Source organism: Planktothrix pseudagardhii (assembly GCF_904830925.1).
Classification (GTDB): Bacteria; Cyanobacteriota; Cyanobacteriia; order Cyanobacteriales; family Microcoleaceae; genus Planktothrix; species Planktothrix tepida.
This window is the reverse complement of record NZ_LR882967.1, coordinates 5419687-5477357: the sequence shown is the minus strand read 5'-3', so window position 1 is coordinate 5477357 and position 57671 is coordinate 5419687. Positions and strand designations below refer to the sequence as shown.

52 protein-coding genes and 1 pseudogene (2 of these 53 only partly in view) are annotated in these 57671 nt (G+C 40.5%); 39 read left to right on the top strand and 14 right to left on the bottom strand.

Translation table 11 applies throughout. The features are described from left to right. From NMK36_RS23720 to NMK36_RS23690, 7 genes are all read left to right on the top strand, one after another. A protein-coding gene (locus NMK36_RS23720) for a hypothetical protein (RefSeq protein WP_254174770.1) crosses the window boundary here: on the top strand, positions 1–130 show its 3' portion. Its footprint begins 134 nt before the window's first position; only the last 130 of its 264 coding nucleotides appear in the window; the start codon falls outside the window, past its left edge; the stop codon is at positions 128–130. 28 nt (positions 131–158) lie between these two features. Further along, positions 159–968: a prepilin peptidase gene (locus NMK36_RS23715; RefSeq protein ID WP_254174769.1), complete on the top strand. Its 810-nt coding sequence runs from the start codon at positions 159–161 to the stop codon at positions 966–968. A gap of 70 nt (positions 969–1038) precedes the next feature. Then, positions 1039–1260, top strand: a complete 222-nt coding sequence (locus NMK36_RS23710) for a hypothetical protein (protein ID WP_186440306.1) — start codon at positions 1039–1041, stop codon at positions 1258–1260. Between the two features lie 132 nt (positions 1261–1392). Beyond that, complete coding sequence (gene accD, locus NMK36_RS23705; protein ID WP_072718193.1) at positions 1393–2355, top strand: acetyl-CoA carboxylase, carboxyltransferase subunit beta; 963 nt, start codon at positions 1393–1395, stop codon at positions 2353–2355. 161 nt (positions 2356–2516) lie between these two features. Next, positions 2517–2720, top strand: a complete 204-nt coding sequence (locus NMK36_RS23700; protein ID WP_072718194.1) for a translation initiation factor IF-2 — start codon at positions 2517–2519, stop codon at positions 2718–2720. Between the two features lie 209 nt (positions 2721–2929). Further along, positions 2930–3421 (top strand): photosystem II cytochrome c-550, encoded by a 492-nt coding sequence (psbV, locus tag NMK36_RS23695; protein WP_072718195.1) that lies wholly within the window; start codon positions 2930–2932, stop codon positions 3419–3421. Between the two features lie 227 nt (positions 3422–3648). Next, positions 3649–3852 carry a hypothetical protein gene (locus NMK36_RS23690; RefSeq protein ID WP_254174768.1) on the top strand — a complete coding sequence of 68 codons (204 nt, stop codon included), beginning with the start codon at positions 3649–3651 and terminating at the stop codon, positions 3850–3852. Between the two features lie 140 nt (positions 3853–3992). On the opposite strand, the gene petE is transcribed toward NMK36_RS23690, so the two are convergent. Then, complete coding sequence (petE, locus tag NMK36_RS23685) at positions 3993–4406, bottom strand: plastocyanin (RefSeq protein ID WP_072718197.1); 414 nt, start codon at positions 4404–4406, stop codon at positions 3993–3995. Between the two features lie 156 nt (positions 4407–4562). Here petE and NMK36_RS23680 point away from each other — a divergent pair, with 156 nt between their 5' ends. From NMK36_RS23680 to NMK36_RS23670, 3 genes are all read left to right on the top strand, one after another. Continuing rightward, positions 4563–4805, top strand: a complete 243-nt coding sequence (locus NMK36_RS23680) for a TIGR02450 family Trp-rich protein (protein WP_072718198.1) — start codon at positions 4563–4565, stop codon at positions 4803–4805. 54 nt (positions 4806–4859) lie between these two features. Further along, complete coding sequence (locus NMK36_RS23675; RefSeq protein ID WP_072718199.1) at positions 4860–5477, top strand: hypothetical protein; 618 nt, start codon at positions 4860–4862, stop codon at positions 5475–5477. A 172-nt stretch (positions 5478–5649) separates the two neighbouring features. Continuing rightward, entirely contained in the window at positions 5650–5898 is a 249-nt protein-coding gene (locus NMK36_RS23670; RefSeq protein ID WP_072718200.1) for a hypothetical protein, read from the top strand. Positions 5899–6059: 161 nt separating this feature from the next. Here the strand turns inward: NMK36_RS23670 and NMK36_RS23665 are convergent, their stop codons facing one another. From NMK36_RS23665 to iscB, 3 genes are all read right to left on the bottom strand, one after another. Continuing rightward, the gene (locus tag NMK36_RS23665; RefSeq protein WP_254174767.1) at positions 6060–6944 is read right to left on the bottom strand and encodes a PhzF family phenazine biosynthesis protein; all 885 of its coding nucleotides are present in this window, start codon (positions 6942–6944) and stop codon (positions 6060–6062) included. A 148-nt stretch (positions 6945–7092) separates the two neighbouring features. Beyond that, positions 7093–8400 (bottom strand): ABC transporter substrate-binding protein, encoded by a 1308-nt coding sequence (locus NMK36_RS23660; protein WP_072718201.1) that lies wholly within the window; start codon positions 8398–8400, stop codon positions 7093–7095. Positions 8401–8472: 72 nt separating this feature from the next. Continuing rightward, positions 8473–9750 (bottom strand): RNA-guided endonuclease IscB, encoded by a 1278-nt coding sequence (iscB, locus tag NMK36_RS23655; protein ID WP_254174766.1) that lies wholly within the window; start codon positions 9748–9750, stop codon positions 8473–8475. A 505-nt stretch (positions 9751–10255) separates the two neighbouring features. On the opposite strand from iscB, the gene NMK36_RS23650 reads away from it, so the two are divergent. The 10 genes from NMK36_RS23650 (at position 10256) to cobD (ending at position 23035) form a co-directional block, all read left to right on the top strand. Then, on the top strand, positions 10256–10927 hold the full coding sequence (locus tag NMK36_RS23650) for a hypothetical protein (RefSeq protein ID WP_254174765.1): 672 nt from the start codon (positions 10256–10258) through the stop codon (positions 10925–10927). 755 nt (positions 10928–11682) lie between these two features. Further along, the gene (locus NMK36_RS23645) at positions 11683–12207 is read left to right on the top strand and encodes a spore coat protein U domain-containing protein (protein WP_254174764.1); all 525 of its coding nucleotides are present in this window, start codon (positions 11683–11685) and stop codon (positions 12205–12207) included. Between the two features lie 96 nt (positions 12208–12303). After that, positions 12304–13005, top strand: a complete 702-nt coding sequence (locus NMK36_RS23640) for a fimbrial biogenesis chaperone (protein WP_254174763.1) — start codon at positions 12304–12306, stop codon at positions 13003–13005. A 150-nt stretch (positions 13006–13155) separates the two neighbouring features. After that, a complete protein-coding gene (locus NMK36_RS23635) occupies positions 13156–15690 on the top strand; it encodes a fimbria/pilus outer membrane usher protein (protein WP_254174762.1) in 2535 nt (844 codons plus the stop codon). Positions 15691–16007: 317 nt separating this feature from the next. Next, positions 16008–17099, top strand: coding sequence for a type IV pilus biogenesis protein PilM (pilM, locus tag NMK36_RS23630; protein ID WP_072718203.1), 1092 nt, complete (start codon positions 16008–16010; stop codon positions 17097–17099). Between the two features lie 49 nt (positions 17100–17148). After that, the gene (locus NMK36_RS23625; protein ID WP_072718204.1) at positions 17149–17979 is read left to right on the top strand and encodes a PilN domain-containing protein; all 831 of its coding nucleotides are present in this window, start codon (positions 17149–17151) and stop codon (positions 17977–17979) included. Then, positions 17976–18773: a pilus assembly protein PilO gene (locus tag NMK36_RS23620; protein ID WP_072718205.1), complete on the top strand. Its 798-nt coding sequence runs from the start codon at positions 17976–17978 to the stop codon at positions 18771–18773. The genes NMK36_RS23625 and NMK36_RS23620 overlap by 4 nt, the downstream gene beginning before the upstream one ends. 305 nt (positions 18774–19078) lie before the next feature. Then, positions 19079–21418 carry a type IV pilus secretin family protein gene (locus NMK36_RS23615; RefSeq protein ID WP_254174761.1) on the top strand — a complete coding sequence of 780 codons (2340 nt, stop codon included), beginning with the start codon at positions 19079–19081 and terminating at the stop codon, positions 21416–21418. Between the two features lie 222 nt (positions 21419–21640). Then, entirely contained in the window at positions 21641–21925 is a 285-nt protein-coding gene (locus tag NMK36_RS23610) for an HU family DNA-binding protein (RefSeq protein WP_072718207.1), read from the top strand. A gap of 9 nt (positions 21926–21934) precedes the next feature. Beyond that, the gene (gene cobD / locus NMK36_RS23605) at positions 21935–23035 is read left to right on the top strand and encodes a threonine-phosphate decarboxylase CobD (RefSeq protein ID WP_254174760.1); all 1101 of its coding nucleotides are present in this window, start codon (positions 21935–21937) and stop codon (positions 23033–23035) included. Here the strand turns inward: cobD and NMK36_RS23600 are convergent. After that, positions 23032–24159 carry a type I restriction enzyme subunit R domain-containing protein gene (locus NMK36_RS23600; RefSeq protein ID WP_254174759.1) on the bottom strand — a complete coding sequence of 376 codons (1128 nt, stop codon included), beginning with the start codon at positions 24157–24159 and terminating at the stop codon, positions 23032–23034. The genes cobD and NMK36_RS23600 overlap by 4 nt on opposite strands. A gap of 101 nt (positions 24160–24260) precedes the next feature. On the opposite strand from NMK36_RS23600, the gene NMK36_RS23595 reads away from it, so the two are divergent. Next, a complete protein-coding gene (locus NMK36_RS23595; RefSeq protein WP_254174758.1) occupies positions 24261–27203 on the top strand; it encodes a HEAT repeat domain-containing protein in 2943 nt (980 codons plus the stop codon). A 58-nt stretch (positions 27204–27261) separates the two neighbouring features. Here the strand turns inward: NMK36_RS23595 and NMK36_RS23590 are convergent, their stop codons facing one another. Continuing rightward, positions 27262–28506, bottom strand: coding sequence for an anaerobic sulfatase maturase (locus tag NMK36_RS23590; RefSeq protein ID WP_254174757.1), 1245 nt, complete (start codon positions 28504–28506; stop codon positions 27262–27264). Between the two features lie 96 nt (positions 28507–28602). Next, positions 28603–30972: an arylsulfatase gene (locus NMK36_RS23585; protein ID WP_254174756.1), complete on the bottom strand. Its 2370-nt coding sequence runs from the start codon at positions 30970–30972 to the stop codon at positions 28603–28605. Between the two features lie 229 nt (positions 30973–31201). Between NMK36_RS23585 and NMK36_RS23580 the strand changes: the two genes are divergently transcribed. The 6 genes from NMK36_RS23580 to NMK36_RS23555 all read left to right on the top strand — a co-directional run bounded on the left by NMK36_RS23580 (position 31202) and on the right by NMK36_RS23555 (position 37413). Next, entirely contained in the window at positions 31202–31639 is a 438-nt protein-coding gene (locus NMK36_RS23580; RefSeq protein WP_072718211.1) for a YidH family protein, read from the top strand. A 39-nt stretch (positions 31640–31678) separates the two neighbouring features. Further along, positions 31679–33166 (top strand): outer membrane protein, encoded by a 1488-nt coding sequence (locus NMK36_RS23575; RefSeq protein ID WP_254174755.1) that lies wholly within the window; start codon positions 31679–31681, stop codon positions 33164–33166. 92 nt (positions 33167–33258) lie between these two features. After that, positions 33259–33765 carry a cupin domain-containing protein gene (locus NMK36_RS23570; protein ID WP_254174754.1) on the top strand — a complete coding sequence of 169 codons (507 nt, stop codon included), beginning with the start codon at positions 33259–33261 and terminating at the stop codon, positions 33763–33765. Between the two features lie 42 nt (positions 33766–33807). Continuing rightward, entirely contained in the window at positions 33808–34503 is a 696-nt protein-coding gene (locus tag NMK36_RS23565) for a MarC family protein (RefSeq protein ID WP_254174753.1), read from the top strand. A 280-nt stretch (positions 34504–34783) separates the two neighbouring features. Further along, positions 34784–35860, top strand: coding sequence for a DMT family transporter (locus NMK36_RS23560; RefSeq protein WP_254174752.1), 1077 nt, complete (start codon positions 34784–34786; stop codon positions 35858–35860). Between the two features lie 227 nt (positions 35861–36087). After that, positions 36088–37413, top strand: coding sequence for an IS4 family transposase (locus NMK36_RS23555; protein ID WP_254173354.1), 1326 nt, complete (start codon positions 36088–36090; stop codon positions 37411–37413). Positions 37414–37630: 217 nt separating this feature from the next. On the opposite strand, the gene argS is transcribed toward NMK36_RS23555, so the two are convergent. Further along, positions 37631–39388, bottom strand: coding sequence for an arginine--tRNA ligase (argS, locus tag NMK36_RS23550; protein WP_254174751.1), 1758 nt, complete (start codon positions 39386–39388; stop codon positions 37631–37633). Between the two features lie 243 nt (positions 39389–39631). On the opposite strand from argS, the gene NMK36_RS23545 reads away from it, so the two are divergent. The 5 genes and pseudogenes from NMK36_RS23545 (at position 39632) to ssuE (ending at position 44224) form a co-directional block, all read left to right on the top strand. Continuing rightward, positions 39632–40816 (top strand): sulfonate ABC transporter substrate-binding protein, encoded by a 1185-nt coding sequence (locus NMK36_RS23545; RefSeq protein ID WP_254174750.1) that lies wholly within the window; start codon positions 39632–39634, stop codon positions 40814–40816. A 39-nt stretch (positions 40817–40855) separates the two neighbouring features. Continuing rightward, positions 40856–42013: an FMNH2-dependent alkanesulfonate monooxygenase gene (gene ssuD, locus NMK36_RS23540; protein WP_072718218.1), complete on the top strand. Its 1158-nt coding sequence runs from the start codon at positions 40856–40858 to the stop codon at positions 42011–42013. 3 nt (positions 42014–42016) lie between these two features. Further along, on the top strand, positions 42017–42796 hold the full coding sequence (gene ssuC / locus NMK36_RS23535) for an aliphatic sulfonate ABC transporter permease SsuC (RefSeq protein ID WP_072718219.1): 780 nt from the start codon (positions 42017–42019) through the stop codon (positions 42794–42796). 124 nt (positions 42797–42920) lie between these two features. Next, positions 42921–43604 (top strand): annotated as a pseudogene (locus tag NMK36_RS23530) (ATP-binding cassette domain-containing protein); the annotation flags it as partial. 56 nt (positions 43605–43660) lie between these two features. Further along, positions 43661–44224, top strand: coding sequence for an NADPH-dependent FMN reductase (gene ssuE, locus NMK36_RS23525; RefSeq protein ID WP_254174748.1), 564 nt, complete (start codon positions 43661–43663; stop codon positions 44222–44224). 160 nt (positions 44225–44384) lie between these two features. On the opposite strand, the gene NMK36_RS23520 is transcribed toward ssuE, so the two are convergent. Continuing rightward, positions 44385–44753, bottom strand: a complete 369-nt coding sequence (locus NMK36_RS23520; RefSeq protein WP_254174747.1) for a phage holin family protein — start codon at positions 44751–44753, stop codon at positions 44385–44387. Positions 44754–44904: 151 nt separating this feature from the next. Beyond that, a complete protein-coding gene (gene ychF / locus NMK36_RS23515) occupies positions 44905–45996 on the bottom strand; it encodes a redox-regulated ATPase YchF (RefSeq protein ID WP_254174746.1) in 1092 nt (363 codons plus the stop codon). A gap of 225 nt (positions 45997–46221) precedes the next feature. Between ychF and NMK36_RS23510 the strand changes: the two genes are divergently transcribed. Next, entirely contained in the window at positions 46222–47247 is a 1026-nt protein-coding gene (locus NMK36_RS23510; RefSeq protein ID WP_254174745.1) for a DNA cytosine methyltransferase, read from the top strand. Between the two features lie 170 nt (positions 47248–47417). Here the strand turns inward: NMK36_RS23510 and NMK36_RS23505 are convergent, their stop codons facing one another. Genes NMK36_RS23505 through NMK36_RS23495 form a run of 3 tightly spaced genes read right to left on the bottom strand, consistent with a single transcriptional unit; the run spans position 47418 to position 49729 of the window. Then, entirely contained in the window at positions 47418–48155 is a 738-nt protein-coding gene (locus tag NMK36_RS23505) for an energy-coupling factor ABC transporter ATP-binding protein (protein ID WP_254174744.1), read from the bottom strand. Continuing rightward, the gene (locus NMK36_RS23500; RefSeq protein ID WP_254174743.1) at positions 48142–48798 is read right to left on the bottom strand and encodes an energy-coupling factor transporter transmembrane component T family protein; all 657 of its coding nucleotides are present in this window, start codon (positions 48796–48798) and stop codon (positions 48142–48144) included. The genes NMK36_RS23505 and NMK36_RS23500 overlap by 14 nt, the downstream gene beginning before the upstream one ends. Before the next feature lie 7 nt (positions 48799–48805). Next, the gene (locus NMK36_RS23495) at positions 48806–49729 is read right to left on the bottom strand and encodes an energy-coupling factor ABC transporter permease (RefSeq protein WP_254174742.1); all 924 of its coding nucleotides are present in this window, start codon (positions 49727–49729) and stop codon (positions 48806–48808) included. Between the two features lie 289 nt (positions 49730–50018). On the opposite strand from NMK36_RS23495, the gene NMK36_RS23490 reads away from it, so the two are divergent. The 6 genes from NMK36_RS23490 (at position 50019) to NMK36_RS23465 (ending at position 57302) form a co-directional block, all read left to right on the top strand. Then, positions 50019–51485 carry an aminotransferase class I/II-fold pyridoxal phosphate-dependent enzyme gene (locus tag NMK36_RS23490; protein ID WP_254174741.1) on the top strand — a complete coding sequence of 489 codons (1467 nt, stop codon included), beginning with the start codon at positions 50019–50021 and terminating at the stop codon, positions 51483–51485. A gap of 67 nt (positions 51486–51552) precedes the next feature. Beyond that, positions 51553–52152: a precorrin-6Y C5,15-methyltransferase subunit CbiT gene (gene cbiT / locus NMK36_RS23485; protein ID WP_072718226.1), complete on the top strand. Its 600-nt coding sequence runs from the start codon at positions 51553–51555 to the stop codon at positions 52150–52152. A gap of 139 nt (positions 52153–52291) precedes the next feature. Next, positions 52292–53182, top strand: coding sequence for a phosphatidate cytidylyltransferase (locus tag NMK36_RS23480; protein ID WP_072718227.1), 891 nt, complete (start codon positions 52292–52294; stop codon positions 53180–53182). 87 nt (positions 53183–53269) lie between these two features. Further along, positions 53270–54469, top strand: a complete 1200-nt coding sequence (locus tag NMK36_RS23475) for an FAD-dependent monooxygenase (RefSeq protein WP_254174740.1) — start codon at positions 53270–53272, stop codon at positions 54467–54469. After that, complete coding sequence (locus NMK36_RS23470; RefSeq protein WP_254174739.1) at positions 54466–55416, top strand: DNA cytosine methyltransferase; 951 nt, start codon at positions 54466–54468, stop codon at positions 55414–55416. The genes NMK36_RS23475 and NMK36_RS23470 overlap by 4 nt, the downstream gene beginning before the upstream one ends. Before the next feature lie 95 nt (positions 55417–55511). After that, entirely contained in the window at positions 55512–57302 is a 1791-nt protein-coding gene (locus tag NMK36_RS23465) for a mechanosensitive ion channel family protein (protein WP_072718230.1), read from the top strand. Between the two features lie 73 nt (positions 57303–57375). Here NMK36_RS23465 and alr read toward each other — a convergent pair whose 3' ends face one another. Beyond that, positions 57376–57671, bottom strand: the final stretch of a protein-coding gene (alr, locus tag NMK36_RS23460) for an alanine racemase (protein ID WP_072718231.1). It continues 925 nt past the right edge of the window; 296 of the gene's 1221 nt are visible here — the last part of the coding sequence; the start codon falls outside the window, past its right edge — the gene reads right to left on this strand; the stop codon is at positions 57376–57378.

Here is a 57671-nt window from a genome sequence, read left to right as displayed (position 1 = left end):
GCGACGACCCTTGGGAGTGGCAATCAACCCTAGCAATTATCGCAGTTGCTTATTATTTTCGGGTCAACCCATTTTACTACCAGGGGAATATTTTATTCCTTTTGAACGCATTGAAGCTGATTTGTTTTAACTCCAAAAGTTAGGAGTCAGGATTTAACATGGGTATTATACTGAGTTTACCTGCCTATTTAATTGTGTTTGCGTTTGGAGCATCCATCGGCAGTTTTCTCAACGTGGTCATCTATCGAATTCCCGCCGGGTTATCCATACTGCATCCTCCCTCTCGCTGTCCCCGATGTCTAACGCGGTTGAGTCCCTCAGAAAATATTCCCGTGTTTGGTTGGTTGTGGCTTCAGGGACGTTGTAAACATTGCCATACCCCCATTTCCATCCGCTATCCCCTCGTAGAAGCCACCACAGGACTCTTATTTTTATTAATATTTTTAATCTCCCCAAACTTCACCCAAACGGTGGGCTATTGGGTTTTATTTAGTTGGTTAATTGCTCTATCGTTGATTGATTTAGATACCTACACGCTGCCCAATGTGCTCACCCAGTCGGGGTTAATATTAGGGTTAGGATTTCAACTCACCCAAGCCTTAACAACACCCTCACCCCTGAGTAATGGCTTGATGGTGGGAATTTTAGGGGCTGTTCTAGGAATATGGCTCTTTGATATTATTTCCTTTGTCGGAACCCTCGTTATGGGACAAACCGCTATGGGGGCTGGAGATAGTAAACTCGCCGCCATGATGGGAGCTTGGTTAGGATGGAAATATTTACTCGTGGCTGGATTTATCGCCTGCGGTTTAGGCGCTTTTGTCGGCGGAGGAGCGATCGCCCTTAAATTAATCAATCGTCGTCAACCCATCCCCTTCGGTCCCTTCCTAGCCCTCGCTACGGCTATCACAGCCCTCTGGGGACAAACCCTGTTATCAGCCTACCTCAGTTTATTTTTTCCTCTATGAAGGGGAGCAGGGGGAGCGGGGGAGAAGGGATGACTGATGACTGATAACTGATAACTGATAACTGATTTCTATGCCTTGGATTACGATTAAAACAACAGCCCTGCGATGGGAAGCGGATCTCATGCAGCAAGTCTTAGAAGCTCAGGATATTCCCACGCGGATGATTGACTTGGGGGTGTGTTCTTCCCTGGGAATGGGTAGCCCCATAGGATTACAAGTTTTAGCAGAACATCAATGGGCAGCCTTGTTGTTATTAAGTCCTATTGAGGAAGAATTAGAATCTGTAGATTAACGTGATTGATTTGATGTAGATCGTTCTATTATAGTAAAGATTTAAAATTTAATCCTGGGGCCTACGGGAATCCCCCAATTTCCAAACGCCTCATTTTTTAAATTAGAAACTGAAAGGTCAAAACAATCTTTAATGTCTCTATTTGATTGGTTCGCAAATCGGCGCAAATCATTACCGAGCAGTCCTGAACCCCAGGAACGGGAAATTGCTGATGGGTTATGGGTTAAGTGCGAACAGTGCAATGCTTTAACGTATGCCAAAGACCTACAAGCCAATAATATGGTTTGTTTGGAATGTAGTCACCATTTCCAAGTGCATAGCGATGAACGCATTCAGCAACTGATTGATCCCAATACCTGGATGCCCCTAGATGCTGAAATGTGTGCCGTTGATCCCCTGAAATTCCGCGATCGCAAATCCTATAGTGATCGACTGCGGGAAACACGGGAAAAAACCGGGTTATCCGATGCGGTACAAACGGGGGTTGGGTTACTAGATGGAGAAACCGTTGCCCTCGGCGTTATGGATTTCCGGTTTATGGGTGGGAGTATGGGCTCTGTGGTAGGAGAAAAACTCACCCGCCTGATTGAACACGGTACCAGAGAACGCTATCCCGTGATTATTATCTGTGCATCGGGTGGGGCACGGATGCAGGAAGGAATGTTGAGCTTGATGCAAATGGCTAAAATCTCGGCTGCGTTGCATCGACATCAAGACTCCCGACTCCTGTATATTCCGGTTCTCACCCATCCGACCACCGGCGGGGTGACGGCGAGTTTTGCCATGTTAGGGGACATGATTTTAGCCGAACCTAAAGCCACCATTGGTTTTGCGGGAAGACGAGTCATCGAACAAACCCTGCGGGAAAAGTTACCCGATGACTTCCAAACCTCGGAATACTTATTGTCTTATGGGTTTGTCGATGCAATTGTTCCCCGGACTCAACTGAAGAAAACTCTGGCTCAACTGATTCGTCTGCATCGCCCTCCCCAAAATACTGGCTCTTTTTCCCACTGTCCAGAAGTTAAAACCTTCACCTCTGCCCATCCTGAAGTAGACCTATCCCATGAAATCTCACCGTCGAAGTCTGTATAAGATTTTGACGAGGTTTCATTCAGGCGAGGAAAAAGGGTGGGGGTTGTAGGATAGGCAGGAACAAATGCTCAACAGTCAAACCCAGGACAGAAAATTGGCTGTTTTCAGAGATACCAAAGGTTCCTATAATTTTTGATCAAGACCTGTCAGCAACTAGACTCATGGGTTTTGCAGACCTGTCAATTACAGAAATAGCAGAGGATTACAATCTCCCAGTTGAGGCTGTACTCAAGCTGTGCGATCAGTTGGGCATTTCATATCAACATCCTCAAACCCGCTTGGCGCTTGAGGATGCTAAAGCTTTGATGTCCTACATCAGAACTTTAAGCCAGTCGTCCGAGTTCACCGAGTTTGATCAACCTTAATCAGGTATGGAAACTAGCATCTGTGAAATTATATTTCGCAGACGCTCAAAAAAGGTAAATAACAATAGACGATTGACAAATAATGATCAGCCCATGACCGGGATCAGGTACATTGAACATCTGAACCGAAACTGAACTGACTTCTGAAGAGCGGATAAAGCCAAGACGGTATTAAGCCTTCAATAACTAACTTAGCTATAAGGAGAACCATGCTCAAAAGATACTTTTGGCTGGCAGTAGCCACTGTATTTTTCACCTTTCAACTGTTTGTCAACCAGGCGAATGCGGTAGAATTGACCAAAGAACTTCGGACTTTACCTCTGAATGACCAAGGCCAAACCGTTGTCCTCACTGAAAAGCAACTGAGCAAAGGTAAAAGCGTATTCAATAAGGCTTGTGCCTCATGTCATGCTTTGGGAATGACTAAGACAAATCCTGATATTAACCTCAGTCCTGCAACCTTAGCCGGTGCGTCTCCCTCCCGCGATAATATTGAGGCTCTGATCGCATTTATTAAAAATCCCAAAACCTATGATGGGTTGGAGGAAATTTCAGAAACACATCCCAGCACCAAGAGTTCAGATATTTTCGTTGTCATGCGAAATCTGGAAGATGAGGATTTATACAATCTAGCTGGATATCTGTTATTAGAACCCAAAGTTCGCCCTGAACAGTGGGGTGGAGGAAAATACCTCCGCTAATATCAGTTAAAACCTCATAATTTTAGACTTTAGGTTTTAGGTTTTGGATGGTACAGGTGTTTGGATTTTTCCTCCTCAGCGTTGAGAAACCCACACAGAATCATCTTCAATCTAAGATCTAAAGTCTAAAATTTTAGAAGGATGTTGAACTCAACAGAGGAAATACATTATTCATGGGATATTCTAAGCTTTTTGTGCATTTTTTATTGACTATTCTGATTTTAGGGATGAGCTTATTTAGCTGGAGTTTACCTACCCAAGCCACCTCAATTGATCCCTTTATTCGGCGTTATTTTGAAGTGCGTCAACCTGTTGAAATTCCGGTGGATGGAAAAGGTAATACTCGTCAATGCCGTGATAATCTTAATAATTTAGTTGCTTATTTTAGAAATCCTGTTAGTTATGATGGTACAGATTATAACTATTGTTGACACTCCTCGCGAAAAAATAAACAAACGCCTTCTTTTTGACCTTGAATAAACGGATGGGTAGTCTCTTGTTCGTTTTATACTCAACAAAAAACTACCCAGAATTAATTATAAATTCAGAAATTAGAGTAATAAAACTCTAATTATTTTGTTAACACAATTTGACCCGTCATTCCTGCGCCACGGTGGGGTTCACAGTAGTAGGAATAAACGCCAGCAGGCATATCATCGGTGAAAGAAATTTCAAAGGATTCACCCGGACTGAACAGGGATTTCTTATGAGAAAGCTTTTCAGCAACGGCAGCATCAGGAGATTTGGCTTTATCAAAAACCATGTTATGGGGAGGAAGTTTGTTATTGACAAACTTAATAGTGTCGCCCGGTTTTACGGTTAATTTGCTAGGAACAAATTGTAACATTCCGCTATCAGCACCCATTTTAACTGAATAGGTTTCTGCGGAGGCTGAAGAAGCACCGAAAACAAATGTGCTAATCATCAAAAAGGCCACAGATAAAACTAAAGCGACCCGCTTGGACACTGAAACAATCCGATTCATAACTTGCCTCTAGAAAATATAACTTTCTAAGCTCTCTGGAACATCTTACCACGAACTATGACAATCTGTCGTATTAATGGATGACCTTGGCAAATGGGTAACACATCTGTCACAATTTTCAACAATCACAGTTCGTTCAATGTCCTATTCTCAAACATGGCCAAAAAGCAAAAATTCCCTTACCTGTTAGGCTCGAAATGGACATCAAATCAACAAACTTGGGGTTGGCGACATTTTCAAGTTGTTAACCGGAAAAATCAAGGGAAATGGGTCTTTGCTGAATTGGTGGCCTCTTGTGATCCCACGGTCAGATTTTGGTTAAATGCTCAACAACTTAAAGATCGTTCTCTCTGGCAACCGGGATGGCAATCTACACAAGAACTTGAAGAGATTGAATGACTCTACAACATTAACAATCCTGAACTTTAGCTCTCCTCTTGTTAAGATTCTCTCATGAATGCTCCCCACCTTCAAGCGACCCTGGAACTGTTGCAACAAGCAACCCAACAGCTACAATATTTATTACAGAATCCGGTTTCACAAGATCAAAACCGAGACATGATCCAGGAAATTGAAACCCAATTAACTCAAGCTTTAATCACGTTAAAGACAACGGTTAATCCGCCTAATTTGGATCATATTCCTCCTCAGCTTTTACAACAAGTTCAAGCTTTGGGACTCCCTATAGAAAGCCTTGATATTCAGTTGGCTTTATCCAGCCATCATTTGAGTCAAATTATCGCAATTGTAACGGAAATTCAAAATAAATCTGAACAAATTAGAAACAGACGAGATTATTTTTTAGATCGTCTTCCTCAAATGCCCATTGAGAAATTAGGCCCTAGAGTTCCCCTGGTCACTGCCAAGGATTTTCTTCCTGATTATGAACCTTTACCGAAAGATCAGCGAGAACAATTAAGGGTGAAATATAATATTGATAAATTAATCCAAAAACGACAACAATCTCGATCTTCCTTGTTTGAAAAAATTAAACAAGCTGAATCGTTGATTGATTCCCAAGCTAAACCTTTAGAAAATTCGCCAGAATTTGAGGAAGATTTACCCTTTTAATTAGGAATTAAAGATGTTTTTTTATTATTAAGGTTTTGAATTAAATAAAAGTTTTCTAATATTATCTAATATTTTTGGGATTTTAGATAAAACTTAAGTTTCAGAATCACAAATTTTTCAATTCAAGGTTACAATGGAATTCTATACCCTATTTTTCTAAAGGAGTGATAAAATGTCTCAACCCGGTGCTAAACATCCCTCAACTCCCGATGAATCTTCTCAGTCGGGTGACGCTTTAGAAATTGTTAGTATTGGGATTAATGAATCTCAAGCTGAAACTTCAAATCAAGAAGGTTTATCTCAAGATAAACTCCATCAAGTTACTGATCAAATTAACGCGGATTTCCAAGAAAATAAAGATCCAAACTGGCGAGTTGAAACTAATTGGGATGAAACTAAGGTTAAAGTGAATTTAGATTAAAAAAACTTAGGAAATGCGATCGCCATCAGAAACCGGGTTTCTTAATAGATATTTATGAATGCAAGCAGTCTTAATCAGAAACCCGGTTTCTTGAGAAACCGAGTTTCTTAATAGATATTTATGAATGCAAGTCGGTTTAATCAGAAACCCGGTTTCTTGAATTAAACTAAACTTCCTTCAGCAACTTTAACTACATTTCCCCCGACTTCAACTTGAATTAAATCTCCTATTTTTTGAGATTTTAATAACAGTAAAGAAGGACGATCAATTTCATATCCTTGTTCAACTTGAATATTAACGAGATCGGAACCAAAATAAGCATAATGGGAAAGATATCCGGCTAAACACCCATTAGCACTTCCCGTTGCTGGATCTTCAGGAACTCCTAAAGCTGGTGCAAACATTCTAGCACAAATCTGATTATTGGGGTGATAAGTTTCGGGACAAAACATAAAAATTTCTTTCGTCGTTGTGGTTTGAATAAACTCTGAATAGTGTTCAAAATTAACCTGCGCTTGTTTTAATGCAGATTGGGTTTTTAACGGAACAATAATAAAAGGAATACCCGTAGAAACCGCTTGAATAGGATAACGTTCATCAAAATCCGATCCTTGCAAATTTAAGACCGATGCTAATACTTCCCGATCATAAATTTGAGTCAATTCAGGAGGATTTTGTCGCATCCATAGAATTTGTTTTCCCGTTTCTGAGGTTTTCCACCTCACCGGAATTTGACCCACCCCTAAATTTAAAATCACTTGTTCAACCGAGGTTTTAATGATATCCTGTTGAATGATATAAGCCGTTCCTAACGTGGGATGACCCGCAAAAGGTAATTCTCGTTTAGGGGTAAAAATTCGCACCGGATAACCGCCATTTTTAGGTTCAGAAGCAGTAATAAAGGTTGTTTCTGAATAATTCATTTCTTGGGCAATTTTGAGCATTTCTTCATCGGATAACGACTCAACTCCGTCACCCCAAATTACCGCTAATTGATTTCCAGAATATTTGATTTCCGCAAAAACATCAACAATCGAAAATTTCATAAGATTTCTAATTTGCAATATAAATTTTACCATTAATTGATAATTAATAATTGATAACTGATAACTGATAACTGATAACTAATAACTGATAACTAATAACTGATAACTGATAACTGATAACTGATAACTGATAACTGATAACTGATTATTATCTTTCATTCCAGGTTTTTTCGGCATCTGCGATCGCTTGATCAACAGTTTTTTGATTTAACATTGCAGCTTGTAAATTATCATAAATAATTTTTTGCAACTGTTTAATATCTTTTTGAGGGGGAATTAAAACCTGGGCATTTTTAAGTTCTTGTGCACTCACTAAACGAGCTTGATCCGCCGTTGTTGGATTAGCAGGAAGAGTGGTAAAATAACTATCTTTAAGAGCATCCTGAATTGATGGTAAAACATTAGCCGCTTTAGCAAAAGCGAGTTGATTGGTACTATTAGTAACAAATAAAGCAAATTTGACAGCAGCTTCAGGAACATCTGTTGATTTCGGAATCACTAAATTCATCACCGCAACGGTGGTTTTTTTCGTATCTCCAGTAATTTGAGGCGCGGGAACAGAAACCTTAGCAACCGTTGGCGCATTTTGAGCAATTGCTTTTAAAAATTGTGGCCCTGATGTTAAGATAGCAATGTCTCCAGATTGATATAATTCAATAGCACGGCGATGTCCTTGAGTTAAAACTTCTTTGGGAAGTAGGTCTTTTTGATATAAATCAACCCAATATTGAAAAGCCGCTTTTCCTTGGGGAGTATTAAACGCTGCTTTACCTTTATTATCGATTAATTCCGCTCCCATTTGAACGATAGATTGTAACACTTGAGCCGAATCTTCTGGAACAAAAGACACAAAAACCGCATATTTGCCTGTTTTTTCTTTGACTTTTTGGGCGACTTGTGCTAATTCTGAATAGGTTTTTGGCGGTTGAGAAATTCCCGCTTGTTGCAAGAGTTGTTGATTATAAATTGTAATTTGAGTTGTTAAATACCAAGGAATTCCAAAGGTTACGGTTTGACATTGATTATTCGGACAAACTTCTATTTTATTCGCTTGCCAAATATTCGGTAAATATTGAGATTGAACGCTTTCAGGAACGGTTTCATTGAGATTTAACCAAGCATTTCGTCCCGCTAATAAGGCGGCAAAATCAGGATTTAAGTTAATCACATCGGCGGCGGTTTTGGCAGCAACGGAGGCTAATACTTTACTTTCCATCGCAGACCAAGGAACATCAACCCATTTCACTTTTAACCCTGGATTTTCGGTTTCAAAATTAACAATCAGTTGATTAAAATAATCGGTAAATTGGGGTTGGAGTTGCATTGTCCAAAATTCAATTTCTGGCTGACGGTTTTGAGCAGTTGGGGAAGAGGTGGAGCAACTGACACCCCAGCTTAAAAATAAACCCAAAACGAATAACAAACCCAACCGTTTCCAAAATTTTAATTGTTTCATTTGTCTTCCCCTTTGGAGACTCCCGCTAAATCGGTACTCCGATTAGCGGTGAGAGGAAAAAGGGGTCGGGGTCTATGCTGCATACAAGTAACCATCCTTTTTGTGAATTGTTGTGCAATATTTGTAGCTGATGCCTTGAATAATTGCTGTTTTTAGGGTGATATTAAAACTCCCGCTAGAACGAACAGCAATTCGTCCAAAATAGGTTCCTATTTTCTTGCCTTTGGTAACAACGGCTTTAACAATATCGCCTGTTTGAAACCCTTTGACAAATTTAAAGCGGGGAACATAACGAGAGGGAAAACCAAATTTGTCTGTTCGACACATTTGTCTTGATCCATGACCTGTTGCCTTAATCAATAAAGGTTTATTAATTAAGACCTTTAAAGCTTCAACTTTCCCAACGCAAGCTGCATCTAACCAATGGGTTTTAGGTAAGTTTAATAGAGTTCGATTGAATTTAGTTGACCCACCTGAACCCGTTGAAATAGGTAAACCCATTTCTTTTAATTTATTAAATAATACCCACCGAGTTGAATTAACGGCTGTAGCATCTTTTAACGGTTGTTTAGCTTGTTTCAAAATCCGTTGCAGTAAGTCAGGTTTACCTGATAGGAAATCTTGAATATCTTGACTCCCTTTCTTTTGGTTACAGTCATGACAAGCTAAACAAAGATTAGAAATCCGGTCAGTTCCGCCTTTAGATTTAGGATGAATATGTTCTACTTCTAGGGGTACGTTTTCTATCCCACAGTAAGCACATTTTCTACTCCATTTCTCCAGTAAGTATTGTCGAACTTCGTATCCTTGTAACTCTCCTTGTTGATATTCAATTCCAGAGATTTCAGGATTTTCAAGTTGCTGCAAGTCAAATCTAACCAACTCTTGAACAATTGAACTAATGGGCGCAAACTTAATTAATTTATTCACCCAAGTTAAAGTTGTTTCGACTCGATGTTGAAGACTGGGAGCCAACCAACCTTCACGTCTTTTTCGGTTTAAAAACCGTGCTTGACGATATCGAGTATGACGATTTCTTCGGGAACGGCGTAATGAACGTCGGGATTCCAAAGACATTTTAATGACTTGACCTCGATGAGTCAATTCTGCTCCCCAAATTACTTTGTTTCCCTGAACTAATGCAATCCGGGTAGTTTTTGAACCGGGGTCAATTTTGAGAGTAATTGGTTCTATTTCAGGATTGGGTTTTGACTCCTTCAGAATAAGGGTGAACGGATAACGACGATAAACAGCAGCTTGACCTTGATCCAATAACAATCGAGCTTGAGCAGGATGTATCGGAGATTGAGGTTTTTTATTCGCATCAATTACAAAAACGTAGTTAGACATGAAATGACTCCTATTTCTAGGGTAAAGTTAGCTTCGACAATGTTAGCGGTCGGTACTTTCTCAAAAGCACTGGCTTAACCCTTTAAACCTGTTTAACTTTTAAGTTTTAGAGCTACAAACTAGCTTCGCATTTGTAGGTAAGAACTTTAACACTTACCGCTAACGTAGCTGTTAGGCTTAGTCTGGTCAACTTGGGCTATATTTCAAGCCCCCACTATATCGGTACTCCGATTAGTGGTGGGTTGTTGACTTGATTTAAAAATTAACGAATCGAGGTGAATTTTATTCCCTCAATTAGTATAAAACACTTGAATTGTTTTTTTGATGTTGCTCGTTGACATGGGGTAACTCTCAAATGTTACACAGGTTGAACAACGGGCTGATCCGTTGGAGAGATGATCACCCTCGCCTAAAATGCCTATGCAGCCAGCGATCCCGCCTTTATGTCAAGATTCCCTGACAATTACTTTACAATTCCTTGACATCCTAGTTTACGGAGTATATTATGAAACAGATAGGAACTCAAAATACTGTTACCATCAACACCAGTAACATCGTTTCCATAAGTAAAATAATCTATGGAGACTGGATTACAGGTTTTTCTTTCAGCTATGCTGAACCCAACCCTCCCTACCCGTGTTGTGCCTTTTGTGTCTACTTAATCCTTCAACTATTGGTATCATCTATGTCTTTACGTCGTTTTCTAGTTGCTTCTAGCTTAATTCTCAGTCCCGTTGCTGCCATTAGTCTTCAATCAGCCGCCTTTGCTCAAACAGCAACTGATACTATTCAAATTGGTGGCAGTGTTCCTGCAACTGTTAGCATCACGTCAACAACAACTACTGTCGCTACTAACTTACCTTTATCTACAGCAGGGGTAGAAAACAATCTCAAAATTGCTGACCTTGTTGTTACAACTAATTTTGGGGCTGCAACAATAACTGCAACCTCGACAAATAACGGTACTTTGCTTAATACTAGTAATCCTAGTGCTAGCCGTCAATACGAACTTGACATAGTTGGTGACGGGGGGCAAGCCAATAACTTTAGTAACTTAAGTAGTTTCACCCGGGTAGTGGAGGGTGATCTAGACTTATACATTCAGTTTACCAACCCATCTACACCACAAAAAGGTAACTACACTGATACTATAATCTTGACAGTATCTGATGAGTAAGCCTTTCACTCATTTTAGGTTTTAGTTTTAGGCCGTTTTAAAGAAATCGGGTTTCTAGTGGTAATGCGTATTCATCAAAATCGCATTAACCATTCCAGAAATCCGGTTTCTGTGTTAGTTTTCTGGTTTTTCTCTCAAACTATATTCTGATCAGAAAATATAAACAGAGTTGTTAGTATAGCAATCCGATTTGATTGGTGGTAGGGACAATTCATGAGTGGTAGGGACAATTCATGAGTGGTAGGGACAATTCATGAGTGGTAGGGACAATTCATGAGTGGTAGGGACAATTCATGAGTGGTAGGGACAATTCATGAGTGGTAGGGACAATTCATGAGTGGTAGGGACAATTCATGAATTGTCCCTACCGTCAAGATTTTGGTCATCGAGGGAATTACAACCGATTTAGACTTATATGAAATCCTTAAATGTTGGCTACGCATCAGTCCCCTGTAGAGAGGTTGCATGCAACCTCTCTACAGATAATTACAGATAATTAGAGAGCGCGTGAAGCCGTAAAAATTGCCCATTTCAAGAGTGCCGCTTCCCAATTCGTAATTCGTAATTCCCCATTGCCTTTTGTAGCATTTTTTTCAGGATTTTATATTACTATAGGATTGCTATAGCAAGTCTAAATCGGTTGTAATAACCTCTATGACTCAAACCCTGACCGTAGGGGCAATTCATGAATTGCCCCTACGGTAAATCAAATAGGATTGCTATATATATAAATGCAATATTTTGCAGCATTGATCATGTTTTCATATCGTTTTTTGATTTTGAGCGGTTTAATTCTCAGTCCTCTGGCGACCTTTTTTAGTTCTCAATTAGCAGCCTTTGCGGGTACAGACACGACAACTATTAATATTAGTGGTACTGTTCCCTCAGTGGTTCAGATTTCCTCACCAACAACCATGCCTGTTAGTAATAACTTGCCTTTAGGTAATCTCGGTCAACAGGTTATTAAAGTTGCTGAACTTCAAATTATAACCAATAATCCTAATTCTCCGGGTGTCACAATAAATGCAAGTTCAACGAATAGTGGTGCTTTATCATCAGCTAATGGCAATAGCTCTATTCCATATCTAATTACAGTCACTGATCACCAGACTCAACCCAATAATTTTGATAATATTAATAATTTCAGTTCCCCTCAAACGACAGGCTTTAACGCCGAGGGTGTAAAGACAGTAGATTTATATATTCGGTTCAATCAAGCAACTATACCCAACCAAGGTAACTATTCTGATGTGATCACCTTGACAGTATCCGATAATTAATCAAGATCTGTTCATCAGCATTACTTCCCCAAATGGTTTGACTTTAGATATAATCAATCATACTTTATTCCAACTGTATTTGCTCATCATTAAATTATGAAACGTTCACTTCGACATTTTTTGAGTTTTATTTTCTTTATCATATTAAGTGGGATTTCCCCCGCATTAGCTTTTAGATTAGAACCAATTTCTAGGGTATTTGAACCAGCAGGAGCAGGGGCTACCCAATCTTATGAAGTTATTAATGATACTGCCGAACAAATCGCCGTTGAAGTTTCAATGGCCGAGCGAAAAATCAGCTTAGAAGGTCAAGAAACCACCGAAAGTGCTGATGATGATTTTTTAGTTTATCCATCCCAAATCGTATTACCCCCCCAAGGAGTACAATCAGTACGGGTGACATGGTTAGGTAATCCCAACCCAGAAAAAGAACTAGCTTATCGTATTATTGCCGAACAATTACCGATTAATCTCAACAACCCAGAAGAGTCACAAGCCGAAACAACATCAGGCGCTATTAAAGTCATGTTTCGTTATATAGGATCAGTGTATATTCGTCCTAAAAATGCCCAATCAAAAGTTGTCCTGAATGGCATCACTCACGAAAAAGGAACTGATGGAAATGATCGGTTAGTGATTACCTTTGAGAATCAAGGAACGCGGCGTGCTGTCTTATCAGAATTAAATTTAAACTTAACCAGTCAAGGCAGTCAATTAACCTTAAAACCAGAACAATTAGAAGGAGTAAATAATGGAGTGATTTTAGCGGGAAATCAACGACGGTTTTCTATGCCTTAGCCCCAACAATTGCCCATCGGTGAAGTCACAGGAACATTTACATTTAAAGATGTGGATTGACACTCGCCGAGCTAAGAGGGTTGGGAGACCCAACCCTACGGGTTTTGATCACCCATTATTGAGACTTGCTAGAGCAAAACTGGTTTCTCAATGAAACTAAAACTTAAGCTTAATAATTTTAAATTATTGTTATTTTTTAGCTTGACTTTAATTCTATGTAATTCTTCACCAACTTTAGGGCAAGATTCACCTTCTCCATCTCCTACTTTAGCTCCTGAAACTCAAAACCCAGACCCGACATTTGAGGATATTTTTGGCAAGCCGCGTAACCAAGCACAGAAAGTTATCGTACCCTTTTTTATTGATGGACAACAAAGAGGACAGGTATTACTAAACCTGGGAAATATACCCGGAGTGCAGATTCAAGCCGCACCTTTATTAGCAGAAACAGAAAAGGTGATTCGTCCAGATACCCAAACAAAACTAACCAATGCAGTTGATGTTGAAGGAAATCTCAACTTAGAAATTTTACGACAAAATGGCTTAGAAGCAACCTTTGATCAGTCTAAATTAGAACTACAAATTCAAGTTCCACCGACTCAAAGACGCACCAATGTTGCCAGTTTAAACGAACGTAGATTACCCCGTGGTACTGAAAATGCAATACGTCCTAGCACATTAAGTGGTTATGTTAATTTTCGTGCGGATCAAGACTATATTTGGCAGGGTTCAGAACAAAGTCAAATCGGACGCCAACCCCTTCGTTTTGGTTTAGATGGTGCTTTGAATTATAAAAATTGGGTGTTTGAGGGACGCAGCGATTTTACTGAAGGTCGAACACCTGCTTTTATCCGAGGAGATTTACGACTGGTTCGGGATGCACCGGATCAAGCTTTACGGTATGTGATCGGCGATCTTTCCATTCCGGTCACAGGTTATCAAAATAGTCAATCTCAAATCGGAATTTCTGTCGCTAGAAATTTTAGTTTACAACCCCATCGGGTCACTCGACCGATTAGTCAATATGAATTTTTCTTAGAAAGTGATTCGAGAGTGGATGTATTAGTAAATGGTCGATTAGAACGAACGTTAGAGTTATCCGCCGGACGGCAAGATATTCGTGATTTGCCTTTGGGTGCTGGAATAAATGATGTAGAATTAGTGATTACAGATAATGTCGGTCGGGTACAAAGACTGAATTTTTATCATCCAGTTGCAGCCGATTTATTAGCACCCGGAGTTCAACAATTTGCCTATAGTTTGGGTTTTCCAACCTCCGATAGTTCAGGCGATCGCAACTATGATTTTACCGAACCGATTGTAACTTTATCCCATCGTTTAGGAGTTACGAATCGCTTAACCGCAGGTAGTTATTTACAAGCTAATTTTGATCAGCAAATTATCGGTTTAGAAGGAAGTTGGGCAACTCGTTACGGGAATTTGGGCTGGGATATGGCCCTCAGTCACGAGATCGAATTAGGCATTGATTATGCAGCGCGGTTGCGTTATGAATATTCACCAGTGGGTGCGAAGAATCCGTCTCAACGTTCCTTTCAATTAACCGTAGAAACCAGAGGAGAAAATTTTAGTCGAGTTGGAGAAGATAACCCCAATAATGATTTTTTTTACGATATTACGGCAAATTATAGTCAACAATTATTCTGGAAGATCCGAGGAAATCTCAGTGCTCGATATGAATTCGGGCGAGATACTCCTAATACTTATAGCCTCAGCTTAGGTCTTTCTAAAACCGTCCGAAATGGCTTGAATATTAGGTTAAACCTCAGTCAAAATCGTGATCAAACCGGTTTTGAGCAACAACGTGCTTTTATCAATTTATCCTGGTCAATTCCCAAAATTCGTCAATCAATACAAGTTTCATCAGATGTTAATAATAATGGACAATATAAGAATAGTTTAAACTGGAGTTATAACCCCTTACGAACTATTGGAAGACCCAGAATGTCCCTGGGTTTAACTCAAAATGACCGAGGTTATAATTTGACCGGACGGTTATCTTATACCGGCTATTACTTCAATTGGGATTTATCGAATGATGCAGTTTTTACCGTCGATGGAGATGGTGGGATCTCAAATACCAGTAAACTTAGTTTGGCTACCGCCTTGGTGTTTGCAGATGGTCACTTAGGTTGGTCACGTCCGATTAATAATAGTTTTGCTTTAGTCATTCCCAAAGATAGTGTTAGAGATCAAGAAATTGTGATTAATCCCAGTATCAATGGCGATACAGCCCGCATTAATCATTTTGGGTTTGCTGTTGTTCCTAATTTAAGTCCTTATAATCTTTCTACTTTGATTATTGATGCTCCAAATTTACCTGTAGGAATGGATTTGGGGAATCGCGCTATCACAATTTTACCCACCTATCGCAGTGGAACATTAGTCGAAGTTGGAACAGATGCAACGGTATTTTTACGAGGGATATTATTAAATGCTAACGGTGAACCGGTTTCGTTACAATCAGGACAAATTGTTTCTATTTCTGATAGTAATTTTCCGGTAGTAACTTTGTTTACAAATCGATCAGGTAGATTTGCCACTGCTGGATTAAAACCAGGTCGCTATCAAATTAAATTATTTAGCAACCCTCCAGCAGAAATGGAGTTTGAAATCCCCGCAAATGCAACCGGAATATATGATACCGGGACGCTTCAATTTCCTTAATCATTAATATAGCAATCCCAAATAGATTGTAATAATTTAAAACTGATATGAAACAGCCAGAAGTATTATCCCTGTTCCCAGTTAAGCTGTTCCCTTTTGAGCAGAAATTTTGGATACAAATCAAATAGGATTGCTATATCAGGTTGATTTGAAAGCGTTATCTTCACGAAAATTAACCCAGCTATTCAGCAGGATCAGGCTCATAATCCAGGGTTGAATGTTGTACGATGAATCTGTATCTTTATCCAGAATCGGGAATTTTAACGGTATGGGTACAGGTCAGCTAAAATACAGAATCAATCAATTAAACGACAACTATGGTTAGTTTCTTACAAGGATTGTTCTCTAAGCGGAAGCCAGGAGTCGGAATTGAATTAGCCACAGAACGAATTAATCTGGTGGAAATGCGGAAAAAAGGTCAGCAATTACAGCTAGTCACCTTGGCTACAATTCCAGTTCCCGAAGGCGTTGTTCAAGATGGCCAAATTGTAGATACTCCAGCAATGGCAGAGTTAATTCAGGCGGCAATTACCGATAACAATATTAAAGCCAAAACCGTGGGTACATCTATTCCTGGACGGGAAGCAGTAACGCGGATTATTCCGGTTCCGGCTGACCTCAGTGATGATGAACTTAAAGAGTATATGAACGCAGAAGCGGGATTATATTTACCATTTCCTAGGGAAGAAGCCGATGTAGATTATCAAAAATTAGGGCGATTTGTCGATGAAGATGGCATCGAAAAAGTCCAAGTTTTATTAGTTGCTGCTCGTAAAGAAGTCACCGATACTTATGTTGAAACCTTTGCTCAAGCGGGTTTAAAGGTTACGGTTTTAGAGGTGAGTAATTTTTCTCTAATTCGTACCCTAAAAAATCAATTAGAGCAGTTTTCCTCCACCGAAGCCGCTATTATTGCCGATATTGAATTTGATAGCACTGAACTGGCGATTGTTGTGGATGGGATTCCTCAATTTAACCGCACTATTCCCATTGGATTATATCAAGTTCAAAGTGCCTTAAACAGTGCCATGAATTTACCTCCTTCGAGGGATGTCAGCGAACTCCAGGCCATGACCCTTCCGGTGACTGATACAATGGGAGCATTAAACGATCCCAATCCGGGGACGAATGCCATCATTAAGGTTTTTGCTGAATTAGCCGATGAACTGCGTCGCTCCGTTGATTTTTATATTAATCAAAGTGACGGTCTGGAAATGGCACAATTATTGTTAATGGGGCCAGGAGCCGCCATTGGACAACTGGATGAGTTTTTCATGCAACGGTTAGCAATGCCTGCGACGCAAGTTGATCCCATTGAATCCCTCTCTATTGCCTTTGAACGGGAAATTCCCCCAGAACAACGTGCTAGTTTAGGAGTGGCATTAGGTTTAGGAATGCGGATGCTCTAAACCCTGATCAGTGAGCCATCAACCGTCAACTGTCAACCGCCAACTAATTATGTATAACTTAGATATCAACTTTTTGAATGATCGACCTGATCTAATAGAACGAGAAGTTCGGCCACGGGTTGCCCCCAGCCAAAATATTGACCAGACTCCAATTTTAATCGGTGCTGGGGTCGCTTTAGCCCTCAATGCCATTGTCGGAGGAGCTTGGTTTATTTTTTATCAACAAAATACTGACCTAACCAAAGAACGTGATGCTCTTGTTGCTACATTAGGACAAAAAACCTCGGAGGTGGAAGCTTTAGATAAAATTAATGCAGAAACCGCTCAAGCCAATAAAGAAGCGGATGCCTTAGCGACTGTATTTAATCAAATAAAACCCTGGTCAGCACTTACCCTAGAATTAGGGGAATTGATGCAAGTCGCCGGAGTGAGAATTCTCAATATTGAACAGACCGAACCCGCCGCAGCAACGACAGCCACAGCCCCGGCTCCATCTCCCAGTCCCGCAGCAGATCAAGCCGCCGCACCTCCACCCGAACCCGAAACGGCTCAATTAAAAATTTCAGGAGTAGCAAATACTTACACTCAAATTAATGATTTTGTATTATTACTCAATCAATCTCCCTTTTTTAATGGGGAAAAAACAAAATTAATTGAGGCTAAATTAGAAGACAACTCAACTCAATTAGTGGCTAAATCCCCGGATGCAGATAGTGGTACTACCAAACCTCAGTTACAACCTGTGGTCAAGTATACAATTGAAACCTACCTTAGTCTAGCAACCGCCTCGGAGTTGTTACCACAACTGCAAAAAAATGGGGCGTTAGGATTGGTTAATCGGATTAAAACCCTTGAGGAAAAAGGAGTGATTAAAAAATGACCGTAGCCAATGAATTTATTCAAGATGTTGACGGTGAAGGCGGTGGGCCAGTTATATTTGGCATTGCCTTAACACCCAAAATCATGGGAATTGGTGCCGGAGTTGTGGGGGCAATTCTAGCAGGGTTCTTAATCTATCAATTTCTTCTTCCCACCTTAGCGGAAGGTCAAACTTTACGCGATGAAATTAAAACCAAACAAGATGAAATTGAGAAACAAGATCAGCGTTTACGGGAACGGGCTAAAGCTGAAAAAGAGTTAGCAGATGCTAAAGTTCGCCGAGCGACTGTTACCGCTTTATTTGCCGATGAAACCAGTTTAGAAACCCTGTTATTTGATATTAACGAACAGATTAATAAAATTAATGCGGGGATCATTGATGATAGCAAAAGAGCGAAACTTTCTTTGTTCACACCTGTTGTATTAGACAAACCAGAAGCAGAGATTGTCAATGATGGCAGCTTAGGCCCCGATGTCAATGGCAAACTCAGAAGACGTGCTTATAAAGTGGAGTTTGAAGGCAGTTTTGAGCAAACCCTAAAGTTTTTAGCTTCCTTGGAACGGTTACAACCTTTGTTAGTAGTCAGAGGTTTAAAATCTTCCTTGAAAGATCAAACTCAAACCATTGAGGGAGAATATCGACAAGGGAAATTTGTTCCCTCAGCCAATCAACCCCAAAGACGGTTAAAAACAGCCTTTGAATTACAAGTCTTACTTCCCTTGAGTCCAGAACAAGCTAAAGCCGCTGTCGAAGCCGCTAAACCTGCCGAAACTCCGGCTGAACCGCCAAAATAGTTGGAATTTTGGCCTAAGTTGGTATATTGTAACAGGATAGCGGAAGATGAGGGGACGGGGAGATGGGGAGATGGGGAGATGGGGAGACGGGGAGATGGGGAGACGGGGAGATGGGGGGACAAGGGGACAAGGGGACGGGGGGACAAGGGGACAAGGGGACAAGGGGACAAGGGGACAAGGGGACAAGGGGACGGGGGGAAATTATTGAAACCTGGAACCTGGAACCTGGAACCTGGAACTTGGAACTTGGAACTTGGAACCTGGAACCTGGAACCTGAAACTTGATATTGTGTTGAGGAGGAAACGTGAAACAGCTTCAAGGAATTGGTGCAGGACTATTAACCAGTGCTGCGATCGCCATTGTGGCGCAAACCCCAGCATTTGCACAAACCCAAGTTCAAGATGTGCGACTGGTAGAAATGAACGGGGAAGTGGGTTTACAGTTGATGACAAAAGGGGGAGAGCGACCGGAAGTATTTGTCGTCCGACGGGGAAATGATTTTGTTGCCGATATTATTAATACGCAACTTCCCGGCCAAAAACAAAACTTTCAACAAAATAATCCCATTCCAGGTATTGCTTCGGTTGTTGTCACCCAACTTGATCCCACCAGTATCCGGGTAATTGTCAGTGGGGTAAATAGTCCCCCCGAAGCCCGAATTCTCCAAGGAGGTAGAGAAGGGATTGTAATTAGTCTGGGTACGGCATCCGGTGCTGTGGCTCAAGTTCCGAATCAAGCCATAACCCCACCTCCTCCCACTCCTGGATCTACTCCTAAACCCCCAGCTAGAGGTTCTCAGCCAGTATTGATTCCTGATCCTCAAATCACCATTGATGGCCGAAACGTTCCCCAGGGAGCACCTCGCCCCGTTGATGCGGCTCCACCCTTTCTTCCCCGTGCTGTAGCACCCCCAGTTGGGGATATTGCTGTTTCTAATATTAATCCCACGACAACTTCGACGATTCGTTTAGATAATGGTCAACGCATTCCGCGTTTAGTGTTGCGAGATGCCCCAGTGCGTGATGTACTGGCATTATTAGCCAGAACCGCCGGATTAAATATTGCTTTTTTAGATGCAGCGTCTGAACAATCAGGACAAACAGCCCCCGGAGGCGCTTCAACCGGAAACGGACAAAAAATTTCTCTCGATATTGAAAACGAGTCAGTTGAAGATGTATTTAACTATGTTTTACGGTTAAGTGGATTAGAAGCTAACCGCAACGGAAATACTATTTTTATTGGGTCAAGACTACCCAATTCTGCGAGAAATGTCGTGGTTCGTTCCTTCCGCCTCAACCAAGTTAACGCAGAAACCGCAGCCGGGTTTTTAGTCAGTATGGGGGCAGAACGTTCGATTACCCGTGAACAACAGGTAACTCAATCGAACTCAGTTAATATTCCGGGGAGTACCCAAGCGTTAACCACAACCGATACACGGGTGACAACGGTTGTAGAAACCCTAAGAATTGAAACTCAAGACTCAACTCCCTTATTGCGAGGATTGCAAGTTTTAGTCGATGAACGGCTTAATAGTGTGACCTTGGTAGGAACACCCAACATTGTAGAATTAGCTTCGGCTCAACTGGTGCAACTGGATCTACGTCAGCGTCAAGTGGCGGTTAATGTTAAAGTCATTGACGTAAATTTAAGCGGAGAAGAAGCCGCCAATAGTAGCTTCTCCTTTGGAATTAACGATACCTTCTTTGTTAATGATGGAGGGGCAGCAACCGTTAATTTTGGGGGCTATAATCCCCCGAACAGTGTAACAACCCGAGCAGGTATTAATGCTCGACCGATTGTTCCCAATCCCATTAGTGCTGAAGATCCGTTCTACGATCCGAATCAATTGTCTGTTACTCCGTTAACGGCGCCGGGAGGGGGGATTGGTTTAGAACCGATTGCACCTGTATCAGAACGGACGAATCAAGTCGGGATTTCTGAGTATGAACCCTTTACCCGAAATTTAGAAACTGGGGCACTTGACGCTTTAGGGACAGTCACCAATAGCGTTTTTCCCTACTTCCAATATCCTCGGCGATTTCTCTCGACTTTAACGGCTCAAATTATTAGTGGTAATGCCAAGATTTTGACCGATCCAACCTTAGTGGTTCAAGAGGGGGAAAGTGCTGCGGTTGCTTTAGTGGAAGAGGTTGTCAAATCGGCAACAACAACTACCACCGCAACCGTATCAGGAACCATCAGCAGTCAGAATTTCCAGTTCCAAGATGTGGGTTTAACTCTAGCTATTGATGTAGAACGAATTGATGATAATGGATTTGTGACCCTGCGAGTCCGACCGACTGTTAGTGCCCCTGGAGATCGGGTGAATAGTGCGGATCAAAGTTTTGCCCTTCAGATTCTCAGACGCACGGTAGACTCTGGGAATATTCGCTTACGGGATGGTCAGACTCTGATTGTTTCGGGGATTATTCAGGAACAAGAACGGTCTAATGTTAGCAAAATTCCACTGTTAGGAGATTTACCCATTGTTGGTTCGTTGTTCCGTCGAACCACGAAAAACAATCAACGGGCAGAAGTGATTGTGTTAGTGACGCCTCAAATTTTGGATGATAGCGATCGCAATCCCTACGGTTACGAATATAACCCCAGTCCCGATGCTTTACGAATGATGAGAGGACGTTAGGCTAGGGTTTGACGGTTAACATCTAGGGGCAGGTTCTTTGAGATCTGGGTGATATCAACTTGATGAACCCACCCCTAGGACTGTTGAGAGTTGACTGCTAATTTTATGGTGTGTGCGCTGCGATGGAATACCCGACAACTTCTTCCATTGTTCTTTCCTAATGGCTTTTGACAGGTTATGCTGTTGATTGCTTTATGCCAATCTTAAGGAGTAGAAACTCAGATGAACAAAGGTGAATTAGTGGATGCCGTAGCAGAACGGGCCAGTGTAACCAAAAAACAAGCTGATGCAGTGTTGACGGCAGCTTTAGATACGATCATGGAAGCAGTTTCCAATGACGACAAAGTGACACTGGTTGGCTTTGGTTCCTTTGAGTCACGGGAACGAAAAGCTCGTGAAGGCCGTAACCCGAAAACGGGTGAAAAGATGGAAATTCCAGCCACGAAAGTTCCTGCTTTTTCAGCCGGGAAACTATTCAAAGAAAAAGTTGCTCATAACGAGGATTAATTTCTAGGCGTGGAAGCAACCCATTCACCCCAACACGGGGGAAATTTAATCTGGGCCGCGACCGTAGCTAACTGTTCTCCCTCGGATATTCTGGATTTTTCTGCCAGTATTAATCCTTGGGGGCCGCCTTTATCTGCTCTGAGTGCCATTCATAGTCACCTGAGCGATTTGAATGCTTATCCTAATCCTGATTATGCAGAATTGAGAGCAGCGATCGCAGTTGCGGTCAATGGTGCAATGGCCCATGAGTCCCTAGAGGCGGATTGGATTTTACCCGGAAATGGAGCCGCAGAATTACTCACCTGGGCAGGACGGGAACTCGCGCAGTTAGATGCGACCTATTTACTCACGCCTGCCTTTGGGGACTATGGGCGGACGCTCAACGCTTTTGATGGAACTGTGATCGAGTGTCCGCTTTCGATGGCTTCTGTAGAGTTAACATTCTCTCTGCCTCAACCTTTTAATTCTCGCTCAGGTTTATTAATTAATAACCCCCATAACCCGACGGGAAAATTATTTTCTGCTCAGGGTTTATTAGAATTATTAGAACAGTTTGCGTTGGTGGTGGTTGATGAAGCCTTTATGGATTTTTTACTTCCTCGTCAACAGCAAAGTTTAGTGTCTTGGGTAAAAAAATTTGAGAATTTAGTGATTTTGCGATCGCTGACCAAATTTTATAGTTTACCGGGGCTACGTTTAGGATATGCGATCGCCCATCCCCAACGGTTAAAAAAATGGCAAGGCTGGCGTGATCCTTGGCCTGTAAATAGTTTAGCAGTGGCAGCCGGAATTGCTGTTTTACAAGATACAGAATTTCAGGAACAAACTTGGCATTGGTTAGAAGCATCTCGCCCCAAACTTTATCAAGATTTAACCCATATACCCGGATTAAAACCTTTTAAAAGTGTGGCTAATTTTATTTTAGTTGAGTCAGATTACTCGGTTTCTACATTGCAATTAAAGTTATTAAAACATCATCAAATTTTAATTCGAGATTGTTTGAGTTTTCCTAGTTTAGGCGATCGCTATTTTCGAGTAGCCGTTAAAACAGAAACTCAAAATCAACGATTAATTCAAGCGTTAACAACGGTTTGTTTAGAGGAAAACTAATTTTTAACTTTAAAAACCTCATAAATACTAGAAAGTAATTTTTCAAAAACTACCGCTCTAAATTCTTCATTATTCATGACTTCCATAAAGATTTTTTCGTTTCCTTCTATGCGTTCTATAAATAAATTCTCCAGGTTTCTTTCTAACACGGGAGCAAAGTTTTCTTTTGTATTGACTTGAGCCGCTTGTTTAATAGTATCATTTGAGAGCGCGGTTTCGGTAATTTGCTCAAAAAACAGTTGATCAGCCGGAGTAAAATTAGTGCCAAAGCGTTCGTTAAGAAGGTCAACAAGCTGGGATAACGGCACTTTTTGATCCGGTTGACGTGTTCCTACTGCGGTCGCCCCTTTTAAGGGTTCTGCTGTTCCTTCCTTTAAATTAATTTCACCTTCACTAATTTTTTGTAATCGATAATATTTCAGTTCCAGATCTCCTGATAAATCAATTTTAGGGTCTTCTGTGCTGCGGGGTAATTTCTTCAGCAGAAAACGCCCATACGCATACAGTTTTTCTAAATCTGAATCTTGATAATTAATAATTTGAGCTAGGAATAAATAAAGATTCCGAAAGCTGGTGAGTTGATTTTTAAATTGTTCTTTTTCGGAATCTTTCAGATTTTTATAATTTTCAACAATAGGGTCTAATAAACTATTTAATTGTTGGTGTTCTCTTTCGGTTAAAGCGGTTTTCGGACGAAACCAAATTTCACAAAAATTATTAACATCTTCTTGGCTAAATAATTGCCATTCATACAGTTGATACGAGAGATCATTTAATTGCTGTGGGTCTGCTTTTTCTCCGACTGGGGTTTCTTCATAATAAGGTTTAAAGGCGTTATAAATATCTTCAGATTTGTTAACAAAATCGAGAACAAAAGTGTCATCTTTTCCGGGGGTGGTGCGGTTGAGACGGGATAAAGTTTGCACCGCTTGAACGCCATCCAGTCGTTTATCGACAAACATAGTATGAAGTAAAGGTTGATCAAATCCGGTTTGAAATTTATTCGCCACCAACAATACTTGATAAGCATCACTAGCAAATTGATCAGCAATTTCTGAAGTTTTAATCCCTTGATTCATTTTAACTTCTGTAAAGGTTTCTTCTGGATATTCTTCTAATACCATTTAACCGGAAAAAGCCACCAGGGATTTAATATCATCATAGCATTTTTCTCGCAAATATTGATCAAAAGCAAGTTTATATTTTATCGCGTGTTCACGGGAAGTTGAATGTTTGGGAGGGGGAGAAAAACCCATTAAGGGATTTTGATGTTTATCGCAATTTAGATTTTAATTCCCAACAGATTCAGGATTTTATTGAACAATGGTTTAACGATGCAACCCAGAGTCAGGAATTATTAAACCAGTTAAAGGAATCTAACCAAACCCGCATTAATGATTTAATTAAAAATCCCCTGCGGTTAGCGTTATTATGTCGAACTTGGAAACGGGGGCAAAAATTACCGGAAACCCAAGCCGGACTTTATCAACGGTTGGTGAAGGGTCATTATCAATGGAAGGATGAACAGAAACCGTTTCAAATTCCATTTGAGGTGCAAGAATGTCTCCATCAACAGTTAGGAGAGTTAGCGAAAACAGCGATAAACCGTGAACAATTTCGGTTTCGTTTAGAGGAAAAATTTGTTGAACAGTATTTAGGAAAACCGCAACGGGAAAATTCTCTATTTGATTGGGCGTTAAAATTAGGATGGTTAAATCGGGTGGGGTTAGCATCCGTTGAGGAAAAGGATTCAGACCAAGCGGTTTATGCCTTTTTCCATCCTACGTTTCAGGAATATTTTGCAGCTTTAGCGATTAACGATTGGGATTATTTTTTACCTCGAAATCATGTCAATTGTCCGGTGGAGAGGAAAGAGTATCGCATTTTTCAACCCCAATGGAAACAGGTGATTTTATTATGGTTGGGGCGGGATGATGTGGAAGCAGGGGAGAAAGAAGAATTTATAAAAGCATTAGTAGAATTAAGAGATAGCTGTCAAGATTTTTATGGGTATCGTGCCTATTTTTTGGCTGCTGCGGGAATTAATGAGTTTAAAGAATGTAGTTTATCAGATGCAATTGTAGAACAGATTGTTAAATGGGGGTTTGGTTGTTTTGATATTAAAGAGCAAACATGGGTAAAATTTCTTGCTCCGATTGCAGAAGGTGCAAGAACAATATTATCAGAGACAATTAGAGAAAAAGTGATTGCTAATTTAATTAGAGTTTTAGAAACTACTGAGGATAAATATAATCACATTTGGGTTGCCGAGAGTTTAGGGGAAATTGCCGTTGGGAATGAGTTAGCAATAGGGTCGTTAATTCGGGTTTTAGAAACTACTGAGGATACAGATACTCGCAGGAAGGTTGCCGATACTTTAGGGGGAATTGCCGTTGGGAATGAGTTAGCAATACAGGCATTAATTCAGGTTTTAGAAACTACTGAGGATGAACATACTCGCAGGGAGGTTGCCGATACTTTAGGGGGAATTGCCGTTAGAAATGAGTTAGCAATACAGGTATTAATTCGGGTTTTAGAAACTACTGAGGATACATATACTCGCAGGGAGGTTGCCAATAATTTAGGGAAAATTGACGTTGGAAATGAGTTAGCAATAGGGTCGTTAATTCGGGTATTAGAAACCACTGAGAATGAAGATACTCGCAGGAAATTTGCCAATACTTTAAAGGGAATTGCCGTTGGGAATGAGTTAGCAATACAGGTATTAATTCGGGTATTAGAAACCACTGAGAATGAAGATACTCGCAGGTGGGTTGCCAATATTTTAGGGGAAATTGCTGTTGGAAATGAGTTAGCGGTAGGAGCGTTAATTCAAGTATTACAAACCACTGAGGATGAATCTACTTGTGAAGTGATTGCCTATAGTTTAGGGGAAATTGCCGTTAGAAATGAGTTAGCAATAGGGGTGTTGACTCAGGTCTTAGAAACCACTGAGAATAAATGGGTTCGCTCGTGGGTTGCTCATACTTTAGGGAAAATTGACCCTGGAAATGAGCTAGCAATAGGGACATTCATTCAGGTCTTAGAAACTGCTAGGAATCAAATACTTTGCAATGAAGTTGCCCGGATGATAGGGGAAATTGCCGTTGGAAATGAGTTAGCAATACGGGAGTTAATTCGGATCTTAGAAACCACTGAGAATGAAGATATTGGCAGTAGAGTCGCTGAGATTTTAGGGGAAATATGCCCTGAAAATGAGTTAGCAATAGGAGCAATAATTCGGTTCTTAGAAACTATTGAGGATCAATTTTGTCGCAGTTTGGTTGCCTGTACTTTAGGAAAAATTGATCCTGGAAATGAGTTAGCAATACAGGCGTTTCTTGGGATTTTAGAAACCCCTGAAAATAAAGATTATTGCAAGAATGTTGCCGCCGAAAGTTTAGGGAGAATTGCTGTTGGAAATGAGTTAGCAATAGAAACTTTAATTCGGGTCTTAGAAACTACTAAGTCTAAAGATACTCGTCAAAGTGTTTCCGAGAATTTAGGAAAGATCATCAAAACACAAAAACAATATACAGATGTGGTTTTTACCCTCAAACATAACCTAACTGATGAAGTTTACGAGAATAATTTTAATCTCTATAAACATTGCTATAGCCTCCTTTGGCAATGCGCCCAAAATTTACCTTATCCCAAATTTTATCAAGTATGGCATCACAACACCCTGACCCCCCATCCTGAAATTACCAATAATACCCCCGTTGGCAATACCCCAACCGTGCGACAATTAGAACAACAATTCACCGATATTTGTACCCAACTTCCCCACCTCCCCCTCCACTGTATCAACATCAATAAACTACTAACCCTCAACACCAAAAACGAATTTATCCAAGCATTTTGTAACCGTCTTTATCAAAAACTTTTACCCGATGGAACTCCCCCCGAAGTGCAGACCCCCGCTAACCTAGAAACCAAAATTATCCACCTGAAACAGCAACTCCAAACCCCCCATCTGTTCATTCTGTTACTCGCAGATGGGACACCCACCCCCGAAGTCATCGACTGTTGCGACTATCTCACGGACGTCTTACACCTCGGTTGGGTGACACCCGACCCCCTCCCGTTACCACCCCCGCAACGTTCCTTTGTGGCGTCGCAGGATAATTTATTAGAAGCAGTTGAAAGTTGGGTTAGGGAATATTAACAAATGTGGAACAGGCATCTTGCCTGTTAAATAAGTAGCGCACCCACCTCATTCTTACCTAATTCTTACCAAATCCAACGGGTTTTTGCTGTCGTTTTTGTTTCGCCAACAGTTGCATTACTTCATCCGCATAACGACCTTGACGCAATAATTCTGCCATCATCGTCATCGGTTGATTAATATGAGTAAAAAAGGCTTTATATCCCGCACATAAATAATTTAAACCTGCTTCTCCATCCGGGGTTTCAATAAAGCGATTTTTCGGACAACCCCCATTACAGGCAAAACGTACCTCACAATTACGACAATAGTTCGGCAAAGAATCAAATTTAGCCTGACCAAATTGATATTGTTTTTCAGAAGCAATTAATTCAATCATCGGTGTTTCCTGAATATTACCCAGTTTATAGTCCGGTTCAACAAAGTGATCACAGGAATAAAGATCCCCATTATGTTCCAACGCTAACGCTGTTCCACAGGTTTTAGAAAAAATACAAACCCCTGGTTGCACACCCACCCAATTTGCCAAAGCTGCGTCAAAATGTTGAATAAAAATTTTACCTACATCTCGTCGCACCCACTCATCAAAAATAGCGATCAGAAATTGTCCAAACTGTTCAGGTTTAACTGATCGTTCTGTTACTTGATGACCCGATTGAATTAACGTTGAACCATCTGCATTGACCCGTTCAATAATTGGAATAAACTGGATAAATCCAACCCTTAAATCATCTCGAAAAAAGCGATAAACTTCTAACGGATGATTACTATTAACCGCATTAACAGTACAGAGAATATTAACATCAACCTGATGTTTTTTTAAGATTTTCCAACCCTGCATCACCTGTTCAAAACTACCCCGTCCCCGCTTATCCACCCGATAGACATCATGGAACGGTTGGGGGCCATCAATACTGAGTCCAATTAAGAAATTCTGCTGTTTAAAAAATCGTCCCCACTGATCATCGAGTTTTGTGCCATTCGTTTGCAGAGTATGAATAATTTGCTGTCCGGGTTTCTTATATTTTTCTACTAATTCTAGCGATCGCTCAAAAAATTCTAACCCCATTAATGTTGGTTCTCCTCCCTGCCAAGCAACCGTCACTTCTGGGGTTTGATGGGATTCTAACAACTGCTGAATATAGTTCTCCAATACCTCATCGGTCATGCGAAACTTGCTACCCGGATACAGTTGCTCTTTAGCTAAGAAAAAGCAATACTGACAATCCAAATTACAAATTGCCCCAGTAGGTTTTGCCAGCAAATGAAAAGCCAGAGGCGCGTTCTTCGGTCGGGTTCCCATAGTCAGAATAATGCAGGAGGGAAAATTAATAATTGATAATTGATAATTGATAACTAATAACTGATGATGCGGATACTTGATAACTGATAACTGTCTCTACTGTCGTGCCATGATGATCTTCAATTGATCTTCAGGATTTATCAAATGGTCGTGGTTATCTGTCCCCACATCAAGCTGTACCCAATCGATTTTCCCCGTAAATCGACTACTGTTAAAGGTGTAGTCAGGGGTGACAGGCGTACCGGACTCATAGCCGATATCAGTCGTTTCGTCTGCGGAAAAAATAAACGCTTGAGTATGTTCCACCCGACCCGTCCCTACTGACTGACCGTCGTAGTAAAGTGTGACATTGCCACCCTTACCTAAACCACCTCCATCATAGTTAAACTCCATTCGCACTTGATGTTGACCGGGTGGGATCGGTTGTTCGGCTTCTGTAACAAAACTCTGAATACCCAGGACGTTATAGACAAACTTGGCTTTTCCTTCATGGCTATAGACACTCCAACCCCCAAACCGACCGCCTTGGGCAATAATCACCCCTTCTACTCCTTCTGAGGGAACTTGCAGTTGGGATGTCACGGAGAAGGATTTGTTCTTAATATTGACAACGCTGTTTTCCGAGAGACGCCCCATCCCCGCAAAGAACAACTGGGAATTCCCCTTAATTAAAGTTGGTCGCCCCGCAGTTTCAGGATTACACCGTTCCACCTGGCGATCATCCAATGGTAGAACATTATACTTAACCGCCTCTATGAGAAATAGGCGTTGTAGTTCGTGCAGTTTCTCTGGCATCTCTTTGGACAGATCATGGGCCTGTGTCCAGTCTTTGCTGCCGTCGTACAGTTCCCAGACATCATCATCAAAGGGCAACATCTTTTGATTTGTCATCACCCAGGGGGTGCGGTGTTTTGTAACGGCACTCCATCCTTTATAGTAGATGCCTCGGTTGCCAAACATCTCAAAATACTGCACCTCATGGCGTTCTGGAGCCTTGGCATCATTGAAACTATAAACCATGCTCGTGCCTTCATATTGGCTTTGCTGCACCCCGTTAACCATGATGGGTTCAGGAATTCCCGCCAACTCCAGAATTGTCGGTGCAATATCAATCACATGGCAAAACTGGTTACGGATGCCGCCCTTTTCCTCAATTTTCTTAGGCCAATGAACAATCGTACCGTTGCGAGTGCCTCCCCAGTGGGATGCGACTTGTTTTGTCCATTGATAGGGGGTATCCATCGCCCAAGCCCAACCGACGGCATAGTGGTTATAGGACTCAGGAGAGCCAAATTCATCTAATTTTGACAACATGAACTCCGGCGTTTCCAGGGCTGCCATGCCGTTGAAGTTCGCCATCTCGTTAAACGCTCCTTGCAGGGTTCCTTCGGCAGAAGCTCCGTTATCGCCAATAATCACATAAACGAGAGTCTCATCGAGGATGCCTAAGTGTTCTAGGGTGTCGATGACTCGCCCGACGTGGTAGTCGGTGTGTTCCAAAAAGGCAGCATAAACCTCCATCTCCCGCTCCAACACGGGTTTAAGTTGGGGGTTCATGTCGTCCCAGGCGGGAATTTCTGCATGGCGTTGAGTGAGTTGGGCATCGGGTGGGATGACTCCCAGTTCTTTCTGTTTAGCGAAGGTGATTTCACGTTGTTGATCCCACCCGTGAGCAAACTTACCTTTGTACTTTTCGATCCACTCCTTGGGAACGTGATGGGGGGCGTGGGTTGCACCGGGAGCAAAGTACATAAAGAAGGGTTTATCGGGCATCAGGGCTTTTTGTTGACTGACCCATGCGATCGCTTTATCCGCTAAATCTTCGGTTAAGTGATAGCCTTGTTCTGGTGTTTTGGGAGGTTCTATGGGAGTTGTACCTTCATAGAGGGCGGGTTCCCATTGATTATTCTCCCCACCAATAAAACCATAGAAATACTCAAAACCGCCGCCTCCGGTTGGCCAGCCGTCAAAGGGGCCCATCGGGGAGGTTTGCCAAACGGGGACTTCATGACATTTACCTAAATAAGCCGTTGAGTAGCCATTCAATTTCAGGGTTTCTGCAAGGGGAGCTTTGGTGTTGGGACGCACGGAACTGTAACCTGGGGCGGCGGTGGCCGTTTCCGTGATATTGCCCATGCCGACGGAATGATGGTTGCGTCCGGTGAGTAATGCCTGTCGGGTGGGAGCACAGAGGGCGGTGGTGTGAAAACGGGTGTATTTGAGTCCCTGGGATGCAAGTTTCTCGAAGGTGGGGGTATTGCAGGGGCCACCAAAGGCACTGGAAGCACCAAAACCCACATCATCCAGCAGCACAATTAACACATTGGGAGCCCCTGCTGGTGGACGCAGATCGCGAATGGGGGGATAGTGCGTATCGGGATCTTTGGCATCGTAGGTGGTCAGTCCGATGGGGGTCTGATCAGGAATCGGGAGAATTTGGCGTTGAATAGAATTACTGGGCGTCATAATGATCTGGCTTTCCTAAAATTTTTTAAATATATCTCAGGAGTCTGTTAGCCTTAAAGTTAACCTAGATAAGAATCAGGGATTGGCAAATCTTTACATTTCTTTATAAATAAAAGTTGATTTAGATCCAACTAATGATTAAGCTAAATCTGATCTTTATTAGTCCCTCTTTCCTGCTAAGTCTTCATTATAAAGATAGGATGATTTGCCCCTCGAAATCTTACCCGTTATGACTCAACCCCCCAACAACTCAGAAACCCATAAACAGCTTTCTACTAATGATTTAGCCGAAGATCGTACCGAACTCGCTAAATACCGCAGTCGCGCCGCCGCTGATCGGACTTTAATGGCTTGGATACGCACTTCCCTATCCTTAATTGGTTTTGGTTTTGGTATTCCTACTATTGTCAGAACTATTGAACAAACCCACCTGACTCCTAAACTTGATCCGGTGCGATTTTCTGTTATTGTTGGACTGTCTTTTATTGGGACGGGAATGCTAGGAATGGCTTTAGGACTGAGAGAACATCGTCGGTTACTTCAACAAATAGAAAGCGATCGCTATACTTATGAAACTTCCCACAGTACAGAAATTATCGGGGTTGCTTTACTGGTGATTGGGTTCATCAGTTTTATTGGGGTAATCGTTAAATCTCTCATGTTTTAATTTTGTTTTCAATAACTTTAAACCCGTACAAACGACCAGATGAAATCAGTTTTAACGTCTTGTTTTAGTTTATTAACTTTTCTAGTGGTGACTCCTGCTTGGGCGAGTTCCGTTAAACTGGATTCTGAACAAAACCTCTCCTCTGTTTTTTCAGAAGATCAGCATCAGTTTTTGATTCATTCGGATTTGCATTTTTCCGGTGATCCATCTTTAGTTAAGTTTAATCCAGTTTCGGTTGAGAAAATTGCGATCGCTCCTTCACCTTCACAACAATCTACCACACACAACGCAGAAGATTTTAAACTCTCTAATTTGAATTCAACCTTTTTAAATTCTAGCAGGAATGCAGCCGATTTGCAACCGTATAAACTGAGAAAAGATGATGAAATTTTATCAAATTCAAGTGGGTCTAATTTAGAAAAAAATACGATCAGTCAAAATCCGATCAATTTTGATCAGGTTGTTAATGAAGTCTTGACTGAAGAGTCCCAGAGTTCTACTCCTAAAACTGAAGAAGCTCAGTCCAGTAACGGATGGCGATTTGAAGTTGAACCGATGCTATTTGTGCCGTTTAATATAGACGGTTATGCTATTGTTGGAGAAGGTGCGAGTGTTAATCGAGTCGTTTTAGTAGACTTAATTACGGCTGAAATTACCAATCGCATCTTAAAACAATTACCCCAAGATTTAATTGAAAAAGCGGTTGATCGAGTGTTAGAACGATTACCTTTTGATCGCAGGAACACTCGATTAGAAGATCGCATTGCTCAAGAGGTGCGAGAACGTTTACAACAACGGGGACAAGACCTAACAGAACGTTTAGAAACTCAAATTCGGGAAGGGGTACAAACAATAGTAGATCGAGTTCCTCCGGGTCAAGTTCCCGTTGAAGTTGATTTTAATATTGGGTTAGGACAGATTCTGGATTTCAATAAAATTTTAGAGTTAGGAACTCGTTTAGAAGCGTGGAATGGGGATATTGGATTAATCTTTCAGGGAACTTATGCTGAAATGGGTGTTACCGAGAACGGTTCACAAATTGATCTTGATTTGAATACGAAATTATTAACAGCAGAAGTCTCCCTCGCATGGCATTTAGGAACCCTTTCTCTCACTCAGGTTAAAGATTCTTCTCGACAAAAACCTGTCTATCCTTCCCTTGATTTTGAAGTTTATGGAGGCGCTCGTTTTGGCTATCTTGAGAGTGATTTTAGTTTTGATCCTGGCCCAAATATTAACTATCAACCGGATTGGTTTGATCCGTCCTTTGGCGCACAAATTCAATTGAATTTAACGGATAATCTTAAACTTATAACTAGAGGAGGAACTGCAATTACAGGAGGAAGTGAAGCTCCTGTTAATTGGGATCTACTCATCGGTTTAGATTGGCAAGTTTCCCGTGATTTAACCTTGTCCGCAGGCTATCGTTTATATCAATTAAAAGTTGAACAAGAAGGAGACTATGGAACCTCTACTGTTAAAATGACTTCACAAGGAATGCGTTTAGGATTAGGTTGGTCTTTCTAGTTTCGAGACAAATTCACGAACTGTTAAACGCAGTGTATATGACCAGCCTAAATCTGATGTAAAATCTTTCTATTCCTTGTTCTGTTTAATTTATGATAACTGTAGAAGAATTAATTAAAAAATATCAACTGATTCCTCATCCTGAAGGGGGATATTTTCGAGAAACCTATCGTTCAGAAGGGGTAATTCCTAATAGTGCTTTACCGGATAATTTTAAAGGCGATCGCAATTATTGTACAGGAATTTATTTTTTATTGCCTCAAGGAACAAAATCCTGTTTACATCGAATTCAATCCGATGAAATGTGGCATTTTTATTTAGGGGGTTCAATGACCTTGGTGTTAATGCACGAAGACTATGGCCTACAGAATATTATTCTGGGTTCTGATATTCAACAAGGGGAAACGGTGCAGTTTGTTGTTCCGGCGGGATGGTGGTTTGGCGGCTATCCTAACTCAGAAAGCGCCTATAGTTTTGTCGGGTGTACCGTTGCGCCAGGGTTTGATTTTGCCGATTTTGAATTAGCGACTCGGACTGACCTGCTCTCCAAGTTTCCAGAGTCTTCTGAACTGATTTTAAAATTAACTCCTGATGCTTAATTCAAGGTACAATACATCCTTTATGCTTTATTAATTTAACAGATGGTAGAAGATTTATTAACCTTTGTTTTAGGTAGTTTTGCGTCCTTATTTCCCATTGTCGATCCCTTGGGTGCTGTGCCGATATTTTTAATTTTAGCAGCAGGCTATTCTCCAGAGTTGCAACAAAAATGTGCGATTAAAACTTCCTTGAGCTTTGTAGGAGTTTTAGTCTTCTTTTTATTAGTCGGAGATGGAATTTTAGAATTCTTTGGTTTAGCCATGTCAGGGGTAAAAGTAGCCGGAGGAATTGTAATTTTTGAAGCGGGATGGGAAGCTTTAAAAGCAGAACCCAGATTAACCCCAACGGAAGAAGAAGCCTTAAGCTGTCAAATTCAAGAACATAAAGATATTTCCTTTATTCCCTTAACCATTCCTTTATTAGCAGGGCCAGGAGCGATCGCCGTAACATTAGGATTAGCCGCCCAAGCTGGCGAAACTTTATCCTCAGAAACTATATTACATTTAGGGGCGATTATTGTTGCAATTGTCCTGATTGGAATTTTGGTTTATGGCTGTTTAATTTTATCCCATCGTTTAGTCAATCTTTTAGGAGAAAATGGAATTATTGCCTTTACTCGTCTTCTGGGTTTATTTATTTTAGCCCTTGGTGTACAATTAATCTTAAGTGGGTTAGAACACTGGATTGAAGGTTTATTTTCAACCTATTTATCCGATTTCGTCTTGTTGCCTCGATAGAGAAATTCTCAAAACAGGTTGATCCTTGATTCCTTCTGTCCTAACGCTCAACACCGCACACCGGATTTAAAGAATAATCCTAAAGTTAGGTCTTCAAAAAAATCTAGCTTCAAGAGATTCTATTCGTTCTAAAATATTCTTAGAATCCAATGCAGAAGGGTATTTTTGTAGAAATAACATCATTTAGCAGCCTATTAAAAAATTAATATGGATCTTAAGACTGAATTTTTATTTCTGCATCCCTTTCATCCTGAGCAATTAACACTTTATATCAACTCTAATGACCCTTTCTCAACCAAAAGTCCAACATATCCAGGGTATTATCCTGCTGATCGCCGTTACCCTGCTTTGGGGAACAACATTTCCTCTGGTTAAAGAAACGACTCATAATATTTCCCCTGGTGTATTAATTGCCATCCGATCTGCTTTACCTGCGATCGCTTTTTCGTTGCATTTAAGAACGTTAAATCTAAAGTTAATTCGAGATGGAATTCTATTAGGAATTCTACTGTTTGCCTCCTTAGCCATTCAAGCGATCGCATTAGAAAGTCTCTCCGCAAATCGTGCCGCTTTTATTGCCAGTTTAAACGTCATTTTAGTCCCCTTATTAGGGCAATTATTCGGTCAAAAAATACGACGGGGACTATTCTTAGCCGCCGGACTCGCGTTAGTGGGGGTGGGGGTGATGTCCTGGGAAGGCGGAATGCTGACGGCGGGAGACTTCTGGATGTTATTAGATGTTCTACTTTATACCAGCTATATTTTGCTGTTAGAAGCCGTCACCTGCACCCATTCGTCCCAACCCTTAACGGCAATTCAGCTTGTGGTGATGACGGTTTTAGCGACTGTGTGGACGTTACCGGATGTGATGGGACAATGGCAGGGGATTCAAGGTCATTACGTCCCTTTATTATACCTAGCGGTGGTGACGGCCGTTACCACTTGGTTGCCCGCGATCGCTCAACATTGGGTTTCGGCCTCAGAAACGGCTGTAATTTATACCTTTGAGCCTGTTTTTGCATCCGTATTTTCCTTCTGGTTATTGGGTGAAACCTTAGGACTGCGGGGTTGGTTTGGAGGGGCGATGATTTTAGCAGCAATGTTTATTAGTCAACAACACACGAATCCTACTGGATTTGAGGGTGAAACAATGATGGAAGAAAACATTTTAATTCCTACAATTGAACCTGTTGTTTTGAATGATGAAATGTGTATCGATTTTTCTTGGCATCATCCCGAACTAGAAAGAGAAGCAATCCCCGTATTTATTACTTCAACTCCCCATCCCGAATTGATAGAACAGGGAATTGAAATGTTAGAAGAACGAGGAACCCTTAACTATAGCAATTCTAAATGAATTGTACACTCCTAATCAAAGATTATTAACCCTAAAAAATGGATACAAATTCGGTGTGTAGGGGCGAGGCGCGCCCATTGGTGTCAACTTAAGGAAAGGCGATCGCAACGACTAATGGGAGTTGAAGAGGGCGATGAGTAGTCGCCCTGGCAACGTGGCAACTGTAGGTGTTAGTTTAAAGGGGCGATCGCCAAGGTCAGTGTTAGTGGAAGGGGGAAAGAAATCAGATGAGTAAAACAACAGGGAGAATTTTGAGAAATGCGGATTTAAGGCATCAAAGTCAAATGGCAGGGCCACCATTAGAAGTGCTAGAAAAAGAACTGTATAGACTACTAACACCCGAAAATTTTAAACCGTTAAAGGAAAGCCGAGGAATTCAGGAAAAAAAACTGCGTTCGCGAGTATTAAATTTACCAGTGATGATGGCAGTAGTTATTGGCTTAGTCTATAGAAGAATAGCTGGATTGCGAGAACTGTTAAGAATCCTAACGGAAGAAGGAATGCTGTGGATAGAACCGATGCAAGTGAGTGTGGAAGCGTTATCAAAAAGATTAAGAACGCTACCAGCGAGTTTATTTGTAGAAATCTTTGAACAGGTGATAGAGAAATTAAAAAGCGAAGAAAATCTGAAGGGAGTGCCGGAAAAATGGCAAGGGATCTCAGAAAAGTTTACAGGAATTTGGATAGCAGATGGTTCGACACTGGAAGAAATATTTAAAAAGTTAAAAGTGCTGAGAAAGGGTAACACAGTGTTAGGGGGAAAGATGATGGTGATTGTAGAAGCCTGGACATATAGACCGGTGAAAATGTGGTATACAGAAGAATCAAAAGCTAACGATAAAATCTTTACTGACCAACTGTTAGAACAACTTCCCCAAGGGGGATTAATGATTTTTGACTTAGGTTTTTTTAAGTTTGGGTGGTTTGATGAATTTACAGAACAAAAAAAATTTTTTGTAACCCGATTAAGAGAAAAAACAGCCTATCAAGTCAAAAAAACATTAAGCCAAGGGTTATACTATCAAGATGAAATTATCCAGATGGGATTGTACCGTTCTAACCGATGTCATCAGCCTGTACGATTAGTCTCAGTCTTATGGGGAAAAACTTGGTATCGCTATTTAACCAATGTCTTAGATCCAGAGGAATTATCGGCTCAACAAGTTTGTGAGTTGTACCGAAATCGCTGGCAAATTGAACAAGCCTTTTTATTAACGAAGAGATTATTAGGATTAGCCTATCTCTGGGTGGGAGATAGCAACGGAATCCAAATTCAAATTTTATCAACCTGGATATTTTATGCCGTCTTAAATCAGTTGTGTACTGATGTCGCTATGGCTTTAGGTCAACCGAAAGAACGAATTTCTACAGAAATGGTATTTCGCGCTTTATATCATTTTTCTCGAGCTAGTTTACGGGGAGAAACTTCTGATGTTATTAGCTATTTAACCTCACATCAGAAGTTATTTGGCTTGGTCAAATCCACTCGAAAACGACATCGAGAAATCGATGCTCTTACACAGCAGGTTTGGGGCGATCGCTCCTTAAGTTGACGCCAATGGGCGCGCCTCGCCCCTACGATTATTCGGATTTCCAGCTATTTGTACAACTGATTTAGACTTGCTATAGTGCTACTTGAAGAGGGAACAGGGAACAGGGAACAGGGAACAGTAAGAATTGAAAGGGTTTCAGGGTTTAAAAATGTCAAACACCGTAATGCGTAGCGCTATATAAAATAATATTCTGCTTCCTGTGGTTTCTTCCTTGATTTTACATTCGTTCTACCACCGGAATACCTAAGAGGGATAACCCTAATTTTAGAGTTCGTGCCGTTAAATCACATAACGCTAAACGAGATGTTCGTTGAGGTTCTTCCGCTTTCACGACAGAACATTGCTCATAAAATTGATTGAATTTCTGGCTTAATTCAAACAAATATTGACATAAACGGTTAGGAAATAAATCGTGAGCCACTTCTTCTAATACATCTTGTAATTGTAATAGATGTTTAGCTAATACACATTCTACCTCTGCTTCCAAAACTATCTTAATATCCGTTCCTAACTGTTGCCAATCAATATTCCCTTTCCGACTAATGCCTTGAATTCTCACATAAGCATAAAGCAAATAGGGGGCTGTATTTCCTTGCAAAGATAACATTTTATCAAAGCTAAAAATATAATCACTGGTGCGATTTTGGCTTAAATCTGCATATTTAACCGCACTCAAACCCACCACTTTCGCAACCTGATCAATAAATGCTTCTGTTTCCGTGCGTTCTTCGGCTTTTAACCGGGTTTCTAAATCAGTTTTAGCATAATTTACTGCCTCATCTAATAACTCTCTTAACCGCACCGTTTCCCCTGAACGGGTTTTTAATTTTTTGCCATCTTCCCCTTTCACAACCCCAAAAGGAACATGAACTAATTCGACGTTTTCCGGTATCCAACCTGCCCGTTTTGCGACTTGCCAAACCTGCATAAAATGGTTGGATTGTCCTGCATCTGTAACATAAATAATACGGGTAGCTTTTTCGGTTTCAATGCGATGTCTTAAGGCGGCTAAATCCGTTGTCGCATAATTATAACCGCCATCGGTTTTTTGTACAATTAAGGGTAAAGGTTCCCCCTCTTTATTGGTAAATCCTTCTAAAAAGACACATTTTGCCCCTTGGTCTTCCACTAATAATCCTATTTTCTCTAATTCCTCAACAATTTGGGGTAAGAATTGATTATAGAAAGATTCTCCTCTTTCCGTTAATTGAATATCCAAATCATCATAAATTAACTGAAATTCTCGCCGAGATTGTTCACACAATAATTGCCAAGCTCGACGGCTATCTTCTGCCCCAGCTTGTAATTTTACCACTTCCTGACGGGCTGTTTCTTTAAAGGTTTCATCTTGATCAAATCTAACTTTTGCTTGACGATAAAATTCAACTAAATCCCCTAAATCTAACGCATTTGCAGTGGTTAAAGCATCGGGATAAACTTCTTTTAAATAGGTAATTAACATTCCAAATTGAGTGCCCCAGTCCCCAACATGGTTCAGACGTAAAACATCATGTCCTTGAAATTCTAATATTCTGGCAATACAATCTCCAATAATGGTAGAACGTAAATGTCCGACGTGCATTTCTTTAGCAATATTCGGACTAGAAAAATCAACAATCATGCGTTGAGGGGGGTTAACTTGAGGAATATTTAACCGTTCATCCCCTAACATTTTTTGCAGTTGGGTTTGTAAATAGTCGATTTTTAAGCGTAAATTAATAAAACCAGGGCCAGCAATTTCAGGCGGTTCGCAGATTTCATCTAAACTTAAATGGTTTATAATTTGAGTAGCGATCGCTCTGGGATTACTTTTTAAAGGTTTCGTTAAAGACATCGCCACATTACATTGATAATCTCCAAATTTGGGATTTGTGGCTTCAACAACCATCGGGTCAGTTGTGGCGAAATCTTCTCCAAATGCTGCCACTAACGCTTGATTAAATTTAATTTTGAGCAGTTCTACTGTAGATGTCATGATTAACTCTTTCGACTTAAGGCTTCCTTGAAAGCTGTGCTTTTGAGTCGATTGTACCTTGAATTCAGTCCATCCAGAAAATAGCCTATTGCTGGGCTTGGTTCTTAAGTCCTGATCTACTCAGGTGGCTAATGGGAGAAGTTTACATTCTGTTACAGAGTAAGATTTCTTCCCCCACCTACTGATCTGGCGTCGGGAAGGGGTGGCTAAATCCATTTCAAAATGAAATAATTTATAAATGTATTGAAATTCAATCGAAATCATATTACACTTTCCCTATCGATTTATGATGGATTCTGCATCAAAGTCCATCGCCAGGGTGAGATCCCTAGCTCAGAAATTACGTTAAAGGTGAGAAGTGTGATGACTCGATTATTTGCCCGGTTAAACGTTCCTTTTTGGCTGCGACACCTCTCAACAGCCCTAAAACGTCGTTCTCTTCTAAGGTTTATGGGTTTATTTGCGGGTGGCTTATATTTAAGTTTTGCCTTAGCCGCTTGCAGTAGCGGAAATTCCGCCAATACTCCAACCCCTGTCGCCACTAACACAGCTACCCCCTCCAGTTCTGTGGTTAGAATTGGCTATCAAAAATCCGCTACCCTCCTCAACGCCTTAAAATCCCAAGGAACCTTAGAAAAGCGTTTACAACCCCAGGGAATAACCGTTCAATGGTCGGAATTTTCGGCTGGCCCCGCAATTTTAGAAGGCTTAAACGTCGGACAAATTGACTTTGGTTACACCGGAGAAACCCCGCCCATTTTTGCTCAAGCCGCGAATGCGCCCTTAGTTTATGTTGCCTATGAACCCTTGGGGCCGAAAGCCGAAGCGATTTTAATTCCCAAGGATTCACCCATTCAAAGTGTTGCAGATTTAAAAGGGAAAAAAGTTGCTTTAAATAAAGGGTCAAATGTGCATTATTTACTCGTAGCAGCCTTAGAAAATGCCGGGTTGCAATATAGCGATATTACTCCGGTTTTTCTGCCTCCGGCTGATGCAAGAGCCGCCTTTGAACAAGGAAGCGTTGATGCTTGGGTCATTTGGGATCCTTATTTAGCCGTTGCCGAAACTGCAATTGGGGCAAAAATTTTAACCGATGGTACAGGATTAGTAGAAAACCGAGGCTTTTTCTTAGCCTCTCAAAAGTTTGTTGAGCAAAATTCTCCTGTAATTACTGCCATCTTAGAAGAACTGAAAACCACCAGCGAATGGGCAAAAACTAACCCTCAAAAAGTTGCAGAATTTCTATCGAAAGAAACAGGAATTGATGTTAATTCTCTGTTATTAGCTGAAAGTCGTCGCAGTTATGGTGTTGATCCCTTAACTCCAGAAACCATTTCGGGTCAACAAAAAATTGCCGATACCTTCTATCGTTTACAACTGATTCCGCAACAAATTAGCATTCAATCGGCGGTTAAAAACCTATCTTAACGGGTTCTTTTATTAACTAATTATTGTAGGAATAAAACAATGCAAATTCTCTGGTTTTTTCCCACTCACGGAGATGGACGTTATTTAGGAACGAGCTATGGCGGACGAGCCGTTACTCTGGACTACTTAAAACAAATTGCCCAAGCCGTTGATCACCTGGGCTACACAGGGGCACTGATTCCGACGGGACGCTCCTGTGAAGATGCTTGGATCGCTGCGGCATCCCTGATTTCCGTCACCCAACGGATGAAATTTTTAGTCGCCCTCCGTCCCGGGATGACGACCCCTAGCACCGTAGCAAGAATGGCAGCTACCTTTGATCGCCTTTCAGGAGGGAGGTTACTGGTAAATGTCGTCACCGGAGGCGATCCCGTTGAAATGGCGGGGGAAGGGTTGCATTTGTCCCATGATGATCGTTATGCGTTAACCGATGAATTTCTCCAAGTTTGGCGAGGAGTAATGGCCGGGGAAACGGTGGATTTTCAGGGGAAATATTTGGATATTCAAGGGGCAAAATTGCTATTTCCTCCCGTACAAACCCCCTATCCGCCTTTATGGTTTGGAGGTTCATCTCCCGCAGCGATGCAGGTAGCAGCCAAACACATTGATGTGTATTTGACCTGGGGAGAACCCCCGGAACAGGTGGCGGAAAAAATTTCCCAGATGCGCCAATTGGCGGAAGCTCAAGGTCGCACAATTCGGTTTGGGATTCGTCTCCATGTGATTGTCCGCAACACCTTAACTCAAGCTTGGGATGCCGCAAATGAATTAATTGAATATGTGGATGATGAGGCGATCGCAATCGCCCAAAAAGCTTTATCCCGAACAGATTCCGAGGGACAACGACGGATGACTCAACTGCATGGAGGCTCAAAAACTGCCCTAGAAATTAGCCCCAACCTGTGGGCGGGTGTGGGGTTAGTGCGGGGTGGGGCGGGAACGGCTTTAGTGGGGGATGCGGATACCGTTGTTAAACGGATGTTGGAATATCAACAATTAGGAATTGAAACGTTTATCTTCTCCGGTTATCCCCATTTAGAAGAAGCGTATCGCGTTGCTGAATTGTTATTTCCCCATCTTCCTTTAGAGTATCAACCTCCCTCTTTAGAGACGAATATGATGAGTCCTTTTGGAGAAATTATTGCTAATGATCGCCATCCCAAATCTCAACGGATTCCCACTCCTACTGCGTCCTAAATTATGGCTAAAAAAGGATTAGATACCGTTTTAAATCATCCGATTGTTCCTTGGATTGTACCCGTCGGATTTTTGCTCATTTGGCAATTTTTATCTCAGGTGGGGTGGTTATCCAATCGGGTTTTACCCGCCCCAACGGATGTCCTACAAGCTGCGATTAAATTAGGGTTAAGTGGTGAATTATTCAAACATATTCTGATTAGTACCCAACGAGCGATCGCAGGCTTCATTGTTGGGGGAATAATTGGGGTGGCTTTGGGCTTACTCAATGGCATTTCCCAACCAGCTAACAGAATTCTGGATACCTCTGTGCAGATGGTCAGAAATATTCCTCACTTAGCTTTAATTCCCTTGGTCATTCTTTGGTTTGGAATTGGGGAAGAAGCCAAACTTTTTCTAGTCTCTTTTGGGGTATTTTTTCCCCTTTATATTAATACTTGGCATGGAATTAAAACCGTTGATGCAGGATTAATTGAAATGGGAAAAGTTTATGGTTTAAATCCTTGGGATTTATTTTGGCAAGTGATTCTGCCAGGGGCTTTACCGTCTATTTTAGTGGGAGTGCGCTATGGATTAGGAATTATGTGGTTAACCTTAATTGTTGCCGAAACCATTGCGGCAAATTCAGGAATTGGTTATATGGCGATGAATGCTCGTGAGTTTATGCGAACGGATGTTGTGGTTTTAAGTATTCTCATGTACGCCTTACTGGGAAAATTAGCCGATGCGATCGCCTGTGGATTAGAAGCGAAATTATTGCAATGGCATCCAAGTTATCAATAGAAATAGAAGGAAAATATACAGTATGAACGCAAAAATTAGAGGCTCAGATGTGAAACTTTTAGGATTGAGTAAATCCTTTGGTCAAACCTCTATTTTATCCCATTTGAGCTTAGACATTAAGCCCGGAGAATTTGTGGCGATTGTCGGGCGTAGTGGTTGTGGAAAAAGTACCTTATTACGATTAATTGCTGGGTTAGATCATCCGACGGCTGGGGGGGTTTTAGTGGATGGAGAACCCCTGCATCAACTCAATCCCACTGCACGGGTGATGTTTCAAGATTCCCGTCTATTATTGTGGCGGCGGGTATTAGAAAATGTCGGTTTAGGATTGCGGGGAGACTGGAAACCGAAAGCCTTGGAAATGCTGGAACAGGTGGGTTTAGGGGAACGCGCTCAGGACTGGATTGCCGTTTTGTCGGGGGGACAACGACAACGGGTCGCTTTAGCCAGGGCATTGGTGAGTCAACCCCGTTTACTCCTCCTCGATGAACCCTTGGGGGCGTTGGATGCTTTAACTCGAATTGAAATGCAATCTTTGATTGAACAATTGTGGTTAGAAAAGCAGTTTACGACGTTATTAATTACTCATGATGTTGAAGAAGCTGTAGTGTTAGCAGATCGAGTTTTGTTATTAGAAGCAGGGCAAATCACGATGGATTTAGATATTCCCATTTCTCGTCCTCGTCATCGCGGTGATCCGACCGTTGCCAGATTAGTTGAACGAATTTTAGCACGGGTTTTAAAGAGTCACTCTTCTGTTCAAAACCCATTTCAATTAGCAGGATTAGGTTCACCAAGATATCAATAAGAAATCTTTAAATTGAATCTATTCATGTTTTAAATTCTAACATAGGAGTTTTTCTAATGGCAAAAATTGTAGCGATCGCAGGCAGTCCTTCCCATCCTTCTCGGACTTATGGAATTGTCGAATATGCCCTGAATTTACTAGCTCAAAATGGGTTTGAAACCGATTTAATTTCCGTTCGAGATTTACCTTCAGAAGATTTAATCTTTGGACGCTATGATAGTCCGACTTTAGAACCTGCAAAAGCCTTAATTCAAGCTGCATCAGGATTAATTGTTGCTACACCTGTTTATAAAGCGGCTTATACTGGGGTATTAAAATCTTTTTTAGATTTATTACCGCCTAAATTTCTATCAGGTAAAGTGATTTTACCCATCGCTACTGGGGGAACAATAGCCCATTTATTAAGTATTGATTATGCTCTTAAACCTGTTTTATCGGAATTAGGCGCGGAATATTTATTAAATGGGGTTTATGCAGTCGATCAACAAATTCAACGTCAAGAAAATGGGGGGTTTTTATTAGATGAAGAGATTGAACAACGCTTACAAAAATCGGTTCAAGATTTAGGACAAACCGTTGAGCAGATATCTAACCTTACCGAAAAATTAATTCCGGCATAAATTTTATGTTTTGGGGCTGAAACTTATTCAGCCCTAATTCAACTTTTTTAGGACAACATTATTAGCATTAATCAACCTTGAAATCCTAGTCTATTAGACACAGATTAAAGGTGCATTCCTAGGGTGATATTCTGGGTTCTCTGGTAAGATTCAATGAAAATTATCTAATACCGACTTGTGCTAAGACCTGAAACAGAATAGAATTAATAAAACTCAAAGCTAAAGCCCCAATTACAGCACTCCAAATTCCCCACCGTAAGCTAAATCCTTCCACCAGTTTAGCCGCTAAAGCAAACATCACAACGTTGAGAATAAATGTAACGAAAGATCCGGCAAAAATCAACGTTGCTGGGAGGAAAATTAAAGCTAAAAGAGGACGGACTAAAGCATTAACCAGTCCAAAAACCGCCGAAGAAATTAAGGCTTTTTTGAAATTATCAATTTCAACGCCAGTAAATTGACTGAGTTGAGCAATTAGATATAAACTGACGGCTGTTACTAACCAAAGCAATAATAAACTTACGATCATTTCAGGAACTCCCATAAGGTATAAAGTTTGATTTTACACGCTCAACTCTAAAGGAGCACACTTTGAAAATAAAACGATAAAATCTTTAGTTTTTCTTAATAAAATGGCAGACGACCTTCCCCCCATCTCTGACAGAGAGAAGGTTCAAACATTAAACATTAAATCGGAATAACATCACATCTCCTTCTTGGACAATATATTCTTTCCCTTCACTGCGAACTAATCCTTTTTCCTTCGCCGCCGTCATCGAACCTGTGGCTACTAAATCTTTATAAGCGACGGTTTCCGCCCGAATAAATCCCCGTTCAAAATCAGAGTGAATGACTCCGGCGGCTTGGGGTGCGGACATTCCGGCTTTAATTGTCCAGGCGCGCGTTTCTTTTGGGCCAGTTGTTAAATAAGTGCGTAATCCTAATAATTCATAAGTAGCTCTAATTAAGGATTTTAACCCCCCTTCTTCTACGCCTAAAGACGCTAAAAAGTCCGCTCGTTCTTCTTCGGATAAATCCACTAATTCCGCTTCTACTTGGGCTGAAATAATCACCACTTGAGCATTATCTAATTTTGCGACTTCTCGGACTTTTTCAACTTGTTCATTACCTGTAGCTAAATCATCTTCTGACACATTTGTTGCATAAATTACAGGTTTTTGTGTGACTAACCCTAACCCTTTAACCGCTTCTATTTCTTCTTCGGTTAATGTTGCTTGACGGGCGGGTTTTCCTTCATTTAATAAGACTGCAATTTTTTCTAACGCAGTTACTTCGAGTTGGGCTTCTTTGCTGGTTCTTGCTTGTTTTCGCGCACGGTCAATGCGACGTTCAACTTGAGATAAATCTGATAAGGCTAATTCTAAATTAATAATATCAATATCTCGCAAAGGGTCAACAGAACCCGCAACGTGAATAATATCATCATTTTCAAAGCAGCGAACCACATGAACAATGGCATCTACTTCTCGAATATGGGATAAAAATTGATTTCCTAACCCTTCTCCTTGACTCGCCCCTTTTACTAATCCTGCAATATCAACAAATTCAATTCGAGTGGGGATAATTTGTTCAGAATTAGAAATTTTTGCTAAAACGTTCAACCGTTCATCGGGAACTGCGACAACGCCGACATTCGGTTCAATAGTACAAAAGGGAAAGTTAGCCGCCGTCGCCTTCGCATTAGCAACTAAAGCGTTAAATAATGTCGATTTACCAACGTTGGGAAGTCCAACAATTCCGGCTCTTAGCATGGGTTCGATGGTTAAGTTAAACGTTCAATAGACTATCAATTTATAATTATAAACTGTTTGGGGACAAATTTAACAAATTTATATTTATGTACAATTGCTGCTGTATTAAGATCAATAGAAATACTATGATTTCCCGTAGGGGCGAGGTTCTCTCGCCCTAACGATAAATTAGGAATCCAAACAGTTGTACAATTGATTGATACTGACTCTATATAATTTTATAACATGAATAATTCTCTTAAAATAGCAGATTTATTTTCAGGAATTGGGGGATTTAGACTAGCTTTTGAAAAAGCGGGTTATCACTGTGTATATTCTTGCGAAAAAGATCCCGCCTGTCAATCGGTTTATTTCAACAACTTTGGAGAACAGCCCGAAAAGGATATTACTAAAATTGATTATAATAAGATTCCTCAGTTTGATGTCTTAACGGCAGGTTTTCCCTGTCAACCCTTTAGCATTTGTGGAAAACGCCAAGGCTTTCAAGATACCAGAGGAACCCTATTTTTTCATATTTGCGAAATTATAGAAACCCATCATCCCAGGGTTGTTGCCTTGGAAAATGTCAAGCATTTGTTACATCATGATCACGGAGAAACTATTAAGACTATTTTATATTCCTTAGAAGATTTAGGCTATTTTGTAGATTATCAATTATTGAATGCTAAAGACTTTGGACTTCCTCAAAATCGAGAACGATTGATTATTATTGCTTGCACAGATAAAAACTTTTCTTTTTCAAAACTGCAAAGGGTTTATCCTGTTCCTAAATTAAGATATTTTTTAGATAAAACGGGAAACTTCGACTATTTAAACCCAGAAGAATATACACTGATTGAAGGTTATAAACAGCAGTCATCTGGTTTAATTTTTGTAGGATATCGAAATAAAAATATCTGGAAAAAAGGAATTAGACCGAATACTGAACATTTATCAAGGGTACATCACCAACCGAATCGAATTTACTCTATTGATGGAGTCCATCCGACTCTTCCATCCCAGGAAACATCGGGACGTTTTTTTATTTATATTCCTGAAGAAAATCGAGTTCGTAAGTTAACTATCCAAGAATGTTATAGAATTATGGGGTTTCCTGATACCTTTAAATTGCATCCTAATTTAGGAGAATGTTATAAACAAATTGGAAATTCTGTTTGTATTCCTCTATTTCAAGAACTTGCAATACAGATTAGAGAGCAAATTTTTTGTGCTTTTGATTATCAGTATTTATCTGGAATTAGATCACTGTAATTTGTAATTATTAAATAGATTATAATTAAGTGTCAAGAGGGTTGGGAGACCCAACCCCTACACGGATTACTATAGCAATGAGCAGGTTAGTATTTACAACTTCTCTGTGTCTTTGTGTCTTTGTGGTTAAATTAGGCTTTCCTCAAGAAATCTGATTCCAGATATCTTTGTTACCAATTAGGAGGTAAACCGTATAATTCTAACATTTCTTCATCTTGTAATAATTCCTGGGTTGGACGCTCTACGACAATTTTTCCCTCAGCTAAAATTAAGGATCTATGGGTAGTTTTTTTAATCCAATTGAGATCATGGGAAGCAATTAATATTACTTTCAAGGGTAAATCAGCTAATATTTTAGCTAATTTTTTACGCCAAGCGGGATCTAAACCATTTGTGGGTTCATCTAAGATTAAAATACTGGGTTCTAATACTAAAATTGACGCTAATGCAGCTAGACGTTTTTGTCCCCCTGATAACTCATGGGAGGAGCGATTTTCATAATAGATTAACCCGAATTTAGATAAAATAAATCGTGCTTTTTCTTTCGCTTCTATCACAGACATTCCAGAGTTACGCAAACCAAACATCACATCTTCTAAAATAGTGGGCATAAATAATTGATCATCAGGATTTTGGAAAGCAAATCCTACCTGAAGACGAATTTCAGAAAGATTTTTCGATTCTAAACTAATACCATTAATGAAAATCTGACCGGATTGTGGTAATTTTAAACCGATTAAGTTTTCTAATAAAGTGCTTTTACCCCCACCTGTAGCGCCCATTAAAGCCACTCTTTCACCCGAATTTATGGCAAAGGAAATATCTTGCAAGATCGGCTCTTGTCGGGTATATCCAAACACTAAATTTTGGACAATTAGGGTTTTTTCAGAACCATTAATTTTTGACATAGGAAAAAAATGTTAATAAACCAGCGATAGTGATCACAATAATTAGGGCAAAATTATCTCTGGGCGATAATTGAGATTCTACGGGTAATTTACCTTGATAACCCCGCAAAATCATGGCATTATAAACTCGTTCAGCGCGATCTAAACTTCGCAAATAAAGAGAACCAATCATGGCGGCACTTGTATAACGTAACCAACCGGAATAACCGGATAAACCTCGCAATTTTGCCGATTGTTGCATTTGGCGAATTTCTGAGATTAATATTTCTAAATATTGCCCAGTTAATAAGATAATTTCTTGAAAGGTTGCTGGTAGTGGTAAACCTTTTAATGCGATTCCTAAACTATGGGGTGGTAGTGTGATCAGAAAACTATTCATTATTAGTAAACAAAGTAGGGAACGAGTTACCATAAAACTGGCTTTTTCGTATCCCATAGGTAAGGCTAATAATGAAAGTAAGATTAATTCTGCCCCTAATAGTTTTGAGATGATTTTTAGGGGCGGTTTTAAAGTAATTACCCACAAAAATGCGATCGCGCTATAGCAGCCTAACGCCCACCATACAGATGTTTTGAGTAAGGCAATTCCGATTACAAGGATAAGAGAAATCTGTAGTTTAAACGGGATAGAAAATTGAATCATTGTTGAATTATAACTGATTGGGTTTACCAATTTGGAGAATCCCAAAAGCAACACCAAAACAAATTATGCTTCCGATAATCCCGGAAATGCTAGTGCCAATTTCCCCTAATCCTTTGATAGTATAATCAGCAAAAGGTGTGGGAATACTAAGTCGCACATTTTCGGCTAATTCACCAAAACCGTGAATTTCTGCAACCTTTTCTAAACCATCTGGCCAAGCTGATGCAAATAAGGATAATACTCCGGCAATTAATAATGTACCAATTACTGGAATCAACCATTTATTTAATTGGGGTTGATCACCGGGTAATAAATCGGGTCTGACTGTAATTAAATAAGTTAAAATTCCTGCTGTAATTAATCCTTCACCAATCCCAATTAAACTATGAACTCCTATCATGGCTGGTAAAATTATCGCCGATGTAGCTGTCCCTGATAAAATCAAATTTATCGAACAAGCGATCGCGGCAGCAATAACACTAATTCCCCCAGCAATACCCGCAGCTAAAGGTAAACGCAAACGAGAACCTCCTAATAATTGTTGGAGAATTTGTGTTAAGATCCAACCGATCCAAACTCCTACAATTGCCATATTAAAAATATTGGCTCCTAATGCGGTAATTCCGCCATCAGCAAATAAAAAAGCTTGAATCAATAAAACTGTCGCAATGGATACAGAAGCCGCCCAAGGATTCCCTAAAATTACCGCAGCTAAAGTTCCTCCTAAAAGGTGTCCACTGGTGCCACCTGCTACGGGAAAATTAATCATTTGGGCGGCAAAAATAAACGCGGTTGTTAATCCCATAACTGGCGCGTATCGTAACCCTACATTCTCGCGGGTACGCCCCAGACAAACTGCTAAAAATCCAGCGCTGGTAAGACTGGTAACAGTTGCTACTGCGGGGGAAATAAATCCATCGGGAATGTGCATAAATTAAGCCCTAATCCTGGAATTACTGCATCAATAAATTTGTCAACATTAATAGTAAAGACCTTTTTTTGATAATTGGCAATCCCCTAGAGGGGTATTGTCAGGAATAAATAGCAAAAAATATCATCTAACTCTTGTCGCTGCTGAGTTTTCCAGGAATAAAAATAAAATTTATGTTAAATTAGATAATTTTATTTAGTCAATGTATTATAATATAGTAATATTTAGAGTTAAATTTTAGCTTGTTAATATTTGCGATTAAGCTCAACAACAACGGAGTTTTTTGTTAATGTTAGATCAATCTCAAACTCCCTTATTAACCGCCTTAAAAACTTGTGCTAACCAACCCGATACCCCCTTTTATACCCCAGGACATAAACGAGGACAAGGAACTTCACCGCTATTAATAGAACTGTTAGGAAACCAACTGTTTAAAGCGGATTTACCCGAATTACCCGAACTCGATAATTTATTTAATCCAGAAGGTGTCATAGCAGATGCTCAAGCTTTAGCGGCTGAAGCATTTGGGGCTGAACAAACTTGGTTTTTAGTCAACGGTTCAACGGCGGGAATAATTGCAGCAATTTTAGCCATTTGTGGAACCGGAGATAAAATTTTAGTTCCTCGAAATGTACATCAATCTGTAATTTCGGGGTTAATTTTATCCGGTGCGATCGCAATTTTTATACAACCTGACTATAATATAACATGGGATTTAGCTTATAGCATTACCCCAGAACTTGTGGCTCAAACTCTACAACACCATCCCGATGCAAAAGCAGTCTTAATGGTGTATCCAACCTATCAAGGAATTTGTGGAAATATTATCGAAATTGCTAAAATTACCCATCAATATCATATCCCCTTAATTGTTGATGAAGCTCACGGCCCCCATTTTAATTTTCATCCTGATTTACCCCTATCAGCCTTAAAAGCTGGAGCCGATTTAACTATACAATCAACCCATAAAGTTTTAGGTTCCCTCACCCAATCTTCCCTGCTTCATGTTCAGGGAAATCTGATTAACCGAGAGCGATTATCCCAAACCTTACCATTTGTTCAATCTACCAGTCCCAATTATATTTTATTAGCGTCATTAGATGCGGCTCGTCAACAAATGGCAACCCAAGGCTATAATTTAATGAATCAAACTCTATCTTTAGCGAAAATAGCCCGAACTGAAATTAATAATATCCCCGGTTTATCTAGTTTTGGAACCCCCAACTTTCAACCCGCATCAGGATGTATTAACTTAGATTTAACTCGTTTAACCGTCAAGGTTTCAGACTTAGGAATTAGTGGTTATGAAGCTGATGAAATTCTCCGTCAACAATTCCACGTTACCGCAGAACTTCCCAGTCTGCATCATCTGACATTTATTATTAGTTTAGGAAACACAAAAACCGATATTGAACAACTGATTAACGCACTTAAAACCCTTTCTATTCAACACCCTCCCATCACCACCCCCGGTCAAAATTTCTTCCCTACACCCCATAACTTGCCCTCCATACCCCCTTGCTCTTGTCGAGAGGCTTTTTTTGCCCCAACAGAACAGCGTCCCCTAGCAGACTGTATTGGGCGCATCAGTGCAGAAATGATCTGTCCTTACCCACCGGGTATCCCAGTATTAATGCCTGGTGAAATTGTGACCTCTGATGCACTAAAATTTTTGCAACAAGTGATAGCTTTGGGTGGGAAAATAACAGGATGTAGCGATCCGAACCTGCAACAGCTTAAAATTGTTAAAGGTTAAATCAATAATAGACATCGATTCAGTTATCCCTAAGCTGATCATTACAACTTTAAACCAAGCCCCAAAAATGTCCAAACTTTGGCCCTATGTCACCCCTGGTATTCCTGATGATTTATTTGAACGGTTACCGGGTATTCCGTTGAGTAAGCGAGAAGTTCGGTTATTATTAGTGTCTCTCATGCGACTACAACCCGACTCAATTGTCTGGGATATTGGGGCAGGTACTGGGACAATTCCGGTGGAAACGGGGTTATTATGTCCTCATGGTCGAATTATTGCCATTGAACGGGATGAAGATGTGGCGAATTTAATTCGGCTGAATTGTGAACGGTTTGAAGTTAAAAATGTTGATGTTATTGAAGGGAACGCCCCAGATTGTTTACAGGATATTTCCTATCTTCCCCATCGGGTTTGTTTGGAAGGAGGGCGACCCATTAAAGCGATTTTAAATGAAGTTTGGAAATATCTACAACCTCACGGACGAATTGTGGCGACTGCATCAAATTTAGAAACTCTTTATGCTATTTCTGAAGGGTTTGCTGAATTACAAGTCCGTAATGTGGAAGTAGTTCAATCTGCCATGAATCGCTTAGAAAAAAGGGGAAATCATCAAACCTTTGAGGCTGTTAATCCCCTGTTTATTTTAAGTGGGGAAAAAATAGATTGAATTCAAAATCTAAACCCCTATCGAGACGTATCATGGTACCTCTTTAGAATATCCTAACTCCTATACAGACGCACTATGGATCGTCTTTACTCACTTTTGACTCCTGACTCCTGACTCCTGACTCCTGACTTCTAACACTATGCCTTCTTTGTCTCGCATTATAAGTGGAATTATAGCAATTATTTTAGCTTTGGGAATGCTCATTTTTGGAGGATGGTATTTTACCCTTGGTTTTAGTGTGATTGTCTATTTAGGTCAATTAGAATATTTTCAATTAGTCCGGGCTAAAGGAATAGAACCTGCGGGGAAAACAACTTTAGTGGTAAGTCAAGCCTTATTGTTAACGGCGGCATTTTCTCCAACTTTAGTCGATGCGATGTTCGCCTTAGCCGGAACGCTCATTTGTTTTTATCTCTTATTTCAACCGAAATTATCAACAATTGCTGATATTAGTTCCTCAATTTTAGGTTTATTTTATGGAGGATATTTACCCAGCTATTGGGTACGGTTAAGAGTTGGACTTGAACCCCATACATTATTAGAAAAAGCCTTTGCGAGTCCCATTACATTTAATGAACATTGGTTAGAGAATTTATCATTTCCTAATTTATCCCAAGGATTAACTGCAACTTTATTAGCTTTTAGCTGTATTTGGGCGGCGGATATTGGAGCTTATATTTTTGGTAAGTGTTTTGGACGGACTCGCCTATCGGATATTAGTCCGAAAAAAACCGTTGAAGGAGCAATTTTTGGGGTTTTAGGAAGTATTGTTGTAGCCATATTAGGATCTTGGTTGTTACAATGGCCAGGGTTTCCCTGGGCAGGTTTAATCCTGGGATTATTAATCGGAATTGCCAGTTTATTAGGGGATTTAACCGAATCTTTAATGAAACGAGATGCAGGCGTAAAAGATTCGGGTCAACTCATTCCCGGTCATGGCGGAATTTTAGACCGGGCTGATAGTTATGTCTTTACCGCCCCTTTAGTCTATTACTTTATCACCTTATTTTTACCTTTATTATTAGCCTAAACATCTTCTGAAGACAAATTGACCAGTAACAGTAACGAGAATAAACTCACGAATAACTCAACACAAACAACATCAATTATTAATAATATGGCTTCAGAATTCAAGGTGATTATTATCGGAGGTGGGATGGGGGGTTTAACTCTAGCCCATGCTTGTCTACATCAGGGGATTTCCGTTGAACTCTATGATAAACGTGACCTCAAAGCCATGCTTTCAGGGCCAGGAGGAATTTTTATTCAACACAATGCTTTAAGAGTCTATAAACTCCTAAACTCAGGACAGCTTTCTCAGCGTTTTTACCAACAGGGAGGCAAAATCCTCAAAGGTGGATTTTTTAGTCAAACTGGAGACCACCTTTATATCAACTCCCCTGAATTTATCCGCGAAGACGACTTAGGGGTATGTCTGCTGCGACCGGAACTTCAGCAAATTCTGTATGAAACCTTACCCCCCGAAATCGTACACCCAGGAGTCGCCTTTGAAAACTTTGAAGACATCGGAAACCAGGTGCGGGTTAGTTTTTCCGATGGTAGCACCGTTGAGGGGGATATCCTTGTGGGTGCTGATGGTCTTTACTCCAAGGTGCGGGCTAGACTTCAAGATCAGGAACGCTTAGAAGAGCCTGTTTATAGTGGTACTTGTTGCTGGAGAGGATACTTCAACACCTCTAGTTTATCCCTAGATTCCCGCTACAGTTGGGCAGAATTCTGGGGTCAGGGTCATCGGTTCGGCTATTTTGATGTCGGTGGGGGTCGGTTCGCCTTCTATGCCTTTAACAACACCTCAGCCGGGGGAAATGACGATGCAGTCGGGGGTTCCTTAAAGGCGTTACGTTCCATTTTTCAAGACTATGCTGAACCCATACCTGCCATTATTGACGCATTAGACCCGGAGAAGATTTACCGAGATGATATTGTAGACCGAGCCCCCTTGGGAAGCCAATGGGGTCAAGGACGAGTTACTTTAATTGGAGATGCGGCACACCCCGTTTTACCGACGTTAGGTCAAGGGGGTTGCATGGCGGTGGAAGATGGGTTTGAATTGGCGAAACAACTGTCTGTTCATACCGGAAGTGCAGATAATGTTTCTGAACTGTTACGAGAATTTGAAGCCCATCGCAGTCAACGAGTCACTCGCGTTTTCAACACCTCCCGACAAATTGCTACATTAGCACAAGCGGACACGGCTATTGGATGTTGGTTGCGAAATTGGATTTACAAACTGACTCCAACTCGGTTGGCGGACTTGCAGTTTAAATGGTTGTTTGATTACCAACCTAAACCATGAGTCTAAAATTAACTCAATTCAGAGTCATTGATTTATTCTGTGGATGTGGGGGATTATCCCTGGGATTACAAAACGCTGGCTTTAATATTGTTGCCGGATTTGATAACTGGAAATTGGCTCTTGATATCTATCAAAAAAATTTTAAACATCCCAGTTTTTTAATGGATTTAGGCAACTTACAGGGCGATTTCTCAAGTTTTAAAATGTTTAATCCCGATATTATTGTTGGGGGCCCTCCCTGTCAAGACTTTTCCAGCGCCGGAAAACGAGATGAAAGTTTAGGGCGAGGAGATTTAACCTTAGTTTTTGCTGAAATTGTAGCTACCATTCAGCCTCAGTTTTTTATCATGGAAAATGTGGCTCGATTTATTAAAACTCAGAAATATAAACAAGCAAAAACTCTTTTAAAATCGGCTGATTATGGGTTAAGTGAAATCATCTTAGATGCAAGTTTATGCGGAGTTCCTCAAATTAGGAAACGCTTTTTTTGGATAGGAGAATTTCAAGGAAAAGATGACCAATTCAAACAAAGTTTAGAAGCCAATTTATCTTCAAAATCCTTAACAATCCGAGACTATTTTAACCAAATTAGTAAACCCTTAGACATTGACCATTATTATCGACACCCCAGAAGTTATCAACGACGTGGAATTTTTAGCATTGATGAACCTAGTCCTACTATTAGAAGTGTGAATAGACCTATTCCTAAAACCTATCAACCTCACCCCGGAGACTCCGCTTTAATTTCCCCGGAAGTTCGTCCCTTAACTACCCTCGAAAGAAGTTATATACAAACTTTTCCAGAGACTTTTATTTTCACCGGAAGTAAAACCCACCTCGAACAAATCATCGCCAATGCTGTCCCTGTAAAATTAGCCGAATATGTCGGTCGCTGCTTAATTCACGATTGTGTTTCTACTGAAGGTATAAAATGTGTCAATTATTAACGCAGAAAAACGATTTGATCTTGATAGGTCAATGATATATAATAACTTACACATTTTAACTAACCACGAGTAAAAATTCCCACTCCAGTGTATCTATGTTAAAAACACTAAGACTTCAGAAGCGTCACTTTTCTCAACTGATTGTAGCACTTGGAATTTCTCTGTTCGCTTTAATATCGACTTGGGGCATTCCAGTAACCTTCGCTCAAGATGCTTTACCGAGTGCCATTAACCCTGTAACCTCTGTCATTCAGGTCGGAAATCTAATTTCAGCACCTGTTATTGTTGACGGTTACGAGTTATTTCGAGTGGCTATGAAAATTCCCATAGAGGCGGATAAAAAACAAAACAATCCCTCTATTATCCAAAGAGCCAAGCTCATTGAAAATGAAATTCATGGAATTTTAGATAATCGATTGTATGGAGGCAATTTTGCTAAAGGCTTTAATCCTGATACTCTCACCATAACTGTTAAAACAGATAATCAAGGGAATAGCCAGATTTTAGTATCTGATCAGGATCAACTTCAAGAAAGAGTCATTTTCACGGTGACTCCTCAAGATGCAGAATATAATGGTTATTCTGTTCAAGTTTGGTCTGATAAACTAGCAACAATCATTAAAAAAGCTTTAATGCGAGGTTATGAACACCGCCAGCCCGCTTATTTATATCAAGCGAGTTTATGGTCATTGGGTTTAATTTTAGTTTCATCCTTATTGAGTTTTGCGGTTTATTTGCTCCAGAAAAACTTATCCAAAAAGACACAAAATCTAAATGATAAAAAGCAGGAATTAACTTTAGAACAAAATCAGATCACGAATAATCTGACTGATTCTGATGATTCAGCATCAATTTCTGAAATCACTACTAAGCTACAACAGTGGCACACAAGATACAATACCAATCAATTTAAGAAATTGGTTTTAAAACTCATTCAACTTTTAATTTGGGCATTTACTATTTGGAAAATTGCTAGATTATTCCCTCAAACTCGATTTTTTGCCCATTGGATGAGTCGAGATCCTTTGTCTATTTTAATTATTGTAATTCTTGTGGGGATAGCGATCCGAATCAGTACCCTTTTGATTGACTATCTCTTAAAGTCCTTCCAAGATGAACATAGAAACTTTAATCTGAGTTCCACTGCCTCTCAGCGTCAAGAACTCCGTTTTTCTACTTATAGTGTTGTTTTAAAAGGCGTTAGTAAAGCCATCTGGATTTCCATAGGTTTTATTGTTGCTTTAGACTCCCTTGAAATCCCAGTTGCTCCTGTCGTTGCTGGTTTAGGAATTATAGGTTTAGCCTTATCCTTTGGGTCTCAAAATTTGATTCGAGATGTCTTAAATGGAATTTTCACTCTCTTGGAAGATCAGTATGCCGTCGGAGATTATATTACGGTTGGTGAAACATCCGGCTATGTAGAATATATGAACTTACGCATTACTCAAATTCGCGGGAAAGAAGGACGTTTAACCACTCTTCCTAACGGAAGTATTAGTATTGTTCACAATCAAACTAAAGACTGGTCAAGAATTGATTTTAAAACAACAATTACATACCAAACCGACATTGATTTTGCCTTGGATATCATGAAAAAAGTGATTGAAGAAATGGCAAACGAACCCGACTGGCAAAATTCAATTCTGACTCCGGTTCTTTTGACAGGGGTAAGTGATTTAGCAGATGCAGGTGTTGAACTGGAAATGCGAATTAAAACCCGTCCGGGAACGCAATGGACAATTGCTCGTGAATTTCGTCGTCGCTTAAAATTGGCTTTTGAGCAACAAGGAATTGAATTTGGACGGCATGAACAAGCTGTATTCTTACCCGAAGTTGCTCAGTGGTTAAATCAACAATCTGTTAATAACGGGTACACTGATGAATAAACCGGGTTTCTGAATCAAAAATTCTGATTTGATTCTATCCCTAACATCAGAAACTCGGTTTATTAGGTGATTATTATTTTATATTAACTCGAGGAAGCCGATGTTTAAAACCACAGAGAATTTCCCAAGAAATGGTTCCTAATATATTAGCCCAATCGTCAGCCGAAATCGAATAATCTCCATCTTGACCTAATAATGTGACCACTTCTCCCACTTGTAAATCAGGAATATCACTGACATCTAACATGATTTGATCCATTGTAATTGTTCCAATTTGAGTCACCCATTGACCCCGAATTAATACTTTGATCTTATTAGATAGATTTCGAGGAATTCCATCGGCATAACCGATTCCAACAACAGCAATAC

Bases quoted from the DNA above. Each gene is read 5' to 3' on its own strand.
- NMK36_RS23490 (WP_254174741.1), top strand. From the start codon at position 50,019: ATGTTAGATCAATCTCAAACTCCCTTATTAACCGCCTTAAAAACTTGT.
- NMK36_RS23520 (WP_254174747.1), bottom strand. From the start codon at position 44,753: ATGATCGTAAGTTTATTATTGCTTTGGTTAGTAACAGCCGTCAGTTTA.
- NMK36_RS23555 (WP_254173354.1), top strand. From the start codon at position 36,088: ATGAGTAAAACAACAGGGAGAATTTTGAGAAATGCGGATTTAAGGCAT.
- NMK36_RS23465 (WP_072718230.1), top strand. From the start codon at position 55,512: ATGTTAAAAACACTAAGACTTCAGAAGCGTCACTTTTCTCAACTGATT.
- NMK36_RS23690 (WP_254174768.1), top strand. From the start codon at position 3,649: ATGAGCTTATTTAGCTGGAGTTTACCTACCCAAGCCACCTCAATTGAT.
- argS (WP_254174751.1), bottom strand. From the start codon at position 39,388: ATGACATCTACAGTAGAACTGCTCAAAATTAAATTTAATCAAGCGTTA.
- NMK36_RS23560 (WP_254174752.1), top strand. From the start codon at position 34,784: ATGACCCTTTCTCAACCAAAAGTCCAACATATCCAGGGTATTATCCTG.
- NMK36_RS23475 (WP_254174740.1), top strand. From the start codon at position 53,270: ATGGCTTCAGAATTCAAGGTGATTATTATCGGAGGTGGGATGGGGGGT.
- ssuE (WP_254174748.1), top strand. From the start codon at position 43,661: ATGGCAAAAATTGTAGCGATCGCAGGCAGTCCTTCCCATCCTTCTCGG.
- NMK36_RS23625 (WP_072718204.1), top strand. From the start codon at position 17,149: ATGTATAACTTAGATATCAACTTTTTGAATGATCGACCTGATCTAATA.
- NMK36_RS23620 (WP_072718205.1), top strand. From the start codon at position 17,976: ATGACCGTAGCCAATGAATTTATTCAAGATGTTGACGGTGAAGGCGGT.
- NMK36_RS23575 (WP_254174755.1), top strand. From the start codon at position 31,679: ATGAAATCAGTTTTAACGTCTTGTTTTAGTTTATTAACTTTTCTAGTG.
- NMK36_RS23585 (WP_254174756.1), bottom strand. From the start codon at position 30,972: ATGACGCCCAGTAATTCTATTCAACGCCAAATTCTCCCGATTCCTGAT.
- ssuC (WP_072718219.1), top strand. From the start codon at position 42,017: ATGGCTAAAAAAGGATTAGATACCGTTTTAAATCATCCGATTGTTCCT.
- iscB (WP_254174766.1), bottom strand. From the start codon at position 9,750: ATGTCTAACTACGTTTTTGTAATTGATGCGAATAAAAAACCTCAATCT.
- cbiT (WP_072718226.1), top strand. From the start codon at position 51,553: ATGTCCAAACTTTGGCCCTATGTCACCCCTGGTATTCCTGATGATTTA.
- NMK36_RS23610 (WP_072718207.1), top strand. From the start codon at position 21,641: ATGAACAAAGGTGAATTAGTGGATGCCGTAGCAGAACGGGCCAGTGTA.
- NMK36_RS23710 (WP_186440306.1), top strand. From the start codon at position 1,039: ATGCCTTGGATTACGATTAAAACAACAGCCCTGCGATGGGAAGCGGAT.
- NMK36_RS23470 (WP_254174739.1), top strand. From the start codon at position 54,466: ATGAGTCTAAAATTAACTCAATTCAGAGTCATTGATTTATTCTGTGGA.
- NMK36_RS23635 (WP_254174762.1), top strand. From the start codon at position 13,156: ATGAAACTAAAACTTAAGCTTAATAATTTTAAATTATTGTTATTTTTT.
- NMK36_RS23480 (WP_072718227.1), top strand. From the start codon at position 52,292: ATGCCTTCTTTGTCTCGCATTATAAGTGGAATTATAGCAATTATTTTA.
- NMK36_RS23700 (WP_072718194.1), top strand. From the start codon at position 2,517: ATGGGTTTTGCAGACCTGTCAATTACAGAAATAGCAGAGGATTACAAT.
- NMK36_RS23660 (WP_072718201.1), bottom strand. From the start codon at position 8,400: ATGAAACAATTAAAATTTTGGAAACGGTTGGGTTTGTTATTCGTTTTG.
- psbV (WP_072718195.1), top strand. From the start codon at position 2,930: ATGCTCAAAAGATACTTTTGGCTGGCAGTAGCCACTGTATTTTTCACC.
- NMK36_RS23715 (WP_254174769.1), top strand. From the start codon at position 159: ATGGGTATTATACTGAGTTTACCTGCCTATTTAATTGTGTTTGCGTTT.
- pilM (WP_072718203.1), top strand. From the start codon at position 16,008: ATGGTTAGTTTCTTACAAGGATTGTTCTCTAAGCGGAAGCCAGGAGTC.
- NMK36_RS23565 (WP_254174753.1), top strand. From the start codon at position 33,808: ATGGTAGAAGATTTATTAACCTTTGTTTTAGGTAGTTTTGCGTCCTTA.
- NMK36_RS23680 (WP_072718198.1), top strand. From the start codon at position 4,563: ATGGCCAAAAAGCAAAAATTCCCTTACCTGTTAGGCTCGAAATGGACA.
- NMK36_RS23580 (WP_072718211.1), top strand. From the start codon at position 31,202: ATGACTCAACCCCCCAACAACTCAGAAACCCATAAACAGCTTTCTACT.
- petE (WP_072718197.1), bottom strand. From the start codon at position 4,406: ATGAATCGGATTGTTTCAGTGTCCAAGCGGGTCGCTTTAGTTTTATCT.
- NMK36_RS23675 (WP_072718199.1), top strand. From the start codon at position 4,860: ATGAATGCTCCCCACCTTCAAGCGACCCTGGAACTGTTGCAACAAGCA.
- NMK36_RS23505 (WP_254174744.1), bottom strand. From the start codon at position 48,155: ATGTCAAAAATTAATGGTTCTGAAAAAACCCTAATTGTCCAAAATTTA.
- NMK36_RS23590 (WP_254174757.1), bottom strand. From the start codon at position 28,506: ATGGGAACCCGACCGAAGAACGCGCCTCTGGCTTTTCATTTGCTGGCA.
- ychF (WP_254174746.1), bottom strand. From the start codon at position 45,996: ATGCTAAGAGCCGGAATTGTTGGACTTCCCAACGTTGGTAAATCGACA.
- NMK36_RS23670 (WP_072718200.1), top strand. From the start codon at position 5,650: ATGTCTCAACCCGGTGCTAAACATCCCTCAACTCCCGATGAATCTTCT.
- NMK36_RS23510 (WP_254174745.1), top strand. From the start codon at position 46,222: ATGAATAATTCTCTTAAAATAGCAGATTTATTTTCAGGAATTGGGGGA.
- NMK36_RS23500 (WP_254174743.1), bottom strand. From the start codon at position 48,798: ATGATTCAATTTTCTATCCCGTTTAAACTACAGATTTCTCTTATCCTT.
- NMK36_RS23600 (WP_254174759.1), bottom strand. From the start codon at position 24,159: ATGGTATTAGAAGAATATCCAGAAGAAACCTTTACAGAAGTTAAAATG.
- NMK36_RS23640 (WP_254174763.1), top strand. From the start codon at position 12,304: ATGAAACGTTCACTTCGACATTTTTTGAGTTTTATTTTCTTTATCATA.
- NMK36_RS23495 (WP_254174742.1), bottom strand. From the start codon at position 49,729: ATGCACATTCCCGATGGATTTATTTCCCCCGCAGTAGCAACTGTTACC.
- NMK36_RS23650 (WP_254174765.1), top strand. From the start codon at position 10,256: ATGAAACAGATAGGAACTCAAAATACTGTTACCATCAACACCAGTAAC.
- accD (WP_072718193.1), top strand. From the start codon at position 1,393: ATGTCTCTATTTGATTGGTTCGCAAATCGGCGCAAATCATTACCGAGC.
- ssuD (WP_072718218.1), top strand. From the start codon at position 40,856: ATGCAAATTCTCTGGTTTTTTCCCACTCACGGAGATGGACGTTATTTA.
- NMK36_RS23645 (WP_254174764.1), top strand. From the start codon at position 11,683: ATGTTTTCATATCGTTTTTTGATTTTGAGCGGTTTAATTCTCAGTCCT.
- NMK36_RS23665 (WP_254174767.1), bottom strand. From the start codon at position 6,944: ATGAAATTTTCGATTGTTGATGTTTTTGCGGAAATCAAATATTCTGGA.
- NMK36_RS23570 (WP_254174754.1), top strand. From the start codon at position 33,259: ATGATAACTGTAGAAGAATTAATTAAAAAATATCAACTGATTCCTCAT.